The sequence below is a fragment of the Vibrio rotiferianus CAIM 577 = LMG 21460 genome (assembly GCF_002741985.1).
GTDB lineage: Bacteria > Pseudomonadota > Gammaproteobacteria > Enterobacterales > Vibrionaceae > Vibrio > Vibrio rotiferianus.
The window spans coordinates 1-57,671 of record NZ_APHW01000007.1 but is presented as its reverse complement, the minus strand read 5'-3'; the positions used below and the strand labels follow the sequence as shown (position 1 = coordinate 57,671).

Here is a 57,671-nt window from a genome sequence, read left to right as displayed (position 1 = left end):
GAACAAGGTATTGATTCGTTACTATCTGAAGGTGATGAGGCGGATGACTTGGTTGCAACTTTGGCCACCAAAGTCGCCAGTCACGGAGAGAAGGTCACGATTGTTTCTACAGATAAAGGTTACTGCCAGCTGCTGTCCCCGACTCTACAAATTCGAGATTACTTCCAACACCGCTGGCTGGATGAACCGTTTATCGAAAAAGAATTTGGTGTAAAACCAACTCAACTTGCCGACTACTGGGGCTTAACGGGTATAAGCTCAAGCCAAGTGCCGGGCGTGCCTGGTGTGGGACCAAAGGCTGCAAAGGAAATCCTCACTCAGTTTGAGGACATTGAAGCTGCCTACGCAAGTGAAGAGCTGGTGCCGAAGTACCGTAAAAAGCTGGACGAACACATTGAGTCAGCACGTCTATGCAAGAGAGTAGCAGCGCTGAAATGCGATATCGAGCTCGGCTTTAACCTGCAAGACATTCGCTTTACAGGGCCAAATAAAGCCGAGTAAGTACATCTCTTTACGCAGTCAGTTTGGGGTTAGACAATACGTTTATAAAATTTGTTGTGTAACCCTTTACATTCACAGCAATGATATTTACCCCATTATTAACCTACAAGGTACTGATTAGTTTATAAGCTAATTCACAGTCTTAGTAAGTAATTTCATTATTTTCAGATCTCCCTATAACGGAGAAAAATAATGAAAAACATCATCTTAGTATCTTTAGTCACACTACTATCTTTTCCTAGTCTTGCTGAAACTTGTGGTCAACACCTTGATAAAGGCATACCTTCAACCAACAGCGATCAGTTCCTTTGCCGAGATGGCTATGCAGTTGGGTACAACTACGACACAAAAAACGCAGACTGGGTTGCTTACCACATCACCGCGGAAAGCGTGAACATCACCAACAAACGCAGTAACGCCTTCAAAGAAGACTCTGAAATGCCGGATTACGCGCGCTCTACCCTCGCGGACTACAAAAGCTCAGGGTACGACAGAGGACACCTTGCGCCGTCAGCGACAATGGATTTCACCCGAGAGTCAATGAAGCAAAGCTTTTTGATGAGTAACATGTCGCCTCAACTTCCGGGGTTTAACCGAGTTGGTTGGCGAGTTCTAGAAGAACATGTTCGTGATCTCGCCAATGAATACAACGAGCTTTATGTGGTGACTGGACCGATTTACCAAGGCAACGAAGGAACAATCGGTAATGGCGTGGTGATCCCGAGCGCGTTTTACAAAGTCATTCTTGACCCAAGCTTTGATGAAGCCATCGCGTTCATTGTTCCGCATCGCGATATTTCAAGTTCAGAGTTAGCCAACTTTATTACCACCATTGACGAAGTTGAACGTCAAACTGGATTAGACTTTTTTGCTCAAACGCCAGATAGCATCGAAGACAACATGGAATCTGTAAAATGGGAAGAGATGTGGCCTACCAGCAACTAAGTGACGGTCACGGTTCTTAAACCGCAATAAAAAAGCGCCGTACTGTAGGCGCTTTTTTGATTCTGTTCTACCACATAAAAACTTTAGCTTAGTGTGGTGAGATATTAGACAGACATTGAATGTGAATCGTGATTTCTTCGCGATCATGGTATAGGTGCTTCGCTTGCAACTTGAATTTCACCTTATTCTCAATCAAGAACATTTTTAGGTTCTCAAGATCTTGCAGCACTTCATCGTAACGACCTTTCATTGGAAGCTTAAGGTTGAAAATCGCTTCTTTCGCCCAACCTTTTAGCAGCCACTGACCCATTAGATGAGCCACACGTGCTGGCTTCTCAACCATGTCACACACAATCCAAGTTACATTCTTGCGGTCTGGTTCGAATTTAAAGCCATCCACCATGTGGTGCTTAATTTGACCGGTTTCCATTAGGCTATCCGCCATCATGCCGTTATCGACACAGTGAACGAACATCGAACGTTTCACCAATTGGTAAGTCCAACCGCCCGGACATGCACCTAGGTCAACACCCCACATGCCTGGAGCCAAACGCTCATCCCACTCCTCACGAGGAATAAAGACGTGGAATGCTTCTTCCAATTTCAGCGTAGAACGGCTTGGCGCGTCCGCAGGGAACTTAAGGCGAGGAATGCCCATAAAGAACTGCGAGTTGTTGCCCGGGTAAGAGTAACCCACGTAACAATGACCCGGCGCGACGAAACAAATGTGCAGCACAGGCTTCTTCGCGTTGTCTTTATTCCACATCAGACCTTTACCACGCATTGCTTGACGCATTGGTACTGTAAACTTACGGCAGAACTTCAATAGCTCTTTCGCTTCGTTAGTGTCTGGGGTTTCAATACGCAGATCGCCACAACGTGGGAATGCTTCGATTTCAGACAGTTCAGCCAAAATAGGGCTGATACGGTCATCGCTTGGTAGCGCTTCAAACTCAGCCGCAACAGCAAACATTTGGCGAGCGAAAATCAGAGCGCTAAAGTCTAAGCCTTTTGCTAGCTTGTCTGCGTCTCCATCTTGGTAACACTCGAAGACAACATAACCTGAGTTTTTCTTCACACGAGGGAAGCCGTACACTTCCAACTGTGTTGCTTTGTCCTGAATTTCACCAGCACACTCTTTCTCAAAGCCAGAACGGCAATAGAGCATTAGTTGTTTCACTTGGAGACCTCTTTGATATTAAACGCAGCAAAAAAGAACAGACACCAGCCGATCATGAACAAGAATCCTCCCATCGGAGTGATTGGTCCAAACCATTTAATGCCCGTCAGCGCCAGCGCGTAAAGACTGCCGCTAAAACAAAAGATGCCGATGATAAAGCAAATCGCGGCAATGAAAAAATACTTTTGTGCTTTTTGTCCCAAATTGAGCAACAGCAAAATCGCACAAAATACGATAGCCAAAGTATGGATGAACTGGTACAAAACGCCGGTTTCAAAGACGCCGAGTAAATAAGGCGAAAGCTTCGCCTTCAAACCATGCGCAGCAAATGCACCTAGCGCCACTGATGTTAAGCCAGAAATGCCGGTAAAGGAGAGTAACCACTTACTTTTCACCGTACACCTCTTTAACAAATCTCGCTAACTGCTCTACCGTCAATGCAATATTACCGGCTTCTGTATAGCCTGAGCTCTTACGAGGCTTAAAGCTATGGTCACCATCAGGCAAAAAGCTCACTTTCACTTGCTCTGACAACGCAAAGCTATCGAACTCTTCGCGCTTACCGAAAGTATCGCGCTCGCCTTGTAGGATTAGAGTTGGCTTTTCAATGCTCGCGAGGTGTTCACCTTTGTATTTCTCTGGCTTACCAGGAGGATGAAAAGGAAAACCTAAACAGGCAATACCCGCCACCAGCTCATTATCTGCTAACAAGCTCGACATGCGTCCGCCCATCGACTTACCACCAATCACGATTGGCTGAGAAGTAAAGTGAGTGATCACTTCTTCATAGGCTTCAAGAAGCTTTGGTGCACGATCAGGCGGACGCTTCTTGCCATCTTCCGCTCGCTTAACCATGTAAGGAAAATTAAAACGCACCACGCGTATGTCCTGCTCAACTAATCCCTTGGCGACGGCAGTCATGAAATCGTGCTCCATGCCAGCTCCTGCGCCGTGAGCAAAAATAAACAGTGGTCCGTTTTCAGGCCCCTCAGCTATCCAATGACTCATCCAATACTTCCTCTTGTTCTTTTCTCGCGGTTGCCAACATCCAGTCTCTAAACGTTGCGATACGTCCCATATCCGCTTGCTGTTCGTGGCACACCACGTAGAAGGCATTCTTCGACACCAATACTTCGTCAAATGGCGCAATTAAGCGTCCCGCTTCCATTTCAGGTTTGGCTAGTACGTTGTTTCCTAGAGCGACCCCTTGCCCATGTGCAGCCGCTTGAAGCACCATGGTCGAGTGGCTGAAAATTGGACCATGATTCACATTGATGCCTTCGATATTTTGTTGGCGAGCAAACTGCTTCCAATCTTTACGAGAAGTATCATGTAACAAGGTATGTAATTTAAGGTCACTTAGAGATTCTAATGGTTTGTTACCTAAAAGTAATGAAGGTGAACAAAGTGGGATCAAAAACTCTTGGTAGAGTTTATCAGCACGTAAACCTGGCCAGTTCCCACGACCATAATAGATAGCAACATCAACATCATCAGTCAGTGAACCTTCATCCATATCGACCGCTTTAATGCGTACATCAATGTCCGGTTCTTGGGCATTAAAATCCGCCAACCGAGGCACCAACCATTGGATAGCAAAACTTGGTGGTAAGCTGATGGTCAGTGCACCTTTTTCGCTACGTTCCAATACCTTATCTGTCGCTTCAGCAATCGAAGTGAAGATATCTTTAATGTCTAGGAAGTAGCTTTGCCCCTCTTCCGTGAGCAACAATGAGCGATTACGACGACGGAAAAGCTTTAAAGATAGGAATTCTTCAAGGGCTTTGATCTGGTGACTTACAGCCGCTTGTGTAACAAATAGCTCTTCAGCTGCACGGGTAAAACTAAGATGGCGAGCAGCCGCTTCAAAAACGCGAAGTGAATTCAACGGAGGCAATCTGCGAGACATTATGGGACCTCAAGTAGGATTAGTTTTTTTTATCTGAAACATTATAAAATGTCCGTTGTCGAACAGCCAGATAAATTCTATATTTCATCCCGCAACGCGAGCCTGAACGGCTTGATTCTTTTTAGAATCAATTGGCTTGCTGTTGCGATGTTGTGTTTGCAAACTCGTATTTCGAGTTAGGTAGATTTCTACCATGATGTTTTGTGTACAACTCCCTGTGACAAAACATATACTTCCTGTATTTATTTTGACCTGTCTGTCAAATTTCTTACACCGCCTTCTTAGGCGGTGTTTTTTTATCTAAAAAATCCCACTGTCCCTCTTCTTCAGAAATTGGTATCAACTTCACCTTTTCATCCTGATTTCGGATTAATTATCGTTATATCAGTACAAATTACGAAGCGTGCGATTAAGCTCAATATTATCACTTCATAAAGCCATTTTTTGCGCGTGCTAAAACGAAAAAAGCGCAAACTGATTTCTCAATTTGCGCTTTTGTGATTGTCTGCGTTACAACACGATTATGGTCGGTAAACCTTCACATTGTTGAAGCCTTGCTCTTGCAAGTAAAGTGCTTGCAGGCGGCTCATCACGCCACGGTCACAGTACAGTAGGTATGTCTTAGTCTGATCTAAATCACCAAACTGCGTACCTAACTTGTAGAATGGGATGTGCTTAACATCAACGCCATCGATTTCTAGTGGGTTGTCGTCTTCCTCTTCAGGGCTACGAATATCCAGTACGATTGCGTGCTCTTCTACGGCTTGTACTTGCTCAACTTCTGGAGCAGCTTGTTCTGACTCTTTCGCGATGTCACGAATGTCCATCATGCGAGCTTCTTGAACCACTTTCTCAAGAATGCTGAAATCAAATTTCGCTTCTTCAGCTTCTAGCTTGCCTTTCACCGCTTTCACTGTCGGCTTCTTAGAGATAACACCACAGTATTCTGGCATCGTCTTCGCGAAGTCTTCTGTGCCGATTTCACGCGCTAGGTTGATAATGTCTTCTTTATCCCAGTTGATAAGCGGACGAAGAATCAATGTATCTGTTACGTTATCGATGTGGCGTAAGTTCGTCAGTGTTTGGCTAGATACCTGACCTAGCGCTTCACCGGTTACCAATGCTTCGATCTTCATTCTTTGAGCGACCATACCCGCTGCACGCATAAACATACGCTTCAGGATCACGCCCATTTGGCCATCGTCAACTTTCTCAAGAATTTCAGCAACTACAGGCTCGAAATCAACTGAGATGAAACGTACTTTCGCCGAAGACCCGTATTTGTTCCATAGGTAGTGTGAAACCTGCTTAACGCCGATTTCATGTGCTGGGCCGCCTAGGTTAAAGAAGCAGTAATGTACTTTTGAACCACGTTTAATGTGCAAGTAGCTAGAAACACCAGAATCGAAGCCACCAGAGATCAGGCTTAATACGTCTTCTTGCGTGCCTAGTGGGAAACCACCTAGACCTTTATGGCGTGCCAGTACTTGATTTAGCTTATCGTTTGAAACTTCAATCTTAATGGTTACGTCAGGCTTATGCAGCTTCACGCTCGCGCTCTCAACCGCTTGGTTCAGACCACCACCGACATAACGTTCTAGTTCGATAGAAGTAAAGTCGTGCTTACCACGACGCTTCGCACGTACCACGAAGGTCTTGTTTTCGATCGATGCACCGCTTAGTTCAAGAACTTGCTCGTAAATATCGTGCAGATCTTTAAATTCTGTTTGTTTCACTTCAAGAGTATGGTGAATACCTGGCGTATGTGTCAGGATTTCCAGTACTTCAGCGTGAAACTCATCACTTTCAGAGGTCACTTCAATGTGATCACGACGGTTAAATACCGCGACTGATTCCGTACGGCTCTTAACGATGTTACGAATGTTGCACTCTAAAATCTTTGTGAAGCGCTTGCGCACAGATTCACTTTTTACAAAAATTTCTGGATGGGGCTTTACAATAAATTTCATAGTCTAATTCGCAGGTTAGTTTCGCAATCAACAATGAGTGACACTCACCATAACTGTACAACCATATAAGAGTACGTATGGAGTTCTCTTATCGGTCAGTTTAAAGAGTATGAGCTCACTTTAAGGGCGCAAGATTATACACCCAAGCGGATTGGAAAGACAAAAAAAGCGAGCTATCAGCTCGCTTTTCTTCAATAGAGAGTGAAGAGCATTAGTTCACAACAGGCACTTCATCACTGTAAAGAGGCTCACCCTGCATGATGCTGATTTCAACACGACGGTTAAGTGCGCGATTGGCATCAGTATCGTTCGGAGCGACTGGCTCTGTATCCGCCATCCCTCTAACGCGTAAGCGTTGATGTGAGAAACCTCTCACCTTTTCCATTTCTTGGGCAACAGACACCGCTCGCTGTGATGATAGATCCCAATTTGAACGGTACAGCTCAGAGTCTAACCTTTGATTGTCAGTATGTCCTGAAATACGAACAATACCGGGAACATCTTTGACTAGTTCTGCGACTTGTCGTACCAACGGCCTAAACTTAGGTTGGAGGAATGCGGAACCTTCTGGAAATGCCCCTTTCTCTCGGATACGAATCACTATTTGCTGACCAAGGTTCTCGACTTCAATTGCGCCTTGTTCAATCTCTCGTTCCAGCGCTTTCTTGATGCTTTCCATCAAGGTTTCCATCTCTTGAGATTTCGCTTCTGATTGCTGCTGTTGTTGCTGCATTTCAGCTTCTGAAGATTGATTCGTTTGTGTTGAGGTGTCTGGCGATTGACCACCTGTAAGTTTACCTTGGTCACGCTTAGTACCACCCGCACGATCCGATTCCCCTTCGTGGAATTCTAGCGTCTGCTGTGTGATGTCCATGGTCTGTTGCATGATGACATCAATTGGCGTTGGCTCAGGGCGACCAGGTCTAAATTCTTGCGCGATAATACTGGTACCTTTGGGAATGTCCTTCACCTCAAGTTGGTTCTGAACACCAAAGGCAAACTTCATCGAGCCTGCGATCTGCTTGAACTTCAGAACATCCATTTCCGAGAACGAAAGTAGAAGTACGAAGAAACACATTAATAGTGACATCAAGTCAGCGAAGGTCCCCATCCACAACGGGAGACCGGGTGGCGGACAGTCACATTTTTGATCTTCATCCATCACAGCCCCCTAATTACTCGTCAATCTCAAGAACACGTTTACCTTCATTCAGGTAGTTCTTCAGATAACTATCGATGACTCGTGGGTTCTGACCATCTTGAATCGCCAACACTCCGTCCATAATTAGGCGGCGGTTTAATGTCTCTTGATCGCGGCGCAGAGAAAGCTTATCGGCAATAGGGAAGAAAACCATGTTTGATAGCACCGCACCGTATAGGGTAGTCAAAAGTGCTACCGCCATCGCAGGGCCAATCGCTTTTGGGTCATCCATGTTCGAAAGCATGGCAACCAGACCAACTAGCGTACCAATCATACCCATCGCAGGAGCAACGTCACCAAACGCACGAAACACACCGGTACCTTGAGTATGGCGCTCATCGGTTAATGCGATATCTTTCTGTAGTGCCGCCCTTACGACTTCTGCATCATGGCCATCAACCAACAAATCGATGCCTTTTTGCATAAAGCTGTTGTCTATTTCCATTTCTTCTAGCGCTAGGAAACCACCTTTACGAGCTGCATCTGCCATTTCAACAATCTTGGCGATTAAATCTTCTGGCTCGTCCGCTTTAAACATGAAGGCTTTACCTGCAATTTTAGCCGCTCCAAAAAATTGCCCCAATGTGAACTTCATCAACACTACGAAAGCAGAACCGCCTACTACGATTAAGATTGAAGTGACGTCGACGAACATGCCGATACTGCCACCCAATACCATCGCCATAATTACGAAGGCAAATCCACCTATCAAACCTATTAGGGTTGCTAAATCCACAAAGCACTCCTCATGCTATCCAACTATGCCACTTGAGCAGATTATTACTTGTATCGACACTTAGAACAGTTTTTTTAGCGGAATCTTGGTTAATACATCACAAAATGATCGTTCATTCCCGATTTATATGATCAAGATTGTCTCATCAGAGTCTACTCGAGCCAATTTTGTGACAATTATATGAGGTTAAATTTGACCAAGTTAGTAGGCTAAGGTAACTTGCGTGCATTCATTAGAGGCTTGATTAAGGCAGATAAAAGATGGCGGTCAAGAAACCAGAAAACATGACCTTTGAAGCAACCATTGAAGAGCTAGATGGCTTGGTTGATCAACTAGAGAATGGCGATCTTGCCTTGGATGATGCCTTACGCAAATTTGAACGAGGCATTGCTCTGGCGCGTGCTGGCCAAACGAAATTGAGTGACGCCGAACAACGCGTGAGCATTCTTCTTAGCGAAGATGATGAAGCACCACTAAGTGACTTCAACCCTGAGTCAGAATAATAATTAGTAGTGAGCAATGTGATGCAAGAGACATTGACGTCTTATCAACAACGAAATAATCAACAACTCAATCAATGGCTTGAGCAAATGCCTCACCAACAGCAGCCGTTGATTCAAGCGATGAAGTACGGCTTACTCCTTGGTGGTAAACGTGTTCGTCCTTTCCTTGTTTATATCACAGGCCAAATGCTGGGCTGCCAACTACAAGACCTCGACACGCCTGCATCGGCAATTGAGTGTATTCACGCTTACTCTCTTATCCATGATGATTTGCCAGCGATGGATGATGATGAACTGCGTCGCGGTCAGCCAACTTGTCATATAAAATTTGATGAAGCGACGGCAATTCTTACAGGTGACGCGCTGCAAACCTTAGCTTTTACTATCATTGCAGAAGGCCAGCTGAATCCAAATGCAGAAAGCCAGCGTATAAGAATGGTGCAATCTTTAGCTCAAGCATCTGGCGCAAATGGCATGTGTGTTGGCCAAGCGCTTGATCTAGGAGCAGAGAATCGTCAAGTCACACTCGCTGAGCTAGAAGAGATACACCGAAATAAAACTGGCGCTCTGATTAGCTGTGCCGTCAAACTTGGTGCGCTAGCTGCAGGTGAAAAAGGTTTGGAAGTCTTGCCACACTTAGAGCGCTACTCACAAGCTGTTGGTTTGGCGTTTCAAGTTCAAGACGATATTCTTGATATCATTAGTGATACAGAAACACTAGGGAAACCGCAAGGTTCAGACCAAGAGCTGAACAAAAGCACTTACCCGTCTCTACTGGGTTTAGAGGGAGCAATGGAGAAAGCTCACACTCTGTTACAGGAAGCACTTCAAGCATTAGAAGCAATCCCATACAATACTCAGTTACTCGAAGAGTTCGCCCGATATGTCATCGAGCGCAAGAACTAACACAATAAGCGCGCATTTATATGACTCTTGATATTTCAAAGTACCCAACACTGGCGTTAGCAAATACACCGGAAGAACTAAGACTCCTTCCGAAAGAAACATTGCCAGCTTTGTGCGATGAACTACGCACGTATCTGCTAAATTCAGTGAGTCAGTCTAGCGGCCACCTAGCGTCTGGCTTAGGCACAGTAGAACTAACTGTAGCTCTACATTATGTATACAACACACCTGTTGATCAGTTGATCTGGGACGTAGGCCACCAGGCTTACCCGCATAAGATCCTGACCGGCCGTCGTGACCAAATGCCTACCATCCGTCAAAAAGACGGACTACACCCGTTCCCATGGCGCGAAGAGAGCGAGTACGACACGCTATCTGTTGGCCATTCATCCACTTCTATCAGTGCCGGCCTAGGTATGGCTATCAGCGCTGAAAAAGAAGGAAAGGGCCGCAAAATTGTTAGCGTTATTGGTGATGGTGCAATCACGGCAGGCATGGCATTTGAAGCCATGAACCACGCTGGTGACGTTCACCCCGATATGCTGGTCATTCTGAACGACAACGAAATGTCTATTTCAGAAAACGTAGGCGCATTGAACAACCACCTTGCTAAAGTGCTTTCAGGCAGCTTGTACACCTCTATCCGAGAAGGTGGTAAGAAAGTGTTGTCTGGCGTTCCACCAATTAAAGAGTTGGTTCGTCGCACAGAAGAGCACCTAAAAGGCATGGTTGTTCCTGGCACGTTATTCGAAGAGCTAGGCTTTAACTACATCGGCCCTATTGATGGTCACGATGTAAATGAGCTAGTCAAAACATTGAAAAACATGCGTGAACTAAAAGGACCACAATTTCTGCACATCATGACCAAAAAAGGTAAAGGTTATGAGCCTGCAGAAAAAGATCCTATCGGCTACCACGGTGTACCAAAGTTCGACCCATCACATAACAGTTTGCCGAAGAGCAGCGGCGGCAAGCCGACCTTCTCTAAGATCTTTGGTGATTTCCTATGTGATATGGCCGCGCAAGATCCTAAGCTAATGGCGATTACACCAGCGATGCGTGAAGGCTCTGGCATGGTTCGCTTTTCAAAAGAGTACCCAGAGCAATACTTTGACGTAGCAATCGCAGAGCAGCATGCCGTAACACTTGCAACGGGTATGGCAATTGCGGGTGATCATCCGATCGTGGCAATCTACTCTACCTTCCTACAGCGCGGTTATGATCAACTGATTCACGACGTTGCGATCATGGACTTACCGGTGATGTTCGCTATCGACCGTGCTGGTCTGGTTGGTGCAGATGGTCAAACTCACCAAGGTGCGTTCGACCTTAGCTTTATGCGTTGTATCCCGAACATGGTGATCATGGCGCCGAGTGACGAAAACGAATGTCGTCAAATGCTGTACACAGGTCATAAGCACACAGGCCCAAGTGCGGTTCGTTACCCACGCGGTAGCGGCATGGGCACAGACATTGAACAAGAATTTACTGCGCTTGAAATCGGTAAAGGTCGTGTGGTTCGTAAAGGCGAGAAAGTGGCAATTCTAAGCTTCGGCACCTTCCTAGGTAACGCGCTAGAAGCAGCTGAAAACCTAGACGCGACAGTAGCAGACATGCGCTTTGTTAAGCCACTTGATGAAACGTTGATTCGTCAGCTTGCTGCAGAGCACGATGTTCTGGTTACGCTAGAAGAAAATGCGATTGCAGGTGGCGCTGGTGCAGGTGTGATTGAGTTTATGATGCAAGATAAGATCATCAAGCCTGTACTCAACCTTGGCTTGCCAGATCGCTTCGTTCCTCAAGGCACACAAGACGAGCTACATGAAGAGCTTGGCTTAGATGCAAAAGGCATCGAGAAGTCGATCAACGATTACTTAGCCAAATAAGCGAACATAAGACCCTACAACGAAGCCAAAAAGGGATGCCATGTGGCATCCCTTTTGTTTATCTGTCGATTCTAAATCTTAAGGATAGGTATTACATCCAACCTGCGTATTTCGCCACTAAAAACAGCGCGATACCCGCCATAATACCCGCCACGATATCATCAATCATGATACCTAAGCCGCCGTGAACACGTTTATCCAACCAACCGATTGGCCATGGTTTTACCATGTCAAAGAAGCGGAACAAGATAAAACCTGTCAGTAGCCACTTCCATTCCGTCACAGGAATATTCAGTGCTGGTACTAGGCTCATGGTGATCCAAAAGCCCGCAAACTCATCCCATACAATAGAACCATGGTCATGAACGCCCATGTCATCTGATGTCACTTGGCAAATCTTAATGCCAATCACACAAGAGAATAACACCGCAACCACATAAAGTGGGAAAGGCAGTTGTGCCAAAAGCAGAAACAGCGGAATTGAAGCAAGCGTGCCCATTGTGCCTGGCACTACTGGTGATAAACCGCTACCAAAACCTGTCGCCAAAAGATGCCACGGGTTCTTTAATGAAATCAGAGAGAGAGGGTTGGTCATTTCCTTAAACCTATACTGCGAGTTTGGTTTCAATCTTAGGCTAATGCCTAGCTCATATCATTTAAAGTGGTCAAAGCCAGTCAGATCCCAATCAAGAGGTTGATTGTCATCGTGCAGCTCAAACGTGCCTTTTGGTCGAATCTGACCTATGCAAGTGACTTTACAACCAGCATGAGACAATGCGCTTTGCAACGAGCCATTATTTTGCTCAGGCACAGTAAAGCACAATTCATACTCTTCACCACTTGATAAAGCATACTGCTGAGCGCTGACCTTATCATCTAAAAATTGAACCAACTCAGAAGAAATTGGTAATTGGGAGACATCTAAACTCACACCAACGTCGGAACGTTTGAGAATGTGTTTGATATCAGAAATTAAACCGTCGGAGATATCAATCGCCGCCGAAGCTAAACCGACCAATGCTTGCCCTGCTAATACACGAGGTGTACTAAGATAATGTGCTTTCTCAAGCTGCTGCGCTGCAATGCGTGAGCGTAATGAGCCATCCAAAATCACATCAAGCCCTGCTTTTGCATCACCAAGGTCCCCCGTCACATACACCCAGTCACCGACTTTCGCTCCGGAACGAGTCAACGCCCTGCCTTCTGGAACAAAACCTTGTACTGTCAGTGTTAAACTCAGTGGACCTTTCGTCGTATCACCACCAATAAGCTGAATACCGAAGTAATCCGCTAGCTCGAAAAATGCATCACAGAAAGGAGCAAGCCAAGCTTCATCCGGCTCAGGCATGGTTAACGCGAAGCTTACCCACGCAGGCGTTGCGCCCATTGCAGCGAGATCGCTAATATTCGATGCCAGCGCCTTATGTGCTACCCATGCAGGATTAGCATCCGCAAGGAAGTGGGTTCCAGCCACCAATGTATCGGTACTAATGGCAATTTGTACGTTATCTGGCGCTTTCACTAACGCACAGTCGTCACCCGCCGCTAGGTGTACGTCTTTGCGTTGGCTTTGACGCCCAACGAAGTACTTGTCGATCAGATTGAATTCACCAGACATTATTCACTTACTTTTTGATGTAAAAGCTATTGATACAAAAAAGGTCAGCATCTGCTGACCTTTTTATTGAAGAAATTGTTATTTCTTACGTACGTGCGGTGCCGCTTTATCTAGCACACCATTCACAAACTTGTGGCTGTCTTCTGCTGCGAATACTTTTGCAAGTTCAATCGCTTCGTTGATTACCACTTTGTAAGGAACATCTTCGCGACGAGTCATCTCGTACATAGCAAGGCGAAGAAGAGCAAGTTCCATCATGTCTAGGTCTTGCATTGGACGTGACACGTATGGACGGATTTTGCTATCTAGCTCAGAGTGGCTAAGTACAACACCGCTTAGTAGTTCACGGAAGTAAGCTACGTCTGTTTCAGGAGCAGCTAGTGCAGGCTCAGATGCGTGAAGTTCTTCTTCATCGTATTTGTCGCCAGACAAAAACTGTTCTTCGATCGTGGCAACATTGTCTTTAGTAATTTGCCATGAGTAGATCGCTTGTAGAGCGAATTGACGTGCGTTACGACGTGCGGCTGGTTTCACACTGGCCCCCATTAGGAATCAATTTCAGATAGTACGTTAATCATTTCAAGTGCGCTTAGTGCAGCCTCTGCACCTTTATTACCAGCCTTGGTTCCTGCGCGTTCAATCGCTTGATCGATAGTATCAACAGTCAGTACGCCAAATGCTACTGGAAGGCTGTATTCCAGAGAAACTTGTGCAAGACCCTTGTTACATTCACTACAAACATAGTCAAAGTGTGGTGTGCCACCACGAATTACTGTACCTAGTGATACGATAGCATCGTATTTACCAGTCTTAGCAACACGTTGAGCTACCAAAGGTAGTTCTACGGCACCAGGACAACGAACTACTGTAATGTTGTCTTCGCTTACTTGTCCGTGACGCTTTAGTGTATCGATCGCACCAGATAGTAGGCTTTCGTTAATAAAACTGTTGAAACGAGAAATAACGATAGCAATTTTTGCATTTGGCGCTGGGAAGCCACCCTCGATCACTTTCATAAGCTTTCCTTTAACTCTATTTTTAAGTGAAAATTGTTCATCAAGTGAGAATCGCCGGATTCTAGCACAATTTTGTGAGCAATATCTAATGGAAATTGGATACCAGTCACGAGTTCCTAGCCATAACGATGATAAGTACGCGCAAGACTAGGAACTTGTCGGTCAGTTGTTATTCGCAGACGTACTCAACAACGTTCAGGCCAAAACCACCCAGTGCGTGGTACTTTTTGTTGGTCGAAGAAAGTAGGCGCATATCATGCACACCTAAGTCAGCAAGAATTTGCGAGCCAACACCAACACGACGAGACGTGCCTTGTTTCTTCGCAAGCGTCGGTGCTTCACCTTTATCTTGCGCTTCGAACATCTTAACGCGATGAATAAGCAGGTCCGTTGACTCTTCGTTGCCAAGAACAACCAGCACGCCGCCCTCTTCACCGATACGCTTCATCGCTTTCTCAAGTGTCCAGCTGCGTTCTGCGTTACGGTCACTACGAAGCACATCAGTAAATACATCTTGTAGGTGCACACGAACCAATGGCGCTTCAGAATTAAGGTCACCTTTGCACATTGCATAGTGCACTTGGTTATCAATGGTGTCTTTGTAAGTCACAAGCGTGAATTCACCGAACTCGGTTGGTAGTGCACACTCAGCAACGCGCTCAATGGTTGTTTCAGTGTTGTTGCGGTACTCAATAAGATCCGCAATGGTGCCAAGTTTCAAACCGTGCTTTTCAGCAAACACTTCAAGATCAGGACGACGTGCCATCGTGCCGTCGTCGTTTAGGATCTCAACGATAACCGATGCTGGCTCTAGACCTGCAAGGCGAGCCAAATCGCAGCCTGCTTCTGTATGACCAGCGCGAGTTAGAACGCCACCATCTTGTGCAGCTAGAGGGAAGATATGACCAGGTTGAACTAAATCAGCTGCTTTCGCATTTGGCGCAACGGCAGCTTGCACAGTGCGAGCACGGTCAGCAGCTGAAATACCAGTTGTTACACCTTCAGCGGCTTCAATAGAAACGGTAAAGTTGGTGGTGTATTGCGCGTTGTTGTCTTGCACCATTGGTGGCAGTCCAAGATTTTCACAACGTGTTTTTGTCATGGTTAGACAGATCAAGCCACGACCATGCGTAGCCATAAAGTTGATGGCTTCCGGCGTAATGTGCTCGGCAGCCATGATCAAATCACCTTCATTCTCGCGGTCTTCATCATCCATCAGGATGACCATTTTGCCCGCGCGGATGTCATCAATAATTTCTTGAGGCGTGCTGATAGGCATATTCTGTTTCCCGTTATTCAAAAATTTATTATTGCAGCAGCAATGCGTTTAACGTTTCGTTTAGTTACGTCTACTGGCTTGGTCAGCAAAGCAGTTTGAAGCCAACCTTTATTAAGTCAATTAACCTGATAACGTTCTGTGATTATGGTCGGTTTCGCTTAGGCAAAACCATTCTGTTGTAAGAATTCCATGGTAATGCGTGATTCTTGCGACTCTTCTTTTTGACCTTGCAGTAAGCGTTCCATGTAGCGAGCCAATACGTCCACTTCTAGGTTCACTTTGCGTCCTACTTGGAACTGATCAATCGTGGTTTCTTCACTGGTATGAGGAACAATCGTCAATTTAAAACCATTCTTACGTAGATCGTTGACAGTCAGACTAATGCCATCAACTGTGATAGAGCCTTTTTCTGCCACGTACTTACAGATCTCCGCAGGCATCTCGACCCAAAACTCAATCGCACGACCCACTTGGTTACGCTCGACAATCACACCCACGCCATCGACGTGACCAGACACAATGTGCCCACCAAAACGGGTGGTTGGCAGCATGGCTTTTTCTAGGTTCACTTTGTCACCGACTTGGTACGCGGCAAAACCAGTTTTGTTCAGCGTTTCCAAAGACAAGTCAGCGCTGTAGTAGTTGCTGCCAAAATCAACGACCGTCAAGCACACACCATTGGTCGCGATACTATCGCCTAACTTAACGTCAGACATATCCAACTTGCCTACTTCTACCGTTACGGTAATGTCTTCGCCTTTTGGCGTAATGGCAGTGAGTTTGCCTACTGCTTCTACAATTCCTGTAAACATAATGCTTCTTTCTAGCTTTGGTTGCGTTTGACGGTTGCGGTAATGCGGATATCCACCCCGACCATTCGAACGTCAGTAATAGTTAAATCGATAACTTGTGCCATCTCAGTTAAACCAAGTGCACCAATCAAACCTCGTCCATCACTGCCCATCAATTTAGGCGCGAGGTAAACAATTAGCTCATCTACAAGGTTAGCTTTGATTAACGAACTCGCGAGCGTTGCTCCCGCTTCTACCCACAAGTGATTGATATGATATTCGCTCGCCACAGCTTTTAATGTCGTGGCTAAGTCAATTTGGCCGTTTTCATCCAGTTCAGGTGCCATATCGCCACCTTGGCTGACAATAATACGCTCACCATCAGTATTGAATAGTTTTAGATCATCGTTAAGTTGAGACTGGCGATCCAAAATCACACGAGGTGGCTGACGGACTTCATCTTGTGAGTATTGAGTTTGTACGCTGCACGGCAGGTCATCCCAACGAACGTTCAATGACGCATTGTCATCAATCACGGTTTTGCTGGTTGAGAGAATCCCACCACTTAATGCGCGATAACGCTGCACATCTTGGCGAGCCTTTGGGGAGGTGATCCATTGGCTTTGGCCATTATTAAGTGCACTTTGCCCATCGAGGCTGGCTGCCATCTTCAACTGAACATAAGGCATGCCCGTTTGCATGAACTTGATAAACCCTTTGTTCAGATCAATGGCTTCGCTTTCTAGCAAGCCGACTTGAACTTCTACCCCAGCATCACGCAGCATTTGAAAACCGCGCCCGGCGACTTTCGGGTTGGGATCTTCCATCGCACAGATAACGCGAGCGACTTTAGCTTTGATTAGCCCTTCAGCACACGGCGGTGTACGACCAAAATGGGAGCAAGGTTCTAACGTGACGTATGCGGTCGCCCCTTCGGCTTTATCACCCGCCATACGCATCGCGTGGACTTCGGCATGAGGCTCGCCTGCACGGTGATGATGACCTTCACCAACAATCTCGCCGTCACGGACAATAACGCAGCCTACGTTAGGATTCGGAGCCGTAGTATAAATGCCGCGTTTCGCCAACTTGAGCGCACGCGACATCATTTCAAAATCTTGAGAGGTAAATACTGAAGAAGAGTTTTGTTGAGCCATGATTCAATCAGTCTTCTAGCGAGCAATTTCTTCGCCAAATTCACGGATGTCTTCAAAGCTGCGGTAAACCGATGCGAAACGGATATAAGCGACTTTATCAAGCTCTTTCAATTGGTCCATAACAAGGTTACCAATCATCTCACTAGGTACTTCTCGTTCGCCAGTAGCACGCAATTGTGACTTAATCATGCTGATAGCAAGCTCGATAGCGTCAGCGCTTACTGGGCGTTTTTCTAAAGCGCGTTGAATACCACCGACCATTTTATCTTCATCAAACGGTTCGCGGTTGCCGTTAGACTTAATTACTTTAGGCATCACCAACTCCGCAGTTTCAAACGTAGTAAAACGCTCGCTACATGCAAGACACTGGCGACGACGGCGCACCTGATGGCCGTCAGCAACTAAGCGGGAATCAATTACTTTTGTATCGTTCTCGGAACAAAAAGGACAATGCATATCACCTCCAAATAGCGTGCGATTGGGGTCGTCCCAAAAGCAAGACTAGTGTAGCGGAATTGCTATGTTAGAGAAAACAAAAAGGGGCATTCCTGCCCCTTTTTCAATCAATATCAGACGGTTTCTGTTAACTACGTGCTAGGTAGTTTGCTTTACCAACCCATTTGTAGCTGGTTAGCTCTTCCAAACCCATTGGGCCACGTGCGTGCAGTTTCTGAGTGGAAACCGCAACTTCTGCACCAAGACCAAACTGAGCACCGTCAGTGAAACGTGTTGCTGCGTTTACGTAAACCGCTGCAGAGCCGACAGAATTGATGAACAATTCAGAGTTCACCAAGCTGTTGGTCATGATCGCATCAGAGTGGCTCGCGTTATGAACACGCATGTGGTCAATCGCTTCTTTCACGTCTGCAACCACTTTCACGCCAAGTGTGTAGCTTAGCCATTCCGTATCAAAATCACCTTCACCCGCATCACGAATTTGTTTCGCTTGTGTCATTAGCGCTTTTGCTTTTGGCTCTGCAACGAAGGTTACTTTGTCATTCATGCGCTCAACAATCATCGATAAGAATTGCTCTGCAACTTTTTCGTGTACTAGCAAAGTATCGAGCGAGTTACATGCCGATGGACGCTGAACTTTTGAGTTTTCAACAACGTTGAGTGATTTTTCTAGCTCTGCTGATTCATCAACAAAAATGTGGCTGATACCAAAACCGCCAATGATCACTGGAATGGTGCTGTTCTCTTTACACATTTTGTGTAAACCCGCACCACCACGTGGAATGATCATGTCTACGTAGTCGTCTAACTTAAGCAACTGAGAAACAAGTTCACGATCTGGCTTTTCAATGTACTGAACCGAAGCCGCTGGCAAGTTCGCTTTCGCAAGTGCTGATTGAATAACCTTCACCAACTCCATGTTAGAGAAAAACGTCTCTTTACCACCACGGAGAATGCTTGCATTGCCCGTTTTTAGACACAATGCCGCAATATCTATGGTTACATTCGGACGTGCTTCGTAAATCACACCAACCACACCAAGTGGTACACGGCGGCGAGACAGTGACATGCCGTTTTCTAGCACTTTGCTGTCGATTTCACTGCCCACAGGATCGTTTAGGCTAATCACATTACGAACGTCATTAGCAATGCCAGTTAGTCGCTCTTCGTTCAGTAGCAGACGATCGAGTAGTGCGTCTGTTAGACCCGCTTCACGACCTAACTCAATGTCTTTTGCGTTTGCTGCCAGAATGGTTGCTGCGTTAGCTTCTAGCTCATCGGCAATGATGGCTAGTGCTTGGTTCTTTTGTGCGGTTGACGCTGTCGCCAATTCGAAAGCTGCATCTTTAGCAGCTTTACCCATATTCGTTAAATCCACTTTGCTTCCCTCAATTTCTATTCTTGAATGACGACAAGATCATCGCGATGAATCACTTCTGAGCCGTAGTCATGACCCAAAATAGAGATGATATCTTTACTGTGCTTACCAGCAATTTTTGCTAGGTCTTCACTTGAGTAGGCGCTGATACCACGAGCAACCAGTTTACCGTGTGAATTCGTCACACGTGTTACCTCACCACGAGCAAAATCACCACTTACTTTGATAACACCTTTCGCGAGTAGGCTACTACCCTTACCCACAACGGCATTTACAGCACCGTCATCAATAAAAATATCACCTGCGGCAGCTGGTCCCGCTAAAATCCAGCGTTTGCGATTCTCTAATGCTTCAGAGCAAGGCAGGAAACGCGTGCCTTGTGGCTCTGAACTCAATGAGTCAAAGATAACATTTGGCGCACTACCCGCTGCGATAATCACTTCAATACCCGCACGACGCGCGATATCTGCCGCTTGAAGTTTGGTTGCCATACCGCCAGTGCCTAGCGTGGTTCCACTACCACCAGCAATTTTACGCAAAGTGTCATCAATCGTTTTCACTTCTTTAATCAGCTCAGCATTTGGATCTTTACGTGGGTCTGCGGTAAACAAACCTTTTTGGTCAGTCAAGAGCAGTAACTTGTCTGCACCACATAAAATCCCCACCAAAGCAGACAAGTTATCGTTGTCACCCACTTTGATTTCGTTCGTCGCTACTGCGTCGTTTTCGTTCACGATAGGGATAATGTCGTTTGCTACCAATGCGTTAATGGTGTCACGCGCATTAAGGAAACGCTCGCGATCGTCCAAATCCGCGCGAGTCAGCAGCATTTGACCAATTTTAATACCGTAAATACCAAACAGAGACTCCCATGTTTGAATCAAACGGCTCTGGCCCACTGCGGCAAGTAACTGTTTACTCGCCATCGCGTTGGGCAGTGCGGGGTATCCAAGATGCTCACGGCCTGCTGCAATAGCACCAGACGAAACCATTACGACTGAATGGCCTTGTTTTTTTAGCTCCGCACATTGACGAGCCAGCTCTACCATGTGAGCACGGTCTAACGCCAAAGTGCCGCCTGTTAGCACACTTGTACCCAGTTTCACAACGACGGTCTGTGGTTGTGAAACAACTGCATTCTGTTGATTCGTTGTCATGATGTCTTCTGAAATGAAAAACAAATAAAGAGTGGATGTTTTAGCAATCAAATGGGGATTTAACAAGCAGAAAAGGTGCGAAAACGCACCTTTTTGTCTTATGGAGGAAGAAAGCAGCCAAATTAGGCGAAATCAAACGATTCTGTATGATATTCCACTTCTAACTTAAAGTGCTCCGCCACGGTTTCAATCAGTTTCTGATGGAAGGTGCTTTGGGTAAGATACACTTCTTCAGTTACCTTATTTGGCAATGATTCAGAAGTCCAATCTCCGTCTTTATTGTATTTGCCAATGTGGTATTTGGCAGTAAAGCCTCCGTCGACGGATTCCAATTCCATCCACCATCCCCAAAATTCCCGTTTCTCTGGGGATTTTTTATCGTCTACACAGACTGATAAACAGTCAAAATAGTAATGGCCTTGTTGTGACTGTGGTTCGCGCAAGTAGGGGCCTATCGCCTTCAACTTTGACATCAAGCGAAAGTGAGTCGGTCCTTGAGTCGTCTCTGACATAAGAATCTCCGTTTCCATAGTGAGGATATTTAGCTACCCAAGAATGATTATTATTTTTAATTATCATGAGCTTATTTTTTGCTCACATATATCACTCTTAACTAAATTAGAAGATTTGTCATCTTAATAATTCGTCTTCCAACCACTTTATGGCTAAATCGAGGGATTGCTCATACCCTTTTGTAATCGTTTTGGAACTGATTTTCTTTGCCTGCCCATACTGGCTAAACAGCGCAACAAGCTGGTTATCACTGTGAGGCGAAACCGGATCTCCCTCTAGGCTCAACGCCAAAATAGGAACCTTAGTCTTACGACTGCTGAGAAAACCTTGCACCTTAAGTGACCATGCCATCATCTGGCCGGCCATGCTGTTAATGTCGACCGCGTGTTTACCCAAGCGTGAAGCGAGTAAATCGAGGTACATCTTCGGCATTTGCTGCAACTTTTTAGGAGAGGTAAACAGATCATGTACCGGCGCACCCAATGCGACACACGCTTTAATTTTTTCTTGTTCAACGAATGAAAGACGGATCATGGCATTACCACCAAAGCGGAAACCAATTAAGCCGACTTTATAATGGTCGACCCACGGCAGTTTATACAACTCATTCAACACCGCTTGGTGTAAGCAGCTAGAGTCTTCCGTTAGTGGCCAATGAGAACTGTGGCCAACGGACGGCATATCGATAGTCAACATCGCGATGTCTTTTGGTGCAAGGTGATTGCGGAACAAACGCCACATGTCCGTTTGCAGGCTATCTAACCCTGCACTGACCATCACAACAGGAAGTTGCTTATCAGTACGAGGAAGATGCAGGTTCGCGATGATCTTGCGCTTCTGGTAAGGCACTTCGATCTGCTTAACGACATATTTCGTCTTCTCTGAACCTTCGGTGTAGGCTTTATTTGCCAATACTTGCGCTTGAATGGCTAAGTTGTCGTTCTTTAAATGCGGGTAGCCCGCGATGCTAAAGCACAATGACGCGGTAAATAGCTCATCTGCGGCTTCCTCACCTTGCATTTCATTCGCACGACGTTGATGCTCCATGCCCAACTTAATCCATTCAAATGTCCAGTTACCACTGTGGTACCCCATGACGGTATCAAGCCATTTATCTTCCGTACGAGAATGATTCGATGATGCAATCTTAGACAGCACGCCTTCCATCTCGATTGGTGATAAGCCCTGCCAAGACCATTGAAGACGTCTCAAATGACGATACCAAGCACGCTCACCACGCTCTTCTCGCTCATCAAGAACCTTTTGGCTCGTCGGCATATATTGAGTAAGGGCGGAAGTTTCTCTCGCTTGTTTATGTTTAACAAACAAAGTTTCGGAGAGGTTTTTACTGACGTCTTCTGACATAGGAAGAACTCTAGGCTGGTTGCAATAGCGTAATAATAATAAAAAAAATGCCCCTATAAAGGGGCATTTCTCAATATTCTTGGCACAAACTTACTTTTGCTTGCGGTTTACTGGCTCAACGAACTGGATAGACATATCCCATGGTTGCTCAATCCAAGTGTCTTGAGCGATATCTACCACGTAGTCATCAAGCAGCTCTTTGCCAGATGGCTTCGCACATACAGCAATCAGTTTCGCTTTCGGGTACATTTCACGAAGTTTACGTGCTGTATCGCCACTGTCTACTAGGTCTTCAACGATTAGGTAACCTTCGCCGTCACCTTCAGGTGCTTTAATTACCGTCATATCGCGTTGGTGATCGTGATCGTAGCTTGAGATACAAATAGTATCGACGTGACGAATACCTAACTCACGAGCCAAGATAGCTCCAGGAACCAAACCACCACGGCTTACCGCCCAAATACCTTTCCATTGCTCAGCTGGCATTTGTTTCTCAGCCAGTTCACGGCAGTAAGACTGCATCGCATCCCAAGTGATAATGAATTTTTTACTCATTGTAATAACCTAATAATTTCAAAATATGCATCCCCTCTGCTTAGCTGATGGCGCTGAAATGGACTCATCAAGCTAAACTTTCCACACCAGAGGAAATGGGGGTTTCAAGCTGCGCAAACGATTATTCTACCGAAACACTTCATTAATACCAACGCTGATATCAAAATTCTCCGCCTATTACGCAGAAAAATCGAATTCGGTGAACAACACAAAATAGAGAAGTGAATGAATTTGCGTAGAAACTAGGGGCTGTTGACCTTTTGCGGTTAAATTTTGTTCGAGATAAAAGCGTTTTAATCGCGGCGAGAGGTTTGTAGCCTAGCATTCTAAGCAAAATTCTCTCAACAAAGAGTAAAACGCTTTTAGCCGAACCCTTCGGGCAGCGTTTGTGGCTCCTCTCTACTGCGTTATCGGCTTATCAGGTAGGGCAACTACATTTCAAAGCCTCTGCCTTGTATAAAGAACCCACAAACTGCTGCAAAAATCAGCTCAAAAGGTCAACAGACCCTACTCACAAAAAATCTGCAAATAAAAAGCCAGTGTGAACCCTCAGTCCACACTGGCTTTTCTTTCATTGGCTAAAGTTAGCCTAGAATGTACTTCGCAATGAAGATTGCAGACATCACCCACACACTCATCGAAACTTCACGACCTTTACCACTGAACAGTTTGATCGCTGCGTAAGCAATGAAGCCTAGCGTGATACCTTCTGCGATAGAGAAAGTCAGCGGCATTACCAAACACGTTACTACAACAGGAGCCGCTTCTGTTAGGTCACGCCAGTCGATACCAACAAGACCAGAAAGCATTAGGATAGCAACATAGAATAATGCGCCTGATGTCGCGTACGCAGGGATCATTCCTGCTAGTGGTGAGAACAATAGAGCCAAGAGGAACAGCACGCCAACAACCACTGCCGTAAGACCTGTACGACCACCAGCAGCCACACCAGAAACACTCTCAATGTATGAAGTCGTGTTTGAAGTACCTAGTAGAGCACCCACTGACGTTGCTGTTGAGTCAGCTAGCAGTGCTTTGTTTAGGCGAGGAATGTTACCGTTTTCGTCCGTCAAACCTGCTTTTTGCGAAACGCCAACTAGCGTGCCTGCCGTATCAAACAAGTCAACGAATAGGAAAGCAAAGACAACTGAGATCATGCCCACTTCGAATAGACCAGAGAAGTCTAGCTGCATGAAGGTTGGTGCGATGCTTGGTGGAGTCGACATGATGCCGCCCCACTGAACGTCACCAAAGATAAGACCAAGAATCGTCACACCTAGGATAGCGATCATGACCGCGCCTTTAACACCACGGTGAACCAATGCAATCGTCATGAAGAAGCCAATCGCCGCAAGCACAGACGGTAATGACGTGATGTTACCCATTGAAACTAGCGTTGCTGGGTTATCTACTACGATACCTGCATTTTTCAGCGCGATGAAAGCAAGGAAAAGACCGATACCCGCAGAGATACCAGTGCGGAGAGAAAGTGGAATAGAGTTAATGATCCATTCACGAATCTTGAAAATACTCAGTAAAATAAATAGCAAACCGGACACGAACACTGCTGCTAGCGCCACTTGCCAAGTGTACCCCATGCCCAACACAACTGAATATGTGAAGAACGCGTTTAGACCCATACCAGGGGCCTGAGCGATTGGGTAGTTTGCTACTAAGCCCATGATGAAACAGCCAATAGCCGCCGCAAGACACGTCGCAACAAAAACGGCACCACGATCCATACCGGTATCAGCAAGGATTGCTGGGTTTACAAAGATAATGTAAGCCATGGTTAGGAAGGTTGTAACACCTGCGATGATCTCAGTGCGCACATTGGTGCCATTTTCACTAAGTTTAAAGAGCCTTTCGAGCATGATCGAATCCTGTAAAGGTAAAAAAGTAAACGGTTGCGTAATCGATTGGCTCGGATTATAAAGTTATCAAATAACAAATTCCAGATAGAATTTTCACTCTAATAGGATTTTTTTCTTCGGATATGAAACCTATTCGCTAACACCTCCAAGAGAGAAAAGCTTTAGGTCTTACGAAACAAGAACTAAGAAGCTCACGTTCAGTCAAATGCAATGAGTGCAAACTGAACAATGTTGTAAACTTTCAAACGCAAAATCATGGTTTCGGGCACTCAATACCCAAATAATTAGTCTGAAAACGAAACAAGTGAGATAAGCAATACCAGAATGGAAGCTTGGTGGCGATAAAATAGCCGAGGATAGGAAAAGCAGATAAAAAAACGCCACTCAATTTGAGTGGCGGTGAATCATGTCAGCACTATGCACTGAAAAAAAATTCCAATTTATAGGGGTGAACAAACTTGTTCGAGTCACATGCGTTGGCTTCAATTAGTAACCAAAGCTTGTTGGGTATACAAAGTTACCGGTGTAAACAGATTTGCTGTTCCAGAACATTGCACTTGGTAAACCTTTCATAAATATCACCTTCTAAATCAATTAATACTGTCAAATTTGGTTGATTTCTCGGTTCCTTGGAGGCGATAAAACGGACTCATCCTTTGAGCATTTCATTCTTCTCTCAGAAGCTGGTTACAAATATACCACCAAGAAATTTAATTACAAGCATAAAAGTGATTAAACTCACACTTTTCATTTAAATTGATCTCCATCAAACAAAAACTGTAAGTTAATTACAGTTTTGTGAATTAAAAATTTAAGATACTTACAATCAAATAAACCTTATTGCATAGGTGTATTTTGCTCTGTTCAGAATCTGTGACAGCTCATAGTGATTTCCTTTCTCCCTCGACTACTCGCCTCTCTCATCTGGTGGTATGCTTGGTGCCAATTCAAAAGCCAAGACCAGTTAGCATTTATTGCTAAACACTCAATATATTTACGGTTTAAATTTGGCAAAGCACATCAAAAGGAGTCTTCCGTGTCTGAATTCCATTCTGAAATCAGTACCTTATCACCTGCTCCACTTTGGCAGTTTTTCGATAAGATTTGTTCAATTCCTCACCCTTCAAAGCATGAAGAAGCTCTAGCGCAATACATCGTAAGCTGGGCGACAGAGCAAGGTTTTGACGTACGCCGCGATCCAACTGGCAACGTGTTCATAAAAAAACCAGCAACGCCAGGCATGGAAAACAAAAAAGGCGTCGTTCTTCAAGCGCACATCGATATGGTGCCGCAAAAGAACGAAGACACTGACCACGACTTCACTAAAGATCCAATCCGACCATACATTGATGGTGAATGGGTAACAGCAAAAGGTACAACACTTGGCGCTGACAACGGTATCGGCATGGCATCTTGCCTTGCGGTTTTAGCCTCTACAGAAATCAAACACGGCCCTATCGAAGTGCTTCTGACAATTGATGAAGAAGCAGGCATGACTGGCGCATTTGGTCTTGAGCAAGGTTGGCTAGAAGGCGACATCCTTCTAAACACGGATTCAGAGCAAGAAGGCGAAGTTTACATGGGTTGTGCTGGCGGTATCGACGGCGCAATGACATTCGACATTACTCGTGATGCAATCCCAGCAGGTTTTGTGACTCGTCAGCTAACGCTGAAAGGCCTAAAAGGTGGTCACTCTGGTTGTGACATCCACACTGGCCGCGGCAACGCGAACAAGCTTGTAGGCCGTTTCCTAGCAGGTCACGCACAAGAGTTGGATCTTCGTCTTGTTGAGTTCCGTGGTGGTAGTCTACGTAATGCGATCCCTCGTGAAGCCTTCGTTACCGTTGCTCTACCAGCAGAGAATCAAGACAAGCTGGCAGAACTGTTCAACTACTACACTGAGTTACTAAAAACTGAGCTTGGTAAAGTTGAAACCGACATCGTGACTTTCAATGAAGAAGTGTCAACAGATGCACAAGTGTTTGCAATTGCAGACCAACAACGTTTCATCGCAGCATTGAACGCTTGTCCAAACGGCGTGATGCGCATGAGTGATGAAGTTGAAGGCGTGGTTGAGACGTCTCTTAACGTTGGCGTTATCACAACTGAAGAGAACAAAGTAACGGTTCTATGCCTAATTCGCTCACTGATCGATTCTGGTCGTAGTCAAGTTGAAGGTATGCTTGAGTCAGTCGCTGAACTTGCGAATGCGCAAATCGAATTCTCTGGTGCTTACCCAGGTTGGAAACCAGATGCGGATTCTGAAATCATGGCTATCTTCCGTGATATGTACGAAGGCATTTACGGTCACAAACCAAACATCATGGTTATTCACGCAGGTCTTGAATGTGGTCTGTTCAAAGAACCTTACCCGAACATGGATATGGTTTCTTTCGGTCCAACCATCAAGTTCCCTCACTCTCCAGATGAGAAAGTGAAGATTGATACCGTTCAACTGTTCTGGGATCAAATGGTCGCACTTCTGGAAGCGATTCCAGAAAAAGCGTAATCCAAGTCAGATACGAAAAAGGGTGCCGAGGCACCCTTTTTTATTGCGAGCTTTTTATTATCAGCGCTTCGCAAATTATGCACGAGTTTGCGCGTAGGCTGCTAGCTCATCCATAGAAGTCTTAGCAACCACTTCACCATCGATGTAGTAAGTAACGAAATCGCCTTCACGAACACCCATTAGCGTCGCTTTTTCACCATTGTTGTAAGTGATGTCCATTTGAACTGTATTTTCGTCAAGCTGCTGCATTTGGCCTTGTTCGATAACACGGTTGTTTGTTAGAGGACCAATCGGCGCTGTCGTTAGAGACTTGTCTAGCTGGTGGTTTACGTCGATGTAAGTATCCATCTTGGTATCAAAGATGTGTGGTTTACCGTTTAGTGGGTTTTTACCAGTCCAGAACTCTAGTGAGTTGAACACGATGTAGTCAGCCGCAATAGCAACACCGTAAACTGGCGCCATTAGCATGTTTAGGCCACCACGAGCGTAACGGTTATCTACTGCTTTTAAGTTAAAGCCCATCACGTAACCCGTTACTGCGTTACTACCTACACAGCCAGAAAGAGAAACTGCAACAGCAGTTAGTGCGCCAATTTTAGCAATCGCCTTTTTCATCAAAACCTCTAGTTAAATGGTATTAGGTCAAAAATTCGGCGGGGATATTAGCGGATAAAAAGGCCCGGTAAAAGTCAGTTTTTTTCAAATAAATTTGATGTATTAAATTTAAAACAATGCCATTTATACCGTGAATATAATGACAAAAAGCAGCATCAAAACCAGTTCATTCGAAACAAAAACAACTTCAAAAGGAATACATTCAACGTACATCTGGCGCTTTATCGCTCACATCAACAAAATGTTTTTTTCGTCACATCAACAAGAATGATTAGTGTGAATTTGAACCAGTTGTTACATTGTTGATAACGTATTTGACAGAGATGGTTTATGGCCAGAAGTAAAAAAAGCAAAGTATTTGAGCTACTCGGGCATCAAGTACAACCAGGGCAGCGATTAGAAACTGAATTTGAAGCAGCGCAGCTTTACACGCACTCACCGCTTTCTATCCCTGTGGAAATTATCCACGGTAAGCAAGAAGGTCCTGTACTCATGGTGAATGCCGCAATCCATGGTGATGAGCTTAATGGCGTAGAGATCGTTCGTCAGATGATCAACCAATTGGATCCTGCAAAGCTGAAAGGTACCGTGATTGCCGTGCCTATCGTGAACGTGTTCGGCTTTATCCATAAATCGCGCTACCTACCAGACCGCCGTGACCTAAACCGTTGCTTCCCAGGCAGTGAAAAAGGTGCATTGGCATCACGTATGGCGCATGGTTTCTTCAATAACATCGCCAAGCGTTGTGACTATATTTTGGATCTTCACACGGGTGCGATTCACCGTACTAACCTGCCACAGATCCGCGCGAACTTGAGCAATCCTGAGACACTGCGTATTGCAAAAGCATTTGCCACACCAGTGATCGTAGACTCAGCTCTACGTGACGGTTCTCTGCGTAGCGAAGCGGAGAAATGCGATATCCCAGTACTGACCTATGAAGCGGGTGAAGCTCTGCGCTTTGACCCACTATCCATCAGCGCAGGTGTACTGGGCGTTCAACGTGTGATGCAAGCAATCGGTATGCTACGTGCGAGCCGTAAGAAACTACCTGAACCAATTATCGCGAAATCCACCAGCTGGGTTCGTGCATCCGGTAACGGTATTTTGCGTACTGTGGTTAACCTAGGAGACAAGGTAGAAGAAGGCGAAACGCTAGCATACATCAGCTCTCCTCTGGGTCACGATGAGCTTGAACTAGTCGCACCGAAAGGTGGTATTGTTATTGGCCAGCAAACACTGCCACTTGTGAATGAAGGCGATGCTATTTTCCATATCGCTTACTTCAAACAAAACGATGAAATGGTAGAGCAAGCGGTTGAAAGCTACATTGAAGAGCTGACTGAGTTTGATGTCGACCAAGTAACGACAGGGCAAATCCCGTTAGACACTCAACAGTAACCTCTTAATTTACATTCAAATAAAAATGCCCCGAGATGAACTCGGGGCATTTTTTAATTCAGATTTGATGGTACAAATCGACCATCTAGTAAGCTGAGATTACTCTTCGTCAGCTTCAACTTCGCGTGCTTTGCGAGCTTCTTCTTTGCGAACTTTTGCCGCTAGTTGCTCTGCTTCACGCTCTTGACGCTGTACTGCTTTACGCTCGTTACGAACCACTTGGTTTTGAACAAAACCTGCTAGTTCTTGCTCAGCCCAAGCTTGTGCTTTCTCTTCGCTGTCAAAGCCAGTTTCACGTTTTGATACTACAGTCTTACGAGATGTCACTTGACGAGTGATCTCTGCGCTCCAACCGTTACGTTTTTCAGTTACGCGGATAGCAAATTTTGGATTTTTAGACATTTCTTTCATTTCCTAAGGGATTAATCAGGGATTCGGTCAACTTGATAACTCCATCTAAGCTGAGCTGTTTAACACCATCCCTTGGTAAGCGCGGTATTAGAGCATAAAAGTTACCGAAACGCTGCAAGTTTTTTACAGTAGATAAGGCACGAACGAATTGGGGAACTCTCACGATTCATTGTTAAAAAGAGATTTCCTACTCCTTCCTTCGTCAGTCTAGGAAATGACGCCGCTGTTCTTTCTCGCATCTCGAAGCGAGGCGTTCCATCGGACGAGATCCATTCTCGATTCCCTTAAATAAAAAAGCGCCAGTCTTTCAACCAGCGCTTTATTCTTTTCGTTAACCTTGGACTACGTCGTAATTAGCCGATGTTCTTGCGTGCGTTTTGGAACATACGCATCCAAGCACCATTCTCGCCCCAACCTTCTGGAGACCATGAGTTCGCTACTGTGCGGAATACACGCTCAGGGTGCGGCATCATGATAGTCACACGGCCATCTTGAGTCGTTAGACCTGTAATTGCGTTTGGCGAACCGTTCGGGTTGTTCGGGTATTGCTGAGTAGGGTTACCGTGGTTATCAACGTAACGAACTGCAACCGTGCCTGACGCTTCAATCGCTGCTAGGTGGTCAGCATCACGTACTTCTACGCGCCCTTCACCATGAGAAACCGCGATTGGCATACGCGAGCCTTCCATACCATCGAAGAATACAGAGTCAGATTTCTGAACTTCAACTAGGCTGAAACGAGCTTCAAAACGCTCAGATTCGTTACGAACAAAGCGTGGCCATAGGTCTGCACCCGGAATTAGCTCTTTTAGGTTCGATAGCATCTGACAGCCATTACACACACCTAGAGAGAACGTATCTTCACGCTTAAAGAAGCCTTCAAACTGGTTGCGAGCTTGTTCATTGAACAGGATAGACTTAGCCCAACCTTCACCAGCGCCTAGAACGTCACCGTAAGAGAAGCCACCACACGCCACTAGGCCTTGGAACTCTTCCAGTACAGCTTGACCCGTTAGGATGTCGCTCATGTGAATATCCGTTGCTTCAAAGCCTGCACGGTCAAAGGCTGCAGCCATCTCTACATGAGAGTTAACGCCCTGCTCACGCAGAATTGCCATCTTAGGCTTAGCGCCTTTCGCAATATATGGCGCTGCGATGTCTTCATTTACATCGAAGCTTAGCTTAACGTTTAGGCCTGGGTCAGAGTTGTCTTTCTTCGCTTCATGCTCTTGGTCAGCACATGCTGGGTTATCACGCAGACCTTGCATCTTGTGCGTTGTCTCCGCCCAGATAGTACGTAGTTCAGTACGGTTGCGTTCTAGAACGACTGTATCACCAGAAGTGATCACTAGCTCGTCAGATGCTTCTACTGAGCCGATTACGTGTGAACACGCTTCTAGGCCGTTTGCTGCAAGAGTAGAAAGTACAACGTCTAGGTCATCATTCTTAACCTGGAGTACCGCACCTAGCTCTTCGTTAAATAGAGAGGCTAGAGCGTCGTCACCTAGGTCAGCAATATCTGCTTTCACACCGCAGTGACCCGCGAATGCCATCTCAGCAAGAGTAACGAATAGACCGCCATCGCCCTTATCGTGGTAAGCCACAACTTGGTCATTCGCGACTAGAGTTTGAACGCCTTCGTAGAAACCTTTTAGCTGTGCTGCGTTATCTACGTCTGCTGGCTTATCACCAAGCTGCTTGTAAACCTGTGCTAGCGCTGTTGCACCTAGACGGTTTTGACCATTACCTAGGTCGATAAGAACAAGGCTAGTGTTGCCTTTATCTGTGCGAAGCTGAGGTGTGATTGTCTTACGCACATCTTCAACACGAGCAAACGCAGTGATGATCAGAGACAGCGGAGACGTTACTTCTTTCTGCTCGCCATTCTCTTCCCACTTGGTCTTCATCGACATTGAGTCTTTACCCACAGGGATAGTCAGACCAAGTGCTGGACATAGCTCTTCACCCACAGCTTTCACTGCTTCATAAAGACCTGCATCTTCACCTGGGTGGCCTGCTGGAGACATCCAGTTCGCAGACAATTTAATGTGTTTGATGTCACCGATGTTTGTCGCAGCGATGTTGGTGATTGCTTCACCCACCGCTAAACGAGCCGAAGCACCGAAATCTAGCAGAGCAACTGGTGTACGCTCACCCATTGACATCGCTTCACCATGGTACGTGTCGTAGCTTGCTGCAGTTACCGCGCAGTTTGCTACAGGTACCTGCCACGGACCAACCATTTGGTCACGCGCTACCAAGCCAGTCACCGTGCGGTCACCGATGGTGATTAGGAATGTTTTCTCTGCAACCGTTGGAAGACGAAGAACGCGATCCACAGCTTCGTTTAGCTCGATACCATCACGGTTAACTGCAGGATTGTTCGCTTTAAGCGTTTTCGCATCGCGGTGCATCTTAGGCGTTTTACCAAGAAGCACATCCATTGGCATGTCGATTGGTGTATTGTCGAAGTGTGAATCTTCTAACTTCAGCTCACGCTCTTCTGTTGCGATACCTACTACTGCGTATGGTGCGCGCTCACGCTTACAGATAGCGTCAAATACTTCCATATTCTCTGGCGCAACTGCCATTACGTAGCGTTCTTGAGATTCGTTACACCATATCTCAAGTGGGCTCATACCTGGTTCATCGTTTGGAACATCGCGTAGTTGGAAAATACCACCACGTTCGCCATCGTCTACAAGCTCTGGAAGTGCATTAGAGATACCACCTGCGCCCACATCGTGGATAAATGCGATTGGGTTCTGTTCGCCAAGCTGCCAACAACGGTCGATCACTTCCTGACAGCGACGCTCCATCTCTGGGTTTTCACGCTGTACAGAAGCAAAATCTAGGTCTTCTGCTGATTGGCCAGATGCCATTGAAGATGCCGCACCACCGCCAAGTCCGATGTTCATTGCAGGACCACCAAGAACGATTAGACTTGCGCCGACTGGGATCTCTTTCTTCTGAACATGCTCATCACGGATGTTGCCCATACCACCAGCAATCATGATTGGCTTGTGGTAACCACGAACCTCTTCACCGGCGTGAGAGTTCACTTTTTCTTCGTAAGTACGGAAGTAACCAAGTAAGTTTGGACGACCAAATTCGTTGTTAAACGCCGCACCACCTAATGGACCTTCTAGCATAATGTCTAGGGCGTTAACGATGCGACCCGGCTTACCGAAATCTGTTTCCCATGGCTGTTCAAAACCAGGAATACGCAAGTTAGATGTAGTGAAACCAACAAGACCTGCTTTTGGCTTACCACCAATACCAGTTGCGCCTTCATCGCGGATTTCACCACCAGAGCCAGTCGAAGCGCCCGGCCACGGAGAGATTGCTGTTGGGTGGTTGTGCGTTTCCACCTTCATTAGGATGTGCGCTTTCTCTTGGTTGTAACCGTACTGGCGAGTTTCTGGGTTCGGGAAGAAACGACCAACATCGGAACCCACCATTACCGCTGCGTTATCTTTGTAGGCAGATAGAACATTTTCTGGCGTGGTTTCAAATGTGTTTTTGATCATCTTGAACAGAGACTTCTCTTGCTTCACGCCGTCGATAGTCCAATCTGCATTAAAGATCTTGTGACGACAGTGCTCTGAGTTCGCCTGTGCAAACATCATCAATTCGATATCAGTTGGGTTACGGTCTAGCTTGTTTACGAATGCATCATAAAGGTATTCGATCTCATCATCAGCAAGAGCAAGGCCTAGGGTAACGTTTGCGTTTTCAAGCGCAGCACGGCCACCGTTTAGTAAGTCAACGTCTGCTACTGGTGCAGGCTCCGCTACTTGGAACAGAGCGGCGGCTGATTCGAAATCAGTGAAAATGACTTCCATCATTCGATCATGAAGAATCGCTTTCAGCTCAACAAGTTGAAGCTCAGAAAGAGCAGATGGTGTTTCAATATAGTAAGCAGTACCACGTTCTAGGCGAACCACTTTAGCTAGGCCACAATTATTCGCGATGTCGGTAGACTTTGAAGACCAAGGAGAAATTGTACCTGGACGAGGAGTCGCAAGCAGCAGAAGTCCTTCTGGCGCATGCTCTTCAATTGTTGGACCGTAAGTCAGGAGTTTCTCTAGTTTCTCAACTTCTTGATCATCTAGATCTGCTGATAGCTCAGCAAAGTGAGCAAACTCTGCGTAAATACCTGTGACAGGTAAGCCTAGTTCACGACAAAGCTCTAGAAGCTTGTTAACACGAAATTCAGATAGAGCTGGGGAGCCACGAAAAATTCTCATGTGCTTAGGTCTCTTATGCAATTGGTTAAGGTCTATTGACCTGAGGTGATATTGGAATAAATTCAGTGGGTTAGACTGTTTTACTTCGAACTTATGCCGATTCCACCTCTTGGTTGCGAGCGCATTATATAGCAATTGTTTTTGTGATGTAACACCAAAAGCAACCGTTTGCGTCATTTTTTTTGTCAAATTAGAGTTACAGCCGAAATGTCGATAAAACACACAATGTCGCACTCTATCTGTCTGATTCACTTTGCCCAACTTGCACGCTTTGATATAAAGGCAACTAGAATTTATCGAGACGTACCAAATTAATGCAAATAAGTCAGTTCAACCGATTCAAGCGCAGCGCCCTACTTTTCGCCTCTGTGCTTCTACTTTCTGCCTGCCAGATTGAATCGGAGCCTAAAAGTGAGTTTGAGCTAATCCAAGAACGTGGTGTTCTGCGAGTTGGCACTCTCAACAACCAACTTTCCTATTACATTGGTCCTGATGGCCCTGCTGGCCTGGATTACGAACTGGCGCGCAAGTTTGCTGAACAGTTAGGTGTTAAGTTGGAAATCAAACCTGCTTTCCGACAAGCTGAGTTATTCCCTGCCCTGAAAAAAGGTGATATCGATATCATCGCGACAGGTTTAAACCAAACCTCTCAAGCGGTACAACGCTTCCGCCCTGGACCTGCTTATTACTACGTCAGTCAACAAGTAGTGTATAAGAAAGGTCAACTGCGCCCACGCGATATTGACCAGCTAATCAGCTATCAAGAATCTAAAGATGACAAAGCGGAAGATAAAGAAGCCAATGCCGGTGCAGAAACGCTACAAATCGTTGAACAATCACAATTTGTTCCAACATTAACTACGCTACAAAAAGAGTACCCTGATCTTCAATTTGAAATTGTTGGTGATGCGGATACTCGCGATCTATTAAAACAAGTATCTACAGGTGAACTCCGGTTTACCGTGACTGATTCGGTAGAGTTATCTTTAGCTCAGCGACTTTATCCTGACCTTGCACAAGCCTTTGAGTTAACAGAAGACCAGCCAGTGTCTTGGTTTACACGCCGATCTGAAGATGAAAGCTTATACGCAATGTTGATCGAGTTCTTTGGCGGCATCAAACAGTCTGGTGAACTAGCAACATTAGAAGAGAAGTACATTGGTCATATTGAAGCGTTTGATTATGTAGATACTCGAGCCTTTATTCGAGCACTGGACAACACCTTGCCCAAATGGGCACCACTGTTCCAGAAATACAGTGAAGAGTTTGATTGGCGCTTAATTGCCGCGTTAGCTTACCAAGAGTCACATTGGAAACCGGCTGCAAAATCACCAACAGGTGTGCGAGGCATGATGATGTTAACACTGCCGACAGCAAAAAGTGTTGGCGTAACTAACCGCCTTGATCCTGAACAGTCAGTACGTGGTGGTGTTGAGTATCTACGCCGTATCGTGGCCCGCGTACCAGATTCAATCAATGAGCATGAGAAGATTTGGTTTGCATTAGCATCGTATAATGTCGGTTATGGTCACATGATGGATGCTCGAAGATTAACGAAGGCACAAGGTGGCGATCCAAATTCATGGGCAGATGTGAAAGAGCGTCTACCGTTGCTGCGTCAGAAGCGTTTCTACAGCCAAACTCGTTACGGTTATGCTCGTGGCGATGAGGCACGTAACTACGTTGAGAATATTCGTCGTTACTACCAATCGATCATTGGCCACGTGAGCCAAAAACCTGCGATTGATGAAGATACCGACGACCTACAAGTGATACCACCGCTCAATCCAGATTTGCTAATTTCAGGAGCGGTAGAGACACTGGCTGAGCAAGTTTCAGGCGCGGTTGAAGCCACATCAAATACTGAAGGGATTTCGCCTCAAGGGACAGAGCAAACGCCTGCTCAAAAAGCAGAATAAACCCTTCGAAAATAGCGAGCACTCAGCTCGCTATTTTTTTATTGAGTCAACAGATAAAGTTATCTAGAATCCAGTCTTTCGGGCTTATCTAGCTTGTGATTCTATTTGGTGTCATACCAATAACTGGCTCGCATGAAAGAGATGCTCTTTTAGTCACCTCTCCTCGAACTGATGCCACCTTCCTCTGTAAGCGTGCTTCATCAGAATGTCATCGATTGATAATAAATCAGACGCTTTGCGGTGCGAGTGTCGGAGAGTGTGTTCGTTGCCTGCAAGAGGTTCTGAATATGAGAAAACGCAGAGTGCAGTCAAAACGTTTGAATAAGACAGTGGCTGCAAACCGCCGTAAGCGCAAGCTTACAACAATGAAGAAAAAAGTCAGTGCACGTAACCGTGTATTTGTTCACCTAGTGAACCACTGAAACGTGAAGCAAACATCTACTTCTGAGTAGGTGTTTGCTAAAATACTTCTAGCCGAAAGAACTCATTCTCCTTTCCACTTACTTATCTTTATTTTCCTGCTCGTTTTCCAACGCCTTTTGCGCTTGTTTCTTCGCTTTAATTTCTTTGCGGCGACGTTTAAAAAATGCTTGCAACTGAGAGCGGCATTCTTCTTCTAGTAGCCCATTTTCAACTGTTGCGTAATGGTACGCCGCTTGGCTTTCAAACAAGTTTAATACCGTTCCTGCCGCGCCTGCTTTTAAGTCAGGAGCACCGTAAACGACTCGTTTCACTCGGCTGTGTAACAATGCCCCAGCACACATTGGGCAAGGCTCCAGCGTGACATACAAAGTGGTATCAAGCAGTCGATAGTTTCCTAGAGCTTCGCCCGCTTTACGCAAAGTTTGGATCTCCGCATGCGCCGTTGCATCATGAGCACAAATAGAACGGTTCCAGCCTTCAGCAATAATCTCTCCGTCTTTTACCAGAACAGCGCCCACTGGCACCTCCCCTTCAGCTTCTGCTTGCTCGGCAAGCTCCATCGCACGGCGCATAAATAGTTCATCTTGAGGGGAAAACTGAGAATCTGACAAAAGGAAGCTCCGGAATTTGGGATAGATCGTGATTGAAAGTGGATTTTAACCTTCAAAGAGGGGAAGTGGAAGCGGGATGATTTTGCCTGTTAGGGTACAAATACCGTGATTCAAAGCAGTTTGATCGTCACCTTCAAGAGTGAGGTACAAGCAAACTGAGGCGCTCTTCAGTTGCATTATTAACGAGAGATTCCCGACAACACTCCTGCGTCGCTTTCGGGAATGACGTTGAATAAATACAGGACTGTCTTCTCGTCATCCTCAAGAGCGAGGTACAAGCAAATTGAGGCGCTCTTCAGTTGCATTATTAACGAGAGATTCCCGACAACGCTCCTACGTCGCTTTCGGGAATGACGTTGAATAGATACAGGACCGTCTTCTCGTCATCCTCAAGAGCGAGGTACGAGCAAATTGAGGCGCTCTTCAGTTGCATTATTAACGAGAGATTCCCGACAACGCTCCTGCGTCGCTTTCGGGAATGACGTTGAATAAATACAGGACAGTCTTCTCGTCATCCTCAAGAGCGAGGTACGAGCGAGTTGGGGATCTCTTTATTTTGTGTCCCGAATCCCGCCTCCCAAAACAAAAAAGCGCCAGTCTCTCGACCAGCGCTTTCTAAATTTACTAAATAGCTTCAGCGTTCTTACATTGTGTAAGTGTATGGCGCTTGGATACCTAGAGGAATGCCTAGCATCCAGTAAACTACTAGGAAGATAGACCAGCCGATTAGCATTGCAATCGAGAATGGCATCATTAGCGATGCTAGTGTACCGATACCTGTCGACTTCACGTAACGTTGACAGTAAACCACTACTAGAGGGAAGAATACCATCAGAGGTGAAATGATGTTCGATACAGAGTCACCTACACGGTAAGCCGCCTGAGATAGCTCAGGAGAGATACCCACAGCCATTAGCATAGGAACTAGGATTGGACCGATAAGAGCCCATTTCGCTGATGCAGAACCGATTAGAAGGTTTACAGAAGCTGTTAGAAGAATCATACCGATGATAGTTGCTTCACCAGGTAGGTTCATTGCTTTCAGACCTTCAGCACCGTATAGCGCTAGCATCGTGCCAATGTTTGATTGCGCAAATGCAGATAGGAACTGTGCACAGAAGAACGACATTACGATGTATGCGCCCATAGTAGACATGGTATCCGCCATCGCTTTGATGATGTCGTTACTTGTCTTGAACGTGCCAGAAACTCGACCGTAAACGTAACCTGGAATGATAAACAGGATGAAGATCAACGGAACGATAGACTTCATGATTGGCGCAGAGAACGCAGTGATCTCACCTTCAGGTGAACGCAGTGCAGAGTTTTCTGGGATAAGCGCCACAACAAGAAGTGCGATACCCGCCATCATAGCCCAACCTGCGTAACGGAACGCTTTAGACTCAAGCTCCGTGAAAGAACCTAGATCTGGTGCTTTCTCTGCGTCTTCGTCGATTGGAGTGTTCTTTAGACGTGGCTCGATGATTTTCTCAGTTACGTACCAACCGATAGCAACAATGATTACTGAAGATAGACCAGTAAAGAAGATGTTCGCTAGTGGGTTAACCACGTACTCAGGATCTAGAACCTGTGCAGCTGTTTGCGTGAAACCAGCCAATAGAGGATCGATACCTGAAGGGATGAAGTTTGCAGAGAAACCACCTGATACACCTGCAAACGCTGCCGCGATACCCGCTAGAGGGTGACGACCAGCGGCGTGGAAGATGATACCACCAAGAGGAATAACTAGAACGTAGCCCGCATCCGCCGCAGTGTGCGATACGATTGCTACAAGAATTAGCATTGGAGTAAGAAGTTTAGCTGGCGTGAAGTTCAGCATCTTCTTAAGACCAGTGGTGATGAAGCCAGAAGAATCGGCAACACCCACACCCAACATCGCTACAAGAACGATACCAAGTGGTGCAAAGCCAGTGAACGTTGTCACCATGTTAGCAAGGAAACTTGCTAGTGCTTCGCCTGTTAGAAGGTTAGTGATTGTGAGAGCTTCGCCAGTTCGAGGGTTTAGAAGGTCGAAAGAAACGTTCGACAAAAGTGCAGACGCAGCCCAAGTAATGATTAGTGCCCAGAAGAACAAAATCGCAGGATCAGGAATTTTGTTACCTGCTCGCTCGATAAAGTTCAGGAAGCGATCCATACCGCTCGGCTTCGGTGACGGTGCCTTATTTACAGCTTGGTTACTCATGGTAACTCCATATGAATGATGTTGGTGCCATGGCCTATTTGAATAATTATAACGGCCTATTTTCAACCGAGCATTCTATTAAATAGCAAATCAGAAAGCACAAGGTTCTGGCATTTTTTCCATATTTGGAGACATATTTTGCAAAATTACCATATCAATTAAACATAATAAAAACAGTTACGCCCCAGCAAAAGCAACAACAACACAACGTTTTGTTAACCGAGAAAAATTAAGATAAAAACCAGGCATAGCAAGCAATTTAAGTATTCGAAACACTGATAATTCAATGCCAACTCAGTCAAATTCACTATAACGCGAAATCATTGTTTGCAATTCAACACCTTGTGTATCTCCTGCCCTATCGAGCCAAGTTGCCTCAACCTTTACCACTTTTAAATTCGCAATAGGTGCAGGAAGTAGCTCCCATTGAACTGTATATGCGCCATTGGTTGAGTTACCTGCGATGATATCTGCATCAAAATCAGCCACCACAATGTCAGAAGAAGCAGAAGAGGCACCGCGAGTTCGAAACCACTCAAGCTTCTCTTCTGCAAGCTGTAAAGCCTCTAAACTGTTTAGCGCGTATTCTGACTCTTTCTCCATGTATACCTGAAGTTGGGTCAAGCCTAATACCCCTCCGCCTAGCAATAAAGTAGACACAAGTACTTCAATTAGACTAAATCCTTTCTGCTTAGAAGTCATTCCACGATCCCTTAACCCATTTGACATTAATTGGAGTAGAAAACGAGTTAATTACGTCAGAGTTAAATGCAAGCCTTAGTGAGTTATCAAACAAAGCCATTTGCCCGTCAGCATCAAAGATCTGTCCACCTGTTAAGGAAAATGAACCCCGTTGGAAGTAAGTTGCCAATAATGGCGATATACCTGATGAAGTCCCATACAAAGTATCTATATAAGTATTAAAGTTTGCATTTAAATAAGGCTTGATATCTTTCAAATTGTCCCATTGTTCTTGAGTCGGTGCGTACCCACTATTGAAATGAAATAACATACCTCTGATCGTGCCACTACCGTTAATACCTAACACTCCGTTATGAACTAAAATGAACAAGTTCAGTTTGTCATTTTTACTTTGTAGCTGTTTTAAGCTTGTTAACTGGGTATCAGTTATTTGGCACGAGCCATCGATCCAGATTTTATATGGCTTATTATCCTTTAACTCATTGATAAACTTACTTACACAATCAATATCTTTCCCACCGCCCATGGATACCGTCAGGAAGTTTTGAGCAGGATCATCTCGAACAGACTGCCATTTATCTTTCTCGACTCCAAAGTAGTCTAAGAATGGATCCAACTTTGGGTCTTGTTGAATATCTAACTCAGCGTACTCCCTTTGATAATTCCCATCTGCATCTTGCCAAATACCTGTGTGAACTGAAGTTTCTGTTTGGTAACTGGAACCACAGTTTTTAGATTGATCGAACCCTGCGGAAGGAGGAGGGATCGCACCACCTAGCCCTTTATTGGTTATACCTGACGCAATAAACCTTCGTTTCACAATTGCGCCAACACACTCGTAGTAGCCAGCATTGTTATATCTCCCAGGATCCGGGGGGGGCAAGCACAGCGGAGCCATGAGCAATAATGTCTGCTGTAGAACGGATCGCACCAAATCCTCCTCCTCCAACAAACGCCAGTTTTTTTGCAACCCGTGCATAGCCAACTTCTGAAATCAAAATATCTGGTTCATGAAGAGAGCCTTGAAGGATATCAATTGAATAACTAGTACATTGCTGTGCTAAATTTGCAGGAACACCTGATAAGTTGTTATCTACTATATGGGTAAATCCACACTCTAAGCCACCTTCGGCTTGCCAATGCTCCTGCCTTGATACGATTTGGTTATTTGCCTGCTTTATTTGATAAAATAATGACTTATAACTCCCTAAGGTGACGACTAAAGCTGCAACTAGAAGCATGCTAGTAACCAGTAATGTGGCAGCACCGCTTTGCTTATTCATTCCTGCCAATTCCTTTGTTTGATAGTAAAACTCTGAGAGGTGTTCACATTACTGTCATGAGCAAGTTGAACGGATAGATTTACTGTTAAGAACGCGCTTTTTACTCCATTATGTTCGACCTTTTCATTCGCAACCTGAAAGCTATTTAGATGAATCCAATTCTCATCGAATAAATTATTACAAGGGCCTACTTGGTTCGAAAAATCCTGAGCTTCAACAATATTAATAACTCGGTTCGCTAAGTCTCTTTCACAAATATAAAAAGAAGTATCAAGCTGACCTCGTTGCTCATACACCACATTTTTGTAATATGGGACCCCACCTGAGACTTGGGATAAATAAGCGTAAGCTAATAACGTTTGGTTGGCATTGCTGACTGAAAAGATCGTACTATCAGCCCCGACCAATTTGAGTGAAAGACCATCTGAGCCATCATAGCCAGCCCTCTGAACATCAGACCTCAGCATTTGCAAAACACTCGTCGTATTTTGTAAAAGACCAAGCTCTTGTGCTCTCTTAGTTGCTAATTGCTGCCCCTTCAAAAAAACTGAGGTAACGGTTGCAAGTACAATCAAGCCAAATGCAGAGGATATAAGGAGTTCAACTAACCCCATTCCAAGCTGATTAGATCGTTTCATATTTTCACTCCTCAGCAACCAACATAACCAAAGTACTGCTCTGTTTGGCTATTACTACACATTTTGAAACGAGCGGAACGAGTAAATGAAATAAGTTTGAGTTCTTTATTTGTGTTATTAACCGGATGAAACCTAAAATGCCCAGAGGCTGGCCGACCATGAATACTATCAAAAGAAATTTGTGATGAATTGTAATTTGAAGTGATAAAAATCCCATCATATGGCTTACCAGATAGGGTCAGTAATTTATTTCCTAAATTGGGGTCAATATTATCAGTCAACTCAAGCCACCAATTTCCACTACTATCACTAGCTCCAACCATATAGATATGTATCCATAGTCGCTCGCGCCTAAGGACTGCTTCAGATTTGGCCTCCAGAACAAAGCCATGCAGCTCCTTTGCTAAGCGCTGCATTTTGCTAGTCTCTAATAAACCATGTAAGTTTGGCGCAGCAACAGCAGCAACGATACTAAATACCGCTAATGAAATAATTAGTTCCAATAAAGTAAAGCCGCGATGCATTTCCCAAATTCCTATGAAAAGAGCTAAATGTTCAAAACCATTCTTGCAGTGATGCTATCAGCTATTAAAAATAGGAGGAGAAGAGAAAAGGAACTACTCGAAATGATTCGAACAATTATATGTAACAGTTACAAATTTAGATTAAGTGGAATGACATTGATCGAGTTAGTTGTGGTATTGGCTATATTAGGTGTAGTAACCGCTGTCTCATACCCTGCATATGTTAACCACACTTTAAAATCACACCGCACTATTGCCTTAACCGATATCAGCAGAATTCAGTTAGAACTTGAAGCAAACTACAACGGACAATATGATTGGAGCACTCTTATCTCCCAAGGACGCTGCCTAGTATGTAACTCTGATCGAGACCGCTTTACATTCTCTGTAGCTAGCTCGGCAACTGAATCATATATTATCTCAGCAACAGCGAAGCCTGAGAGAGGCCAAAGTAATGATAAGTGTTTCCCTAACAGACAAAATACTATAACACTCACGTCTTCTAACGTAGCATCACCAAGTGCTTGCTGGGAGTAAGCATCATTGACTGAGCTACAAACACAAAAAAGCCTGCATCACTGCAGGCTTTTTATTGGATTCAACTAACCGAGCTATTAGCTAGTTAGATCATCGAAGAACTTCTTCACACCGTTGAAGAAACCTTCCGATTTTGGCTTGTGCTTAGTTGCAGCATCACCACCACAAGACTCATCAAACTCTTTAAGTAGTTCTTTTTGACGAGCGCTCAAATTAACTGGTGTCTCTACTACAAGTTTAACGATTAGGTCACCCACACCGCCGCCACGAACGCCTTTCACACCTTTACCACGCATACGGAACATACGGCCTGTTTGCGTTTCTGTTGGTACTTTAAGGTTCACACGGCCATCTAGTGTCGGAACTTCAACTTCACCACCTAGTGCAGCCATCGCAAAGCTTACAGGCACTTCACAGTACAGGTTGTTACCTTCACGTTCAAAGATATGGTGCTCTCTTACGTGAACTTGTACGTACAAGTCACCTGCCGGTGCGCCCATTTCTCCTGCTTCACCTTCGCCAGACAGACGAATACGATCGCCAGTATCAACACCAGCTGGGATCTTAACGTTAAGTGTCTTAGTTTTTTGCTTGCGACCTTGACCATGACATTCGTTACATGGGTCTTTGATGATCTTGCCTTTACCGTGACAGGTAGGACAGGTCTGTTGTACTGCGAAGAAGCCTTGACGCATCTGAACTTGACCGTGGCCATGACAGGTACCACACGTTTCTGCTGAAGAGCCTTTCTTCGCACCGCTGCCATCACAAGTATCACAGTGAACAAGCGTAGGTACTTCGATTTCTTTTGATACGCCACGAACGGCTTCTTCTAGCGACAGTTCCATGTTGTAACGTAGGTCTGCGCCACGTTGCGCGCGTTGCTGACCACCGCCACGACGGCCGCCACCAAAGATATCACCGAACACATCGCCAAAGATGTCGCCGAAGTCAGCGCCACCGCCACCAAAACCGCCGCCGCCGAAGCCGCCACCGCCTTGTTCAAAAGCTGCATGACCGTACTGATCGTACGCCGCTTTCTTTTGAGGGTCAGTGAGAATTTCGTACGCTTCTTTTACTTCTTTAAACTTGTCCGCAGCAGACTCATCACCCTGGTTACGGTCTGGGTGGAATTTCATCGCTAGACGCTTGTACGCCTTTTTGATATCGCGCTCAGAGGCATCACGGCCTACGCCTAATACTTCGTAAAAATCACGTTTTGACATGTTCTTCGTCACCAATTAATTACTGCAAACGGCATGATTTACCGCTTGGTGTTTGTATCGTTCTAGGTAAGTGCACTCATTGCAACATACTTAACTAGAAAGACAGCTTTGACAAACAGACGGGCGTAAGAGTTACCCCAAACGCCCGCACACAAAAGTCTTATCGACTCTAGGCGACTATAAGTCGCCTAGTTAGAAATATTATTTCTTGTCGTCTTTAACTTCTTCGAACTCAGCATCAACTACGTCGTCTTCTTTAGACTGTTGCGCATCAGCGTCAGCACCTTGTGCTTGTTGCGCTTGAGCTTGTTGTTGAGCGATTTCCATTAGCTTTTGAGCTGCCGTCATTAGCGCTTGAACTTTAGCGTCGATCGCTTCTTTGTCATCGCCTTTACGTGCAGTTTCTAGCTCAGAGATAGCTGCTTCAATCTTCTCTTTCTCTTCAGCAGGTAGTGCTTCACCAGCTTCTTCTACTTGCTTGCGAGTACCGTGAATCATTTGGTCAGCTTGGTTACGTGCAGTTGCTAGCTCTTCGAACTTTTTGTCCGCTTCTTTGTTAGCTTCTGCTTCTTGAACCATTTTCTCGATGTCGTCATCGCTTAGACCGCCAGAAGCTTGGATAGTGATCTTCTGCTCTTTACCAGTCTGCTTGTCTTTCGCCGAAACGTGTAGGATACCATCCGCATCTAGGTCGAAAGTAACTTCGATTTGTGGCATACCACGTGGTGCAGCTTGGATACCTTCTAGGTTGAATTGACCTAGAGATTTGTTGAAAGACGCTTGCTTACGCTCACCTTGAAGAACGTGGATAGTTACCGCGCTCTGGTTGTCTTCTGCTGTAGAGAAAACTTGGTTCGCTTTAGTTGGGATAGTCGTGTTTTTCTCAACTAGCTTAGTCATTACGCCGCCCATTGTCTCGATACCTAGAGACAGTGGAGTAACGTCTAGTAGAAGTACGTCTTTAACGTCACCAGCAAGTACACCACCTTGAACTGCAGCACCCATTGCTACTGCTTCATCAGGGTTTACATCGCGGCGAGCTTCTTTACCGAAGAACTCAGCAACTTTCGCTTGAACCATAGGCATACGAGTCTGACCACCAACTAGGATTACGTCAGTGATGTCGTTTACAGATAGGTCAGCGTCAGCTAGAGCAACTTTTAGTGGTTCAAGAGAACGTTGTACTAGGTCTTCAACTAGAGATTCTAGTTTCGCACGAGTCACTTTCACGTTCATGTGCTTAGGACCAGTCGCGTCTGCAGTCACGTAAGGTAGGTTTACGTCAGTTTGAGAAGTAGAAGAAAGCTCGATCTTCGCTTTTTCTGCTGCTTCTTTAACACGTTGCATCGCTAGTGGGTCGTTCTTAAGGTTGATACCTTGCTCTTTGTTGAACTCGTCTACTAGGTAGTTGATTAGACGCGTGTCAAAGTCTTCACCACCAAGGTGAGTGTCACCGTTAGTTGCTAGAACTTCGAAAGTTTTCTCGCCTTCAACTTCATCGATTTCGATGATAGAGATATCGAATGTACCACCACCAAGGTCGTATACCGCAATAGTGCGGTCGCCGCCTGACTTGTCTAGACCGTATGCTAGAGCAGCCGCTGTTGGTTCGTTGATGATACGTTTAACTTCTAGACCTGCGATACGGCCAGCGTCTTTTGTAGCTTGACGTTGAGCATCGTTAAAGTAAGCAGGAACTGTGATAACTGCGCCAGTTACTTCCTCACCTAGGAAGTCTTCAGCAGTTTTCTTCATTTTCTTCAGGATTTCAGCTGAAACTTGAGGAGCAGCCATTTTTTGGCCTTGCGCTTCTACCCAAGCATCACCGTTGTCAGCCTTAACGATTTTGTAAGGCATGATTTCGATGTCACGTTGAACTTCTTCGTCTTCAAAACGACGACCAATTAGACGCTTAATTGCAAATAGCGTGTTAGTTGGGTTTGTTACTGCTTGACGTTTAGCAGGTTGGCCTACTAGCGTTTCACCGTCTGTGTATGCAACAACAGATGCGGTTGTACGCTCGCCTTCTGCGTTTTCAATTACGCGTGGCTTGTCACCGTCTAGAACAGCAACACAAGAGTTAGTAGTACCTAAGTCAATACCAATGATTTTACCCATCAGGCTATCTCCGAATAAATTCTATTTTCGTTTTGCTATATCCCCTATGTGGGGACGTAGAATCGGGTTTCAACCCTTGCTCACAAACAAAAATAATGTTGTTTGCTTCTCTTATGCCCAATAGATAAGGGCTGCAAATGGCTTTTCAAGGGAGGGAGCAAAAAAAATTGAAAAAAGTTGCGCAAAAGAAGAGATACGAGCGCAACTCTGCCCCCTTCGACTCTTCAATCTCGATTCTCATTTCTATAAAAGAAAAAGCGAGGCATATAGCCTCGCTTTTCAACTAAGAGTGTATTGCAAATTATGCGCTTGCTTGTGCTGGCTCTGCGTCTACCACTTCTTCTTTACCAATCTCACCTTCAGACTTCGCAACAATGGTGTTTACTGCTGTATCACCAACCACGTTAGATGAAGTACAGAACATATCATTGATACGGTCTACGGCTGCGATGATTGCAAGACCTTCTGGCGGAAGACCTAGTTGGTGCAATAGAACACCTACCATCACTACACCGCCGCCCGGAACACCACCCGCACCGATAGACAGTAGCAAGATAGTTAGACCAAGAGTAAAGATATCAGCAGTGTTGATTGGTTGGCCAAATGCGTTTGCGACAAACATCGTTGCTAGTGCAATGTAGATAGAAACACCAGACATGTTCATTGTTGCGCCCAGTGGTACACCGAAACCAGCTACCGATTTAGATACTTTAAGCTTCTCAGTCAGCGTACGCATTGTTACTGGAATAGTCGCGTTAGAGCTTGCCGTCGATAGCGAGAATAGGATCTGCTCTCGAGTTGCACGTAGGAAAGTTTTTGGCGAAGTGCCCGTCGCAATACCTACTGCCATTGGGTAGAAGAAGAAAATCCAGAACACTAGCATTGCAACAACAAGTGCTACGTAGCCAGCAACAGACATCAGTGTGTTTGCATCCAGTGTTGCACCTAGTTGAATCATCAGAGCAAATACACCGTAAGGCGCAAGGCTCATTACTAGACCAACCAGCTTCATCATGATTTCATTCGCCATCTTGAACGTACGAATAGCTGGACCACCACGTGAGTCAAGAGCTTGAATAGCAAGACCTGTCAGGATTGCCATAAAGATGATTTGTAACATGTCGCCATTTGCAAACGCTTGTACTGGGTTGCTTGGAACAATGTTTACCACTAACGAGAAAATGTCAGGAGTTTCTGTTGTTGTTAGTTTAACGGTCTCTGAAATCGTACCCGCTAGATTCGCATCTGCACCCGGTTGGAAAATAAGACCAACGGTGAGTGCCGCAGTAATCGCGATGATGGTGTTGATAATGTATAGAGCAAAGGTTTTACCACCAAGACGACCAAAAGCAGTGATGTCTTTCAGGTCAACGATACCGCATACGATAGATACGTAAACAAGAGGTACTACTAACAGCTTAATCAATGATACAAACATGCCACCAGCGCCTTCTGCTGCGCCAAGTAAATAAGTATCAAAGAGAGCAACGCCACTAAAAAGATACTGAATTGCAGTACCGATCAGAAGACCCGCAAACAAGCCGATAAAAATCTTGCTAGAAAGCGATTTATCCATCATAAATCTCCAAAATGTTGTGTTTGCTATTTATACTTTTATAGTTACATCTGCTAATTTTTACGGCAGACCTCGCGAATAATACACACCACAGTTACAAAATAAAGACTTTCTTTACGAGATTGTTAATAAATAACATTAAAAGTAAATCGCTAGATCTACATTCATATTCAGAATTAAATTTTGATTGCGAGTGATAACAGGAACTTATAGACACACCCATTCCATAAGTAAGCAAGATAAAGAAAGGATATCCCTTATTGGAAAAATTTTTACCAATAAGAAAAAATTTGAAGGGGATCAAATTTCATTTTGCGCACATATTCAGAGAGATGAATATGTTGATGGTAATGTTTGAAACAAAAACGCCCGCTATTGAATGACGGGCGTTTTAATATATTTATATCAATGATTTAGTTGATTACTTAGCAACCATAACCATTGCAGGACGAACAACTCGACCGTTTAGCTCGTAGCCTTTTTGCATCACAAACATAACTGTGTTTGATTCGTGATCTGGGCTTTCTTGAATAGACATCGCTTGGTGGAATTCAGGGTTGAATGCTTCACCTTCTGGGTTGATCTCTTTCAAACCAAATTTCGATACTGCATCTACAAACGTCTTGTGTGTTAGCTCAACACCTTCAAGAATCGGCTTCACCACTTCGTGCTCTGCATCTGCAGCTTGGATTGCACGCTCAAGGTTATCGATAACTGGAAGTAGTTCTTCAGCGAATTTGTTCAGAGCGTACTTACGAGCTTTATCGATTTCTTGCTCAGTACGACGACGCATGTTTTCTACTTCAGCTTTAGAGCGAAGAACCGCATCTTGCTGATCTTTCACTTTTGTTTCGCTAGACAGTAGTGCTGCTTCTAGTTGAGCAATCTTAGCGTCTTTCTCATCACCAATTTCTTCAAGTTCTGCTTCAGCTTCTTGCGCTGCGGCTTCTACTTTCTCAGCTTCTTCGATGATTTGATCAAGCTCTTCTTCTGTAACTTTGTTTTCTTCGTTGCTCATGATATCTCCAGAATTCAACTTAATGTCCTTAAAGCCACTCACGTTTTGTGGGCTTTAACCACATAAAAATTCGCATATTTAGGTAACTTGCCATTATTATGGGGATGAAGATTCCTGATTCAAGCCTCTTTAATGCGGAAATGCTATGAAAAATCCATGTAACGTGATCGCGATTATCGGAAAACCACGAGATCAGCAGGCAATTCAAACTCATAGAGAGTTATACGAATGGCTGACATCCGAAGGTTACCAAGTATTTATCGATGATCGCCTTGCTGCAATTTTAGACGAAATCCCGCAAAGCCAGTTTGCTAGCCTCGTAGAGCTAGGTAAAAACGCCGATCTCGCTATCGTTGTTGGCGGTGATGGCAACATGCTAGGTGCCGCTCGCATTCTATCTCGTTTCGATGTTGCTGTGATTGGTGTCAACCGAGGTAACTTGGGTTTCCTGACGGATCTAAATCCTGACGATTTCAAAGAAGCATTAAAAGCCGTATTAAAAGGCGAATATATAGAAGAAGAGCGTTTCTTATTGGAAGCAGAGATCCATCGTCATGGTCAAATCAAGAGCCATAACGCGGCATTGAACGAAGCAGTGCTCCACCCAGGACAAGTGGCGCACATGATTGAGTTTGAAGTTTATATTGATGACAGCTTTGCGTTTTCGCTGCGTGCCGATGGTTTAATCGTCTCTACTCCAACAGGCTCTACGGCTTACTCTCTGTCAGGTGGTGGACCTATCTTGTCACCAAGCTTAAACGCGATTTCTCTGGTACCAATGTTCCCGCACACATTGTCTAGCCGCCCATTAGTTGTCGATGGCAAGCGTCGTATTAAACTGGTCGTTTCCCCAGAAAACCGTGGCACTCAAGAGGTAAGTTGTGACGGACAAGTTTCGCTCCCCGTCTCTCCTGGTGATGAAATACACATCTACCAGAGTCCGAATGTGCTAAAGCTGATCCATCCAAAGGACTACAGCTACTATCACGTATTAAGAAACAAACTTGGGTGGTCGAGCAAACTGTTCTAAACAAAATAAAAAAGGTTGATGTTCTATCAACCTTTTTTATTTTTCAGAGAACAAACTATCAACGCCAAAATCATTCACCACAACAATCACTCACCCTGCACACGTTACTAAAACAATAGAAAATTTGAAGCTCTGGGCAAAAACCACACGATTTTATAAAAGAAAATAGCTCATATGCCACAGAGTGATATTCTGGCAGTGAATAGAGCAATAACTCTAACAAACAATAATCAAAGAAGGACGAGCTATGAAAAAAACAATAATTCTGTCTGTTCTAAGTACATTAGCGATCGTTGGCTGCCAATCTGATGAGAACCAAGTGACAAGTATCTCAAACGATAAAGCGCAAGATATCAGTAATACCAAACGAGCGTTGGCTCTAGAACTTAGCCAAAACTACGCAGCATTAGAACCCATGTTGCGCAAGGACATTACAGCACAACAAACCAACATTCCTGTTTCAAAGTTCATTGAACAAAACCCGACTTCTCCAATGAGTAAGCAACTGGTTCAAGCTGACGAGCAAATAAGAAACTGGAAGGGCGTATCTGAATACTCAAGTGAGTTACTTGAAGTACGTTTAGCTAACGATGCCATGTTACCTACTTGGCAAGCGGGTGATATGAGTCCGCTATTTGCTTATGAACCTAGTGGTGATGATGAGCAGTGGCAATACATCGAAGCATTTGATGTATATGGGAACATCCACGAGTTAAATGTCTATGAACTACCTGACGTGCCTGTATTGGTGATTGACAACAACAGTACCGCAGAGCTAAAAGCGGGCCTTCAAGCAATGCAAGCTGAAATGCAAAAGCTTGGTCAAGCAGCCATGATTCAACCTTATGCAGAAGGGAAAGTGCTACAAAGCAAGGCACAACCGGAAGCCTCAGACACACAACCAATCCAAACCACTCAACTCAAAAAAATTCGTTTAGCAGATGATCAGGAGCCGTGGATTTCAGGCAAAGCTGAAATTTATGCTTTGGTAACTGGCGTCAACCCAACACGAGATGAACCAACGTTAGACTTAGTTGAGATGCCATATTTGGATTACGACAACAAAGACTACTATCCGAACCAAATCATCATTCACTGGTCTCGTTACCGTTGGGGCGCAGCAGACATTGTTCTGATGGAGCAAGATGACGGAACGGATTACAAACAGTTGGCAAAATTGCTCGTTCAAGTAGCTGAAGAAGTACTAAAAGCAATTCCAGATCCAGAGGTACAGGCATATGCCATCATTCCTCAGATCACCAACAAGATCATTGATGCGATTCCTGATGGGGTTCTGACCAATGATGACGATTTCGTTGATGTTTACTACACCCTGATGCAAGACACATCTTACGTCGACCATCCTGGCGCGGGAGTCAATGCAGTGGTCACATTAGAACCGCTTACCATTAACCCAACTCGTCCGTAACTTGTTCAATTTAAATAGGTCGTTGCATTTTGCGCGGCCTATTTTTCCTCTCTCCATCACAAAAAGCCGCTTCTTTAAGAAAAAATACCGCACCTGACTTTACTGTATAAAGAAACAGTATATACTGTTTTCTTATACAGTATTATTCGGTTATACAGGTAAATAAAAATGCTGGCTCATCTAAGTGTTAATAATTTTGCGATTGTTAAGTCTTTACAGCTCGAGCTTTCAAAGGGCATGACCACCATTACAGGTGAAACAGGCGCAGGTAAGTCTATTGCAATTGATGCTTTAGGTCTTTGTTTAGGTGGACGTGCCGATGCCGGTATGGTGCGCCAAGGCGAAGAGAAAACAGAAGTCAGCGCAGCCTTTTTACTGGATAACAATCTACACGCAACGCGTTGGCTAGAAGATAACGACCTGCTGGATGGCAGTGAATGTATTTTGCGTCGCATCATCACCAAAGAAGGCCGCTCAAGAGCCTTCATCAACGGCAGCCCCGTCCCACTTTCACAACTCAAATCTCTTGGGCAACTGTTGATCAATATCCATGGACAGCACGCACATCATCAATTAATGAAAAGCGAGCACCAAATGGCCATGCTTGACCAATATGCGGGACATTTAAACTTACTAAAGAGTACACGCAGTGCTTACCAGAATTGGCGTCAAGCAGACAATAACCTTAAGCAACTAAAAGAAAACAGCCAGCAAAACCAGGCGCAAAAGCAGTTGCTTGAATACCAAATCAAAGAACTGAATGAGTTATCGCTAGGTGAAGAAGAATTCGCAGAGCTCGAACAAGAGCACAAACGACTATCCAATAGTGGTGAACTCGCCGCTACCTGTCAGCAAGCCATCGAACTTATTTACGAAGGTGAAGAAGTCAATGCGCTTGGTATTTTGCAATCGGCCAATCACTCCCTAATTCAATTAGCTGAATTGGATGACAAATTAGCAGAGCTACCAAATATGCTGGCAGAAGCAATGATCCAGCTAGAAGAAACTAAAAACGAACTTCGCAGCTACCTTGACGGTATTGATGTTGATCCGGGTCGCATGGCTTATGTCGAAGAACGTTTTTCTAAAGTGATGTCGATGGCTCGTAAGCATCACGTTATGCCTGATGAGTTATACCAACATCACCAAGATCTGCTGGCACAGATTGAAGCATTAGATTGCTCCGATGAACGCTTGGATGAACTCGCTCAAGAAGTCGAACAAAAATACCACAGCTTCTTAACTCAAGCGGAAAAACTGCACAAATCACGCAGTCGTTACGCAAAAGAGCTGAACAAGCTAATCACGCAAAGCATGCACGAATTAAGCATGGAGAAAGCGGTATTCAGCATTGAAGTAAACAACGAGAACACCCATCCGTCGCCATTGGGTATGGACAGCGTCTGCTTCTTGGTTTCAACCAACCCAGGTCAACCGCTGCAACCTATTGCAAAAGTCGCATCGGGTGGTGAGCTATCACGTATCTCGCTCGCGATCCAAGTGATCACCGCTCAGAAAGTCGATACACCAAGCTTGATCTTTGACGAAGTGGATGTAGGTATCAGTGGTCCAACAGCAGCTGTTGTCGGCAAGATGCTGCGCAAACTGGGCGAATCAACTCAAGTAATGTGTGTGACCCACTTACCGCAAGTTGCAGGTTGTGGTCACCAGCAAATGTTTGTCGCAAAACACACTAAAGGTGGTCAAACTGAAACACAAATGCGCTCACTAGATGAAGAGCAACGTGTAGCGGAATTAGCTCGCCTACTTGGTGGTAGTCAAATCACAGATTCTACATTGGCAAACGCAAAAGAACTGCTTATCGCGGCTTAAAAGCTCAACAAGGGATGAGAAATGGATATCAGAGCAATCAGCAAAACCAACAGCTTGGAACTCGTCCCTATTTTTGTTGAGTTAGAACAATACTACTTCAAGGAACAAGCCGCGTCAGAGCATGAACTGACGAATTACCTAAAGCAGAAAGTCTTCTCTGAACACTCTGGTGTAAACATTATTGCTGCTTATGATAACAGCATCGTATTAGGTTTTGCGTCCTATACAACGATGTATCCTGGCCCAAAACTCTCTGGTCAAATGTACTTGAAAGATCTATTCGTATCTTCCAACGCCCGAGGACGTGGTGTAGGCATTGCATTGATGAGGCATCTCGCCTACTTGGCAATTGAGCAAGGGTGCCAAAGGTTGGATTGGACGGCTGAAAGTAACAACCCCCTAGCAGGACAGTTTTACCGATCGATTGGTGCTGAGCTAGTCAGTGAAAAAGAATACTACCGCTTCGCAGATGATGCTCTACACGCATTTGCTGCATCAAAATAACTACTCTCGTTCATTATCGCCATGGTGCCTGCGCTTACCCAACCACAGGTTATAAATTTAAATCTGACTTTGGTCATTCCACTAATGCGTATTGAACCGTCATTTGAAGCGCAATATCAGTGAATAAATGCAACTCAACTCAAAAATCGTTGTCAGACTCCCTACCATACGACGCATAGCTTTTTACATCTGCGTCGAGCTTGTTTATTATCAGCGCAGTATTTTGAAGGTTACTAAGAAATTATTATGCAATTAAAGAAGTGGTTAGTTGCCGTACCATTAGCAATGACTTTGCTGACAGGATGTTCGGTATTGGAGAAACTGGTTTATCGCATTGATATCAACCAAGGCAACTATGTAGAACAAAGTGCGGTAGATAAATTGAAGTTTGGGATGACTAAAGCACAGGTTCGCTTCGTTCTTGGGTCACCAATGCTTATTGAAAATGGTTATCCAAACACATGGTATTACATTTATCATCATACGCCTGGACATGGTGACCCTGTACAAAAAGATCTGATCGTTAACTTTAATGATCAAGGAACACTCGCGGATATCAGTGGCGACTTTCCGAAAAGTGACGCCTTTTACGAGCAGATCCAATAATATCTTCTATGAAAAGAAAAACCTCCCAGTTGGGAGGTTTTTCTTTTTAACGATATCAAACTAGTCCGCTGCCTTTCGCAAAGCATTTGGTTTACCACCTGTCACTGGATCCGCGCTACCAGAGACCTTTGCTTGCTCAGCACGTTTACGACGGATCTCTTTCGGGTCTGCCAATAGCGGGCGGTAAATCTCGATTCGATCTTTATCGCGAACCGTCGCATCTAATCTAACATTACGGCTGTAAACACCAACTTTGTTCTTTTTCAAGTCAATCTCAGAGTACAACTCAAGTACACCAGATTGGCGGATGATCTCTTCAACAGTCGCGTGGTTATTCACCACTAAATTGAACACTCGCTGCTCTTGAGGCAATGCATACACCACCTCAACGTGGATCATATCCGACTCAATACTCATAGCACTCGTACACCTGTTTCGCACGTTTCGTGAAAGCGTTAACCATATTATTGGTTAGTTCATTAAAAATCTTACCGAAAGCCATTTCGATCATCTTGCTGGAGAATTCAAACTCAAGCTTAAGCTCGACCTTACACGCCTGTTCATCCAAGGCTGTAAAAATCCAACCACCTCGCAACGTCTTAAATGGGCCATCAACTAAGTTCATCATGATAGCTTGACCATGAACAAGCTCATTGGACGTCGTGAATGTCTTGCTGATGCCTGCTTTCGCTACATCGACAGAAGCTACCATGCCACCGTCCGAAGACTCAATGACTCTTGAACCTGAACAACCAGGTAGAAACTCAGGATACTTAGAAACATCATTGACCAAGTCGAACATCTGTTCTGCACTAAAAGACACTAAAGCAGAACGGCTGATTTGCTTCATACACACTCCTATCGATACGCGTACATGTTTAAGGCTTGTGCCAATTTTACTTTTATTCCACGATAGCGCAAATAAAAGGATTTCCTAACCCATATCCAACCCGTATAATGAGGCCATTATGGTAAAGAAAAAATCAAAGCAAAAAGCGGGTAGCAACACTATCGCGCTTAATAAAAAAGCTCGCCACGAATACTTCATTGACGATGAAATTGAAGCTGGCTTGGAGCTACAAGGCTGGGAAGTAAAAGCACTTCGCCAAGGTAAAGCCAATATCGCTGAAAGCTACGTTTTCATGCGTGACGGAGAGGCTTTTGTCAGCGGAATGACCATCACTCCTCTTAACCAAGCCTCTACACACGTTGTCGCAAACCCTACACGCGTGCGCAAATTACTGATGAGTCGTCGTGAACTCGACAACCTACTTGGTCGCATTAACCGTGAAGGTATGACGCTAGCAGCGTTGTCACTGTACTGGTCTCGCTCTTGGGTGAAAATCAAAATCGGTGTTGCGAAAGGTAAAAAGCTTCACGATAAACGTACCGATCTTAAAGAGAAAGATTGGGCTCGTGAAAAAGCACGCGTAATGAAGAGCTCACTGCGCTAAACTTGACCACTTAAACGCATAGTACTGGACAGCCTAGGCTTTTCTGTTACTATGCGGATATTACCTCTGGGGCTGATTTAGGATTCGACGGGAATTCAGAAGTCTGAGGTGCATGCCGAGGTGCGGTAGGCCTCGTTAATAAACCGCAAAAAAATAGTCGCAAACGACGAAAACTACGCACTAGCAGCTTAATAACCTGCTCAGAGCTCTCTCGCCCTAGCTTCCGCACGTAAGACGGGGACCAACGAGAGATCAAACCCAAACGCGCTAGCCCGGATTCTCCCGCCTGAGAGATGAACGGCGAATTATAATTCAGGATAGTCATTCATTAGCGTGTCGGTTCGCAGGTGGGTGGTGAATTTAAAGATCGACTAAGCATGTAGTACCAATGATGAAAGGTTTTCGGACGCGGGTTCAACTCCCGCCAGCTCCACCAAACGTTTGGAAAGGGCGATAACTCTTTGAGTTATCGCCCTTTTTGTATTTATACATCTAGGGTTAGGCTGTTTGTACTAAATTTTGGTACTAAAACATGCGCTATCTACACATTTCAAAATCAGGCATTTGGCAATTTCGTTATCAGATCCCGCAGAGATTGAGACTGCGTTTTGATGATCGCCGTAAAATCAAACGTTCGCTAAAAACATCCTCTAAACGTACCGCAAGGATACTGGCCACCAATATCCATCGCTAAGAAAGACTGGGCATATAAAGATCTGAAAGAAGTAAAGCGCAACTTGCATCTAATTGATTATGTTGCGCTATTTACTGATGATAGTTAGTCAATATAAACCTCTTTTGTAGACTCTATAAAGCTTTCTAGACTGATCAGTTCATCTCTAAAGTCTTTATGGAAGCTCTTATGTAAGCTTAACGGTACTACTAACTTCACATTCGAGTCTGTCATTTCCTTGAACTGGTTCTTTGATACACCTTCTTGCAAAGTAAAAAGATAGACCATTTGTATGCGGTCTGCTTCATTCAAAACCTGCCGCCACCTATCTTTGCATGTAGTTTTTACTGCGAGCATTCGCAGTTTTTCAACTGGATAGTTTGCATCATGATAGCTCTCGCCGGAGGGAAATAAAAAGTCCGGCTTCTTGTTATTTTCTGTTACGGCTTGAGTGTCAAAACTCGAAAGAGAGTTCTCTAAAAAAATATGTTCTAAGTGAAGCTCTAAAGACTTTCCAGATCTCGACTTTCTTCGATTACTAACTGAGTTAGCCAATGAGATGAACTCATCAACACTACTAAAACCAGTTTTGATTAGGTCCAAAACATGAATCTCTTCTACCCTTCTAAAAAGCGAATATTCCGCTTCTCTTCGTTGCATTAAGGCATTGTCTGGATTTTCTTCGTTGAAAGTAATCATCTTGCTCAAGTACTCGATCAACTCAGCCCCACTAGGAAAACGATCATGCCACGCTTCGGGAATCGGGTAATCGACAGACTTCCAGTCATAGCGTGTAACTAAACCAGATAGAATTTGCTTAGCAGGGCTAAATATTGACTGTCCAGGAAGAACCTCCCCTAATAACTCCTCAAGCTCTTCTTCTTCATCGGGGTTCCTACAAACCCAAATATCGACTAAGTCGCTATCATGATTATGTTCTTTATGAAATGCCAGAACACACAGCGCACCAGTGTTCTCATGATCTTGTAATGGCGAATGGCGTCCCCCCCCACTGCGTTACTCTCATCTCATTTCGAGTTCCATCGAAAAACTTATTGTTATAGTAAATAGCTCTAACTTGTCTTTCGGGAAAATCATGAGAAGATGTGATTGCAGTTAGATAATGATCTGGGTTCTTCTCACCCGTGCGGTTTATAGAAGGGAAAAGATCCACCATATTATCTTTTGGTATGTAAATTCCGACCTGATGAGCGCCTGATGCTCCCGTATCATTTGCCGATAATCTCTTTATATACAATACCCAACTGTTCGTTTCTTTCGA

The 57,671-nt window shown here is 44.9% G+C and carries 57 protein-coding genes, 1 other RNA gene and 1 pseudogene (1 of these 59 running past the window's edge); 18 read left to right on the top strand and 41 right to left on the bottom strand.

The genetic code is table 11. The features are described 5' to 3' along the window. Nucleotides 1-501, top strand: the 3' portion of a protein-coding gene (gene xni, locus B853_RS03170; protein WP_010446374.1) for a flap endonuclease Xni. The gene continues 282 nt to the left of window position 1, outside the view; only the last 501 of its 783 coding nucleotides appear in the window; its start codon lies beyond the left edge, outside the window; its stop codon occupies nucleotides 499-501. Nucleotides 502-693: 192 nt separating this feature from the next. Then, a complete protein-coding gene (locus tag B853_RS03165; protein WP_038886022.1) occupies nucleotides 694-1,446 on the top strand; it encodes a DNA/RNA non-specific endonuclease in 753 nt (250 codons plus the stop codon). A gap of 88 nt (nucleotides 1,447-1,534) precedes the next feature. Here B853_RS03165 and rlmM read toward each other — a convergent pair whose 3' ends face one another. From rlmM to pomA, 7 genes are all read right to left on the bottom strand, one after another. Beyond that, nucleotides 1,535-2,626, bottom strand: a complete 1,092-nt coding sequence (gene rlmM / locus B853_RS03160; RefSeq protein WP_017188443.1) for a 23S rRNA (cytidine(2498)-2'-O)-methyltransferase RlmM — start codon at nucleotides 2,624-2,626, stop codon at nucleotides 1,535-1,537. After that, nucleotides 2,623-3,021: a DUF423 domain-containing protein gene (locus B853_RS03155; RefSeq protein WP_038886020.1), complete on the bottom strand. Its 399-nt coding sequence runs from the start codon at nucleotides 3,019-3,021 to the stop codon at nucleotides 2,623-2,625. The genes rlmM and B853_RS03155 overlap by 4 nt, the downstream gene beginning before the upstream one ends. Further along, nucleotides 3,011-3,634, bottom strand: a complete 624-nt coding sequence (locus B853_RS03150; RefSeq protein ID WP_038886019.1) for an alpha/beta family hydrolase — start codon at nucleotides 3,632-3,634, stop codon at nucleotides 3,011-3,013. Before B853_RS03150 ends, B853_RS03155 begins: the two co-directional genes overlap by 11 nt. Continuing rightward, on the bottom strand, nucleotides 3,615-4,535 hold the full coding sequence (locus B853_RS03145) for a transcriptional regulator GcvA (RefSeq protein ID WP_010446367.1): 921 nt from the start codon (nucleotides 4,533-4,535) through the stop codon (nucleotides 3,615-3,617). The genes B853_RS03150 and B853_RS03145 overlap by 20 nt, the downstream gene beginning before the upstream one ends. A gap of 521 nt (nucleotides 4,536-5,056) precedes the next feature. Continuing rightward, nucleotides 5,057-6,505, bottom strand: a complete 1,449-nt coding sequence (gene thiI / locus B853_RS03140) for a tRNA uracil 4-sulfurtransferase ThiI (RefSeq protein WP_038886018.1) — start codon at nucleotides 6,503-6,505, stop codon at nucleotides 5,057-5,059. Between the two features lie 211 nt (nucleotides 6,506-6,716). Next, nucleotides 6,717-7,667 carry a flagellar motor protein MotB gene (locus B853_RS03135; protein WP_010446364.1) on the bottom strand — a complete coding sequence of 317 codons (951 nt, stop codon included), beginning with the start codon at nucleotides 7,665-7,667 and terminating at the stop codon, nucleotides 6,717-6,719. 13 nt (nucleotides 7,668-7,680) lie between these two features. After that, on the bottom strand, nucleotides 7,681-8,442 hold the full coding sequence (gene pomA / locus B853_RS03130; protein ID WP_010446362.1) for a flagellar motor protein PomA: 762 nt from the start codon (nucleotides 8,440-8,442) through the stop codon (nucleotides 7,681-7,683). Nucleotides 8,443-8,702: 260 nt separating this feature from the next. Here pomA and xseB point away from each other — a divergent pair, with 260 nt between their 5' ends. From xseB to dxs, 3 genes are read left to right on the top strand one after another with little or no spacing between them, the layout of a single operon-like run. Continuing rightward, the gene (gene xseB / locus B853_RS03125) at nucleotides 8,703-8,945 is read left to right on the top strand and encodes an exodeoxyribonuclease VII small subunit (RefSeq protein WP_038886016.1); all 243 of its coding nucleotides are present in this window, start codon (nucleotides 8,703-8,705) and stop codon (nucleotides 8,943-8,945) included. 21 nt (nucleotides 8,946-8,966) lie between these two features. Continuing rightward, nucleotides 8,967-9,851 carry a (2E,6E)-farnesyl diphosphate synthase gene (gene ispA, locus B853_RS03120; RefSeq protein ID WP_010446358.1) on the top strand — a complete coding sequence of 295 codons (885 nt, stop codon included), beginning with the start codon at nucleotides 8,967-8,969 and terminating at the stop codon, nucleotides 9,849-9,851. Nucleotides 9,852-9,871: 20 nt separating this feature from the next. Further along, nucleotides 9,872-11,737 carry a 1-deoxy-D-xylulose-5-phosphate synthase gene (gene dxs / locus B853_RS03115; RefSeq protein WP_038886015.1) on the top strand — a complete coding sequence of 622 codons (1,866 nt, stop codon included), beginning with the start codon at nucleotides 9,872-9,874 and terminating at the stop codon, nucleotides 11,735-11,737. Between the two features lie 91 nt (nucleotides 11,738-11,828). Here dxs and pgpA read toward each other — a convergent pair whose 3' ends face one another. The 15 genes from pgpA to vcdP all read right to left on the bottom strand — a co-directional run bounded on the left by pgpA (nucleotide 11,829) and on the right by vcdP (nucleotide 25,469). After that, nucleotides 11,829-12,332, bottom strand: coding sequence for a phosphatidylglycerophosphatase A (gene pgpA, locus B853_RS03110; protein WP_010446353.1), 504 nt, complete (start codon nucleotides 12,330-12,332; stop codon nucleotides 11,829-11,831). A gap of 57 nt (nucleotides 12,333-12,389) precedes the next feature. Next, nucleotides 12,390-13,355 carry a thiamine-phosphate kinase gene (gene thiL / locus B853_RS03105; protein WP_010446352.1) on the bottom strand — a complete coding sequence of 322 codons (966 nt, stop codon included), beginning with the start codon at nucleotides 13,353-13,355 and terminating at the stop codon, nucleotides 12,390-12,392. A gap of 78 nt (nucleotides 13,356-13,433) precedes the next feature. Continuing rightward, complete coding sequence (gene nusB, locus B853_RS03100) at nucleotides 13,434-13,901, bottom strand: transcription antitermination factor NusB (RefSeq protein ID WP_005440182.1); 468 nt, start codon at nucleotides 13,899-13,901, stop codon at nucleotides 13,434-13,436. Next, the gene (ribH, locus tag B853_RS03095; protein WP_005440184.1) at nucleotides 13,901-14,371 is read right to left on the bottom strand and encodes a 6,7-dimethyl-8-ribityllumazine synthase; all 471 of its coding nucleotides are present in this window, start codon (nucleotides 14,369-14,371) and stop codon (nucleotides 13,901-13,903) included. The genes nusB and ribH overlap by 1 nt, the downstream gene beginning before the upstream one ends. Before the next feature lie 169 nt (nucleotides 14,372-14,540). Next, nucleotides 14,541-15,650, bottom strand: a complete 1,110-nt coding sequence (gene ribBA / locus B853_RS03090; RefSeq protein ID WP_038886013.1) for a bifunctional 3,4-dihydroxy-2-butanone-4-phosphate synthase/GTP cyclohydrolase II — start codon at nucleotides 15,648-15,650, stop codon at nucleotides 14,541-14,543. Between the two features lie 158 nt (nucleotides 15,651-15,808). Beyond that, nucleotides 15,809-16,462, bottom strand: coding sequence for a riboflavin synthase (locus tag B853_RS03085; RefSeq protein ID WP_010446324.1), 654 nt, complete (start codon nucleotides 16,460-16,462; stop codon nucleotides 15,809-15,811). 11 nt (nucleotides 16,463-16,473) lie between these two features. Then, complete coding sequence (ribD, locus tag B853_RS03080; RefSeq protein ID WP_038886011.1) at nucleotides 16,474-17,598, bottom strand: bifunctional diaminohydroxyphosphoribosylaminopyrimidine deaminase/5-amino-6-(5-phosphoribosylamino)uracil reductase RibD; 1,125 nt, start codon at nucleotides 17,596-17,598, stop codon at nucleotides 16,474-16,476. 15 nt (nucleotides 17,599-17,613) lie between these two features. After that, nucleotides 17,614-18,054, bottom strand: coding sequence for a transcriptional regulator NrdR (gene nrdR / locus B853_RS03075; protein WP_128826799.1), 441 nt, complete (start codon nucleotides 18,052-18,054; stop codon nucleotides 17,614-17,616). 127 nt (nucleotides 18,055-18,181) lie between these two features. Further along, a complete protein-coding gene (locus B853_RS03070) occupies nucleotides 18,182-19,432 on the bottom strand; it encodes a glutamate-5-semialdehyde dehydrogenase (RefSeq protein ID WP_010446318.1) in 1,251 nt (416 codons plus the stop codon). 17 nt (nucleotides 19,433-19,449) lie between these two features. Then, nucleotides 19,450-20,589 (bottom strand): glutamate 5-kinase, encoded by a 1,140-nt coding sequence (proB, locus tag B853_RS03065; protein ID WP_010446316.1) that lies wholly within the window; start codon nucleotides 20,587-20,589, stop codon nucleotides 19,450-19,452. 122 nt (nucleotides 20,590-20,711) lie between these two features. Then, complete coding sequence (crl, locus tag B853_RS03060; protein ID WP_038886918.1) at nucleotides 20,712-21,101, bottom strand: sigma factor-binding protein Crl; 390 nt, start codon at nucleotides 21,099-21,101, stop codon at nucleotides 20,712-20,714. A gap of 118 nt (nucleotides 21,102-21,219) precedes the next feature. Beyond that, nucleotides 21,220-22,467 (bottom strand): esterase FrsA, encoded by a 1,248-nt coding sequence (frsA, locus tag B853_RS03055; protein ID WP_038886919.1) that lies wholly within the window; start codon nucleotides 22,465-22,467, stop codon nucleotides 21,220-21,222. 90 nt (nucleotides 22,468-22,557) lie between these two features. Further along, complete coding sequence (gene gpt / locus B853_RS03050; RefSeq protein WP_038886920.1) at nucleotides 22,558-23,022, bottom strand: xanthine phosphoribosyltransferase Tet(34); 465 nt, start codon at nucleotides 23,020-23,022, stop codon at nucleotides 22,558-22,560. A 584-nt stretch (nucleotides 23,023-23,606) separates the two neighbouring features. Beyond that, complete coding sequence (locus B853_RS03040) at nucleotides 23,607-24,896, bottom strand: NCS2 family permease (RefSeq protein WP_038886921.1); 1,290 nt, start codon at nucleotides 24,894-24,896, stop codon at nucleotides 23,607-23,609. A 486-nt stretch (nucleotides 24,897-25,382) separates the two neighbouring features. Further along, entirely contained in the window at nucleotides 25,383-25,469 is an 87-nt protein-coding gene (vcdP, locus tag B853_RS26965; RefSeq protein ID WP_017188447.1) for a small protein VcdP, read from the bottom strand. 463 nt (nucleotides 25,470-25,932) lie between these two features. Between vcdP and B853_RS03035 the strand changes: the two genes are divergently transcribed. Continuing rightward, nucleotides 25,933-27,405, top strand: a complete 1,473-nt coding sequence (locus tag B853_RS03035) for an aminoacyl-histidine dipeptidase (protein WP_038886296.1) — start codon at nucleotides 25,933-25,935, stop codon at nucleotides 27,403-27,405. Nucleotides 27,406-27,480: 75 nt separating this feature from the next. Here B853_RS03035 and B853_RS03030 read toward each other — a convergent pair whose 3' ends face one another. Continuing rightward, nucleotides 27,481-28,020 carry a DUF3332 domain-containing protein gene (locus B853_RS03030; RefSeq protein WP_010446291.1) on the bottom strand — a complete coding sequence of 180 codons (540 nt, stop codon included), beginning with the start codon at nucleotides 28,018-28,020 and terminating at the stop codon, nucleotides 27,481-27,483. A 330-nt stretch (nucleotides 28,021-28,350) separates the two neighbouring features. Between B853_RS03030 and B853_RS03025 the strand changes: the two genes are divergently transcribed. Continuing rightward, a complete protein-coding gene (locus tag B853_RS03025) occupies nucleotides 28,351-29,421 on the top strand; it encodes a succinylglutamate desuccinylase/aspartoacylase family protein (RefSeq protein WP_038886298.1) in 1,071 nt (356 codons plus the stop codon). 99 nt (nucleotides 29,422-29,520) lie between these two features. Here the strand turns inward: B853_RS03025 and B853_RS03020 are convergent, their stop codons facing one another. Together B853_RS03020 and purL are read right to left on the bottom strand one after the other, a co-directional pair. Next, nucleotides 29,521-29,823 carry a DUF3622 domain-containing protein gene (locus tag B853_RS03020; protein ID WP_010446286.1) on the bottom strand — a complete coding sequence of 101 codons (303 nt, stop codon included), beginning with the start codon at nucleotides 29,821-29,823 and terminating at the stop codon, nucleotides 29,521-29,523. Between the two features lie 362 nt (nucleotides 29,824-30,185). Continuing rightward, entirely contained in the window at nucleotides 30,186-34,082 is a 3,897-nt protein-coding gene (purL, locus tag B853_RS03015; RefSeq protein ID WP_038886301.1) for a phosphoribosylformylglycinamidine synthase, read from the bottom strand. 314 nt (nucleotides 34,083-34,396) lie between these two features. Here purL and mltF point away from each other — a divergent pair, with 314 nt between their 5' ends. Both mltF and B853_RS26655 read left to right on the top strand, forming a co-directional pair. Continuing rightward, the gene (mltF, locus tag B853_RS03010; RefSeq protein WP_038886303.1) at nucleotides 34,397-36,001 is read left to right on the top strand and encodes a membrane-bound lytic murein transglycosylase MltF; all 1,605 of its coding nucleotides are present in this window, start codon (nucleotides 34,397-34,399) and stop codon (nucleotides 35,999-36,001) included. 287 nt (nucleotides 36,002-36,288) lie between these two features. Beyond that, nucleotides 36,289-36,423, top strand: a complete 135-nt coding sequence (locus B853_RS26655; RefSeq protein WP_010446281.1) for a hypothetical protein — start codon at nucleotides 36,289-36,291, stop codon at nucleotides 36,421-36,423. 78 nt (nucleotides 36,424-36,501) lie between these two features. On the opposite strand, the gene tadA is transcribed toward B853_RS26655, so the two are convergent. The 7 genes from tadA to B853_RS02975 form a co-directional block, all read right to left on the bottom strand. Further along, entirely contained in the window at nucleotides 36,502-37,035 is a 534-nt protein-coding gene (tadA, locus tag B853_RS03000) for a tRNA adenosine(34) deaminase TadA (RefSeq protein ID WP_029388807.1), read from the bottom strand. Nucleotides 37,036-37,678: 643 nt separating this feature from the next. After that, nucleotides 37,679-39,238, bottom strand: coding sequence for an AbgT family transporter (locus B853_RS02995; RefSeq protein ID WP_010446276.1), 1,560 nt, complete (start codon nucleotides 39,236-39,238; stop codon nucleotides 37,679-37,681). Between the two features lie 294 nt (nucleotides 39,239-39,532). Further along, entirely contained in the window at nucleotides 39,533-39,940 is a 408-nt protein-coding gene (locus tag B853_RS02990) for a type IV pilus modification PilV family protein (protein ID WP_010446274.1), read from the bottom strand. Further along, nucleotides 39,930-40,760, bottom strand: coding sequence for a hypothetical protein (locus tag B853_RS26325; protein WP_249027389.1), 831 nt, complete (start codon nucleotides 40,758-40,760; stop codon nucleotides 39,930-39,932). Before B853_RS26325 ends, B853_RS02990 begins: the two co-directional genes overlap by 11 nt. Before the next feature lie 34 nt (nucleotides 40,761-40,794). Continuing rightward, entirely contained in the window at nucleotides 40,795-41,223 is a 429-nt protein-coding gene (locus B853_RS26320) for a hypothetical protein (RefSeq protein WP_249027388.1), read from the bottom strand. Then, nucleotides 41,220-41,861, bottom strand: coding sequence for a PilW family protein (locus B853_RS02980; protein ID WP_010446270.1), 642 nt, complete (start codon nucleotides 41,859-41,861; stop codon nucleotides 41,220-41,222). The genes B853_RS26320 and B853_RS02980 overlap by 4 nt, the downstream gene beginning before the upstream one ends. A gap of 11 nt (nucleotides 41,862-41,872) precedes the next feature. After that, nucleotides 41,873-42,385, bottom strand: coding sequence for a GspH/FimT family pseudopilin (locus B853_RS02975; protein ID WP_010446268.1), 513 nt, complete (start codon nucleotides 42,383-42,385; stop codon nucleotides 41,873-41,875). A gap of 102 nt (nucleotides 42,386-42,487) precedes the next feature. On the opposite strand from B853_RS02975, the gene B853_RS02970 reads away from it, so the two are divergent. Next, nucleotides 42,488-42,922, top strand: a complete 435-nt coding sequence (locus B853_RS02970; RefSeq protein ID WP_029560929.1) for a type IV pilin protein — start codon at nucleotides 42,488-42,490, stop codon at nucleotides 42,920-42,922. A 77-nt stretch (nucleotides 42,923-42,999) separates the two neighbouring features. On the opposite strand, the gene dnaJ is transcribed toward B853_RS02970, so the two are convergent. From dnaJ to grpE, 4 genes are all read right to left on the bottom strand, one after another. After that, on the bottom strand, nucleotides 43,000-44,148 hold the full coding sequence (dnaJ, locus tag B853_RS02965; RefSeq protein ID WP_038886305.1) for a molecular chaperone DnaJ: 1,149 nt from the start codon (nucleotides 44,146-44,148) through the stop codon (nucleotides 43,000-43,002). A 201-nt stretch (nucleotides 44,149-44,349) separates the two neighbouring features. Then, nucleotides 44,350-46,266 (bottom strand): molecular chaperone DnaK, encoded by a 1,917-nt coding sequence (dnaK, locus tag B853_RS02960; protein ID WP_038886307.1) that lies wholly within the window; start codon nucleotides 46,264-46,266, stop codon nucleotides 44,350-44,352. A 301-nt stretch (nucleotides 46,267-46,567) separates the two neighbouring features. Further along, a complete protein-coding gene (locus B853_RS02950; protein WP_010446260.1) occupies nucleotides 46,568-47,842 on the bottom strand; it encodes a dicarboxylate/amino acid:cation symporter in 1,275 nt (424 codons plus the stop codon). A gap of 421 nt (nucleotides 47,843-48,263) precedes the next feature. Next, nucleotides 48,264-48,860: a nucleotide exchange factor GrpE gene (grpE, locus tag B853_RS02945; RefSeq protein ID WP_005447652.1), complete on the bottom strand. Its 597-nt coding sequence runs from the start codon at nucleotides 48,858-48,860 to the stop codon at nucleotides 48,264-48,266. 145 nt (nucleotides 48,861-49,005) lie between these two features. On the opposite strand from grpE, the gene nadK reads away from it, so the two are divergent. The 5 genes from nadK to bamE all read left to right on the top strand — a co-directional run bounded on the left by nadK (nucleotide 49,006) and on the right by bamE (nucleotide 54,262). Then, the gene (nadK, locus tag B853_RS02940) at nucleotides 49,006-49,890 is read left to right on the top strand and encodes an NAD(+) kinase (RefSeq protein ID WP_005447653.1); all 885 of its coding nucleotides are present in this window, start codon (nucleotides 49,006-49,008) and stop codon (nucleotides 49,888-49,890) included. Between the two features lie 247 nt (nucleotides 49,891-50,137). Further along, entirely contained in the window at nucleotides 50,138-51,319 is a 1,182-nt protein-coding gene (locus B853_RS02935) for a DUF3103 domain-containing protein (protein ID WP_010446252.1), read from the top strand. Nucleotides 51,320-51,487: 168 nt separating this feature from the next. Then, the gene (gene recN / locus B853_RS02930) at nucleotides 51,488-53,152 is read left to right on the top strand and encodes a DNA repair protein RecN (RefSeq protein WP_038885277.1); all 1,665 of its coding nucleotides are present in this window, start codon (nucleotides 51,488-51,490) and stop codon (nucleotides 53,150-53,152) included. 21 nt (nucleotides 53,153-53,173) lie between these two features. Beyond that, the gene (locus tag B853_RS02925; RefSeq protein ID WP_038885276.1) at nucleotides 53,174-53,656 is read left to right on the top strand and encodes a GNAT family N-acetyltransferase; all 483 of its coding nucleotides are present in this window, start codon (nucleotides 53,174-53,176) and stop codon (nucleotides 53,654-53,656) included. A gap of 246 nt (nucleotides 53,657-53,902) precedes the next feature. After that, nucleotides 53,903-54,262: an outer membrane protein assembly factor BamE gene (gene bamE / locus B853_RS02920; protein ID WP_005391468.1), complete on the top strand. Its 360-nt coding sequence runs from the start codon at nucleotides 53,903-53,905 to the stop codon at nucleotides 54,260-54,262. A 60-nt stretch (nucleotides 54,263-54,322) separates the two neighbouring features. Here the strand turns inward: bamE and B853_RS02915 are convergent, their stop codons facing one another. Together B853_RS02915 and B853_RS02910 are read right to left on the bottom strand one after the other, a co-directional pair. Further along, nucleotides 54,323-54,679, bottom strand: coding sequence for an RnfH family protein (locus B853_RS02915; RefSeq protein ID WP_010446234.1), 357 nt, complete (start codon nucleotides 54,677-54,679; stop codon nucleotides 54,323-54,325). Next, nucleotides 54,669-55,112, bottom strand: coding sequence for an SRPBCC family protein (locus B853_RS02910; protein WP_010446232.1), 444 nt, complete (start codon nucleotides 55,110-55,112; stop codon nucleotides 54,669-54,671). The genes B853_RS02915 and B853_RS02910 overlap by 11 nt, the downstream gene beginning before the upstream one ends. Before the next feature lie 118 nt (nucleotides 55,113-55,230). On the opposite strand from B853_RS02910, the gene smpB reads away from it, so the two are divergent. The 3 genes from smpB (at nucleotide 55,231) to B853_RS26780 (ending at nucleotide 56,410) form a co-directional block, all read left to right on the top strand. Beyond that, a complete protein-coding gene (gene smpB / locus B853_RS02905; RefSeq protein ID WP_005440253.1) occupies nucleotides 55,231-55,716 on the top strand; it encodes an SsrA-binding protein SmpB in 486 nt (161 codons plus the stop codon). Nucleotides 55,717-55,784: 68 nt separating this feature from the next. After that, nucleotides 55,785-56,152: a transfer-messenger RNA gene (gene ssrA, locus B853_RS02900) on the top strand. Between the two features lie 96 nt (nucleotides 56,153-56,248). Continuing rightward, entirely contained in the window at nucleotides 56,249-56,410 is a 162-nt protein-coding gene (locus B853_RS26780) for a DUF6538 domain-containing protein (protein ID WP_307718078.1), read from the top strand. A gap of 84 nt (nucleotides 56,411-56,494) precedes the next feature. Here the strand turns inward: B853_RS26780 and B853_RS26315 are convergent, their stop codons facing one another. From B853_RS26315 to B853_RS26310, 3 genes and pseudogenes are all read right to left on the bottom strand, one after another. Beyond that, the gene (locus B853_RS26315) at nucleotides 56,495-57,088 is read right to left on the bottom strand and encodes a type II restriction endonuclease (RefSeq protein ID WP_249027390.1); all 594 of its coding nucleotides are present in this window, start codon (nucleotides 57,086-57,088) and stop codon (nucleotides 56,495-56,497) included. Between the two features lie 180 nt (nucleotides 57,089-57,268). Further along, nucleotides 57,269-57,343: pseudogene (locus tag B853_RS26650) on the bottom strand (hypothetical protein); the annotation flags it as partial. A gap of 22 nt (nucleotides 57,344-57,365) precedes the next feature. After that, nucleotides 57,366-57,671, bottom strand: a 306-nt coding sequence (locus B853_RS26310; RefSeq protein ID WP_282957144.1) for an EcoRII N-terminal effector-binding domain-containing protein, incomplete at its 5' end; no start/stop codon positions are given.

Coding starts and splice junctions, on each gene's coding strand:
- B853_RS02995 (WP_010446276.1), bottom strand. CDS start 39,238: ATGAGTAACCAAGCTGTAAATAAGGCACCGTCACCGAAGCCGAGCGGT.
- B853_RS02975 (WP_010446268.1), bottom strand. CDS start 42,385: ATGCATCGCGGCTTTACTTTATTGGAACTAATTATTTCATTAGCGGTA.
- B853_RS03040 (WP_038886921.1), bottom strand. CDS start 24,896: ATGCTCGAAAGGCTCTTTAAACTTAGTGAAAATGGCACCAATGTGCGC.
- proB (WP_010446316.1), bottom strand. CDS start 20,589: ATGACAACGAATCAACAGAATGCAGTTGTTTCACAACCACAGACCGTC.
- nusB (WP_005440182.1), bottom strand. CDS start 13,901: ATGGGGGCCAGTGTGAAACCAGCCGCACGTCGTAACGCACGTCAATTC.
- xseB (WP_038886016.1), top strand. CDS start 8,703: ATGGCGGTCAAGAAACCAGAAAACATGACCTTTGAAGCAACCATTGAA.
- B853_RS03150 (WP_038886019.1), bottom strand. CDS start 3,634: ATGAGTCATTGGATAGCTGAGGGGCCTGAAAACGGACCACTGTTTATT.
- B853_RS02915 (WP_010446234.1), bottom strand. CDS start 54,679: ATGAGTATTGAGTCGGATATGATCCACGTTGAGGTGGTGTATGCATTG.
- nadK (WP_005447653.1), top strand. CDS start 49,006: ATGAAAAATCCATGTAACGTGATCGCGATTATCGGAAAACCACGAGAT.
- bamE (WP_005391468.1), top strand. CDS start 53,903: ATGCAATTAAAGAAGTGGTTAGTTGCCGTACCATTAGCAATGACTTTG.
- B853_RS03025 (WP_038886298.1), top strand. CDS start 28,351: ATGGCCAGAAGTAAAAAAAGCAAAGTATTTGAGCTACTCGGGCATCAA.
- crl (WP_038886918.1), bottom strand. CDS start 21,101: ATGTCAGAGACGACTCAAGGACCGACTCACTTTCGCTTGATGTCAAAG.
- nrdR (WP_128826799.1), bottom strand. CDS start 18,054: ATGCATTGTCCTTTTTGTTCCGAGAACGATACAAAAGTAATTGATTCC.
- B853_RS03145 (WP_010446367.1), bottom strand. CDS start 4,535: ATGTCTCGCAGATTGCCTCCGTTGAATTCACTTCGCGTTTTTGAAGCG.
- B853_RS26320 (WP_249027388.1), bottom strand. CDS start 41,223: ATGAATAAGCAAAGCGGTGCTGCCACATTACTGGTTACTAGCATGCTT.
- B853_RS02925 (WP_038885276.1), top strand. CDS start 53,174: ATGGATATCAGAGCAATCAGCAAAACCAACAGCTTGGAACTCGTCCCT.
- grpE (WP_005447652.1), bottom strand. CDS start 48,860: ATGAGCAACGAAGAAAACAAAGTTACAGAAGAAGAGCTTGATCAAATC.
- B853_RS03085 (WP_010446324.1), bottom strand. CDS start 16,462: ATGTTTACAGGAATTGTAGAAGCAGTAGGCAAACTCACTGCCATTACG.
- thiL (WP_010446352.1), bottom strand. CDS start 13,355: ATGTCTGGTGAATTCAATCTGATCGACAAGTACTTCGTTGGGCGTCAA.
- pgpA (WP_010446353.1), bottom strand. CDS start 12,332: ATGACCAACCCTCTCTCTCTGATTTCATTAAAGAACCCGTGGCATCTT.
- B853_RS03030 (WP_010446291.1), bottom strand. CDS start 28,020: ATGAAAAAGGCGATTGCTAAAATTGGCGCACTAACTGCTGTTGCAGTT.
- B853_RS02910 (WP_010446232.1), bottom strand. CDS start 55,112: ATGAAGCAAATCAGCCGTTCTGCTTTAGTGTCTTTTAGTGCAGAACAG.
- B853_RS02970 (WP_029560929.1), top strand. CDS start 42,488: ATGATTCGAACAATTATATGTAACAGTTACAAATTTAGATTAAGTGGA.
- recN (WP_038885277.1), top strand. CDS start 51,488: ATGCTGGCTCATCTAAGTGTTAATAATTTTGCGATTGTTAAGTCTTTA.
- ribD (WP_038886011.1), bottom strand. CDS start 17,598: ATGGCTCAACAAAACTCTTCTTCAGTATTTACCTCTCAAGATTTTGAA.
- thiI (WP_038886018.1), bottom strand. CDS start 6,505: ATGAAATTTATTGTAAAGCCCCATCCAGAAATTTTTGTAAAAAGTGAA.
- smpB (WP_005440253.1), top strand. CDS start 55,231: ATGGTAAAGAAAAAATCAAAGCAAAAAGCGGGTAGCAACACTATCGCG.
- ribBA (WP_038886013.1), bottom strand. CDS start 15,650: ATGCCTATCAGCACGCCTCAAGAAATTATTGATGACATCCGCGCGGGC.
- purL (WP_038886301.1), bottom strand. CDS start 34,082: ATGAGAATTTTTCGTGGCTCCCCAGCTCTATCTGAATTTCGTGTTAAC.
- dnaJ (WP_038886305.1), bottom strand. CDS start 44,148: ATGTCAAAACGTGATTTTTACGAAGTATTAGGCGTAGGCCGTGATGCC.
- B853_RS26315 (WP_249027390.1), bottom strand. CDS start 57,088: ATGATTACTTTCAACGAAGAAAATCCAGACAATGCCTTAATGCAACGA.
- dxs (WP_038886015.1), top strand. CDS start 9,872: ATGACTCTTGATATTTCAAAGTACCCAACACTGGCGTTAGCAAATACA.
- B853_RS03020 (WP_010446286.1), bottom strand. CDS start 29,823: ATGTCTAAAAATCCAAAATTTGCTATCCGCGTAACTGAAAAACGTAAC.
- gpt (WP_038886920.1), bottom strand. CDS start 23,022: ATGAGTAAAAAATTCATTATCACTTGGGATGCGATGCAGTCTTACTGC.
- B853_RS02990 (WP_010446274.1), bottom strand. CDS start 39,940: ATGACTTCTAAGCAGAAAGGATTTAGTCTAATTGAAGTACTTGTGTCT.
- B853_RS03135 (WP_010446364.1), bottom strand. CDS start 7,667: ATGGATGAAGATCAAAAATGTGACTGTCCGCCACCCGGTCTCCCGTTG.
- frsA (WP_038886919.1), bottom strand. CDS start 22,467: ATGTCAGAAGACGTCAGTAAAAACCTCTCCGAAACTTTGTTTGTTAAA.
- B853_RS03165 (WP_038886022.1), top strand. CDS start 694: ATGAAAAACATCATCTTAGTATCTTTAGTCACACTACTATCTTTTCCT.
- mltF (WP_038886303.1), top strand. CDS start 34,397: ATGCAAATAAGTCAGTTCAACCGATTCAAGCGCAGCGCCCTACTTTTC.
- B853_RS26655 (WP_010446281.1), top strand. CDS start 36,289: ATGAGAAAACGCAGAGTGCAGTCAAAACGTTTGAATAAGACAGTGGCT.
- B853_RS02980 (WP_010446270.1), bottom strand. CDS start 41,861: ATGAAACGATCTAATCAGCTTGGAATGGGGTTAGTTGAACTCCTTATA.
- B853_RS26780 (WP_307718078.1), top strand. CDS start 56,249: ATGCGCTATCTACACATTTCAAAATCAGGCATTTGGCAATTTCGTTAT.
- B853_RS02935 (WP_010446252.1), top strand. CDS start 50,138: ATGAAAAAAACAATAATTCTGTCTGTTCTAAGTACATTAGCGATCGTT.
- ispA (WP_010446358.1), top strand. CDS start 8,967: ATGCAAGAGACATTGACGTCTTATCAACAACGAAATAATCAACAACTC.
- dnaK (WP_038886307.1), bottom strand. CDS start 46,266: ATGGGTAAAATCATTGGTATTGACTTAGGTACTACTAACTCTTGTGTT.
- vcdP (WP_017188447.1), bottom strand. CDS start 25,469: ATGAAAGGTTTACCAAGTGCAATGTTCTGGAACAGCAAATCTGTTTAC.
- B853_RS02950 (WP_010446260.1), bottom strand. CDS start 47,842: ATGGATAAATCGCTTTCTAGCAAGATTTTTATCGGCTTGTTTGCGGGT.
- ribH (WP_005440184.1), bottom strand. CDS start 14,371: ATGAAAGTGATCGAGGGTGGCTTCCCAGCGCCAAATGCAAAAATTGCT.